This is a genomic window from Methylotenera sp. (assembly GCF_030684185.1).
In the GTDB taxonomy this organism is placed as follows: Bacteria; Pseudomonadota; Gammaproteobacteria; order Burkholderiales; family Methylophilaceae; genus Methylotenera.
This window is the reverse complement of record NZ_JAUXOY010000012.1, coordinates 1-57671: the sequence shown is the minus strand read 5'-3', so window position 1 is coordinate 57671 and position 57671 is coordinate 1. Positions and strand designations below refer to the sequence as shown.

The following is a 57671-nucleotide window of genomic DNA, read 5'->3' as shown; positions in this document are numbered from 1 at the left end:
TCTTTTACACGGTCAGGAAAGTGACGTGAAACCAGATACAGCGTTTGTGCGTTTCGCACGACATCATCGTAATAATGCCCATAGATGGCTTTTTGGTTGCTGGCACCAAGCAGATTGATTGGTTTTGCAATCAGTTCATTTGCCACTGCATGTTGCTGTAGCAACTGGTAGCTTGCTGCAAGATAGGCGGCAGTTAAATCTGAACGCCATTCTTTAAAACTAGCATCCGTTAAAGTTTTAGCGTCCAGCGTGCTGCGTAAATTAGCTAATAATGGTGTGGTAATTATGCCTTCGCGAGTAAGTAAGTAGGTGGCATAGGCACGCACGCGGGCATCATTTAAGCTGTTAGCAGGGCTGGCAGCTAATCTTTGCAGGTAATCCAAGCCTTTTTTGAGCATATCCGCAGGGATGGCTTCGCCAGCATTTGCGTGGTCGCGTGCCTCAAGCAACATGTGTACTGCGTACACGCTGGCAAACTCGTCGGCACTTACACTGGCGTCCCATAAACCAAAACCACCTTCAGCATTTTGGCGTGAACGTAATACGCTTAAGGCATTTTCAACGTTAGCATTTTTGCTTTTACTGATGCTGGTGAGTAATTCAGGACGTTTTTTTAGCACCACAAGCGGAAATACCTGGCTGACTAACTGTTCAGTGCAGCTATGCTCATAATTACTTAAGTAATCAAGCAAGCCACCAGCCGCTACTAAAGGCAATGGTGAAACGCTGGCTTGGGTAACGCGATATTCTGCAAATAGATTGCGTTTTACTGTCACTTGAGTGTCACCCTTAAAGCTGCCTGTTTGCATCAAGGTTAAATGCGGTGTGGCTGGGCGTACGCTAATTTCGGTACCTAATTTTGCGGATTTGGCACCGATACTGGCGACAAACTCTAGTCGAGCTGAGCCTAATTTGGCGGCTGCGCCATCTTTGACTTTAAGCTTGTAAAGCGCAGTACCTTCGCGCATTTCGCTAATTTTAAGGACTTGTTTAGCTGTGCCGACTAACTCGAACGTGGGTGAGGCTGCCAGATTAAGCGTGACTGCAGCATCCTTGCCCGAGCCTTGCACGTTATTGGCTACACCTACGCTTACATCAAATGTATCACCTGGTGTTACCGTCAGCGGTGCATTGGGTGATAATACAAAGTCACCGCGCACAATTGCATCACCAGTAGTCATGCCGATGCTGACATCATTCACCATCACTGCAATTAGGCGCATTTTGCCGTTAAATGTTTCTGGTACGGTGTATTCAAACGTTTTGCTTCCCGTGACATCCACAATGCCAGACCAATAGACCGCTGGTTTGTCGGTTTTGCGTTTGAACGGGTTTAAGTGTTTGCCTAATGCACCGTCAGCATCACCGCCCGGCGCGGTTGCGGCCATTATTTTTTTGAATTCAGGCAGGATTAAATCCAGAATCTGCGAGGTTGAAACTTCTAGCTGGCGTTTCTGAAAGAAGAAACCAAGCGCATCAGGGTTTTGATACCGCGCTACTTGCAATATGCCTTCATCCACTGCGAAGATTACAGCACGACCTGGTTTAGCGGCTTCTAGCTTCATTTTAAGCACTTGGCCAGGTTTAATTAAAGCGGGTGCCGTGAGTTTCAGTATATTTGTACGTTGCGCCAGACTGGTGGCAAACGGCACTACACCGTAAGATAACGGGCTGGTGAAAATTTCGTCGGAGCTTGGGTCTCTTACAAACTGTACGCTCACATAGCCATTACCTTCAAAATCTGCAGGCAATGTGATTTTCTGTACGGAAGCTTGTGTGTCTACCTTAAACCAATGCTGTGCATAGACTTTATCACGCTCGATGGTAATGAGCCCTGCACCCACGTATGGCGCACGTATGCTCACGCTAATTTCTTCACCTGGAACATAGTCTTTTTTATCCAGCACCAGTTGCAACTCTGCATTGCGCTCCAGTGAGCGGCTCACATTACCCAAGCCTGCCACGCTATATTCCACGCGATTAAGCTCTAAACCATCTTTATTTTTAAGCACATAAGCAAAATCACCCGGTATTTCAGTTGCAAGCGTCAAGATATTACCAGACGAATTGATGGTATAGGGCGATGCTTTAACCAGCACTTCTTTTTTGCGAGATTCATATTTAAACGTACCGCTACCTTGTTTAGTCAGTACTGATACATATTTGCGCTCGATTAAATTCAAGCTCAAGTCCTCAGTAGCAACTTTTCGCAGGATGGAGTTCACTGCAATCAAGTTGACGTTGCGTTTACTGGCTTTGCTTACATAATTCAAATCCCCATCAGCTTTAAAGCCGATTAAATAAGGCTGTTCAGAGATTAATGTCGCAGCTTCTGCAGAAACGCTGCGTCCGCCGCCAGCTTCATACGCCTGTGCAACAATGTTAAGTCTGTAGGTCGCTTTAGTGTATTTTTCCAAACCAAGTGCAAACTCGGCAACTCCCTGTACATTGCTTGTGGCATCGCTTAGCTTCTCGCTATAGCCTTCTTTAGCACGTAGCGGGTCATAGAATGCAAAGTCTTTATATTGACTAAACGCAGGGTAGGCAGGGCTAAGCGTCAGCGTTGCTGTCACACGCCTGTTTTCAGCAGGTGTGCCAAACAGGTTTTGCACATTGATATTAGCTTTTAAATCTTTGGGGTTGAGCCAGCCTTCAGTATTTTCCGGGTAAAGCGTAGCATCTTTCGCGAATAAGGCTTTAACTTTCATGCGGTCTGGTAAGAATTCCTGGACCTTTACCGTGACCGAGCCTAATTGCTGATATGCATTATTGTCTTTTACTGAATATAAGTTAATGGTGTAGCTGCCAGTCGGCGCGGTTTCCAAAGTTTTATATTCCAGTTCGTTAAAGCCGCCTGCGCCTAATCTGACCGTTTGTTTTTTTACCGTTAAGCCACGCGCATCTAATACTTCCGCCTCTAGTGGCAGGCCATCCAAAGCCTTTGCCCAAGTGGCTGTTTTAACAATCATACCGATATGCATGGTATCGCCAGGACGATAGATACCACGGTCTGAGAATAAGTAAGCATTTAAGCTGTCTGAAGTTGCAGCATTAGCCACACCGCCGACATCAAAACGTGAGTAATCCAGGTTTCTGTCATAACGGTTAATAGGTAAAAAGCTTAAGTCGCCAGCTTTTTTCACAATGTACATAATCGGCGCACGCTCGCGTTGCAAGCCATCTAACTTGGTAAAACTTACGCGTCCATTAGCATCGGTAGTGTGGCTGAAAATCGCCTGACCATTTTTGGCGATGACTTCAACCGTAGCACCAGCCACAGGTAAGCCGGTATGAATTGATTGCACATAGACCACTTGTGAGCCATCTAACTCTTTTTTAGCAATCAAGCCTAAATCCGTCACCAGTATAAGGCGTTTATCAACAAACTCCTCTGGGTATGGAGTTGAGGGGTTATTGTCATGGCTGGTTTGTTCATCTTCTGTGTTATCGCCAGATGCTTCTTTAGTCGGCTTGTAGCCGCGCACTGTGAGCAAGAATACACCGCGTTTTACTTCACCCTGACTTAAGTACTCAGTTAAATCAAGTGCCTCATAATGCGCTTTACCAGACTCAAGGTTTAGTGGAATATTTTTCTCAAAACGCTCAGTTAAGTTGTCTCCATCAATATAGTAATTGAATGAAGGGCTGTTAAAAGTACCATTGCTTTGTGTGACCAAGTGCTGCAACTGGCCTGGTAGAATACGGCCAATCTCCATTTTAATTCCAGGTAAATCACGCGCTAATACCGCCACTTTACGTTCGCCGCTTAATGCCAATAATGACCCTTGGCTTAGAATTTTTACTTCAGCAGGAAAAGGCGGCACTTGCAATATGTGCTGATTAACTGCGCCTAATTGATAGCCACCAAATGATTTTAAGCCTTTCTCAATTTGCACATAAATGTAACTGCCTACAGGGGCTTTGTATTTAAATGAATGTGATTCAACATTTTCACGCTCGGCAGGAGTCGCTACTAATGTGAGTGGTTTGCTGGCTGCCAATAACGCTGCAGTAATTTCTTTATTGTTACCCCATACATATGGATGCTTCAATTCTTCAGCGGTACTCACCAGTTTATTACGCGGCAGTACCCAAGCTTTAATATGGCTTGCCATTTCTTTTTCATTGACAGTAGCAGAAGCGTTGAGTAATAAAATCTGCTCAGGCTCATTTTGATCATTAGAAACCACAATCGGGCTGACTTCGTTAATCAGCAGGCTATAAAGGCCGGGCACGTTAACGCTTTGTGTTAAGGCGGTATCAAAAGGCTTGCCGCCATTAACTGCCTTCAAGCCTTTATTGATGGTCACTTTCAGCACGCTATCGTCTTTAGGAATAGAGAGTGGCGCGGAGTGGATATAAGCGTTAAGTTTTAACTTGTCGTAACTCACGACAAATGGAATAGTGTCTGACCCAAAGCTTAACAAGCTGGTTTTTCTGGTTCGCATTTTAAGGGTAATGCTTTTTTCTAACTTTACCGCATCAACAGGGTGGCTAAAGTTCAGGTTCACCACTACTTTTTTCATCGCAGCATTGATTGGGTCTTGATAAAACTCGCTATTCACTATGCCTGCGATAAATAAGGGCGAAGTAAATTCCACATCCCATTTATCCAATAAAGTTTTTGACGTAAACGCTTTTGCATTTAAGCTTACTTTATATTGCGTGCCTACAGGCCAATCGGCTTTTGGCTGAAACGATAACTCATTCTCAGTACGCCATTTCCATACACCTTCGATTTTTGGCATTACTGTAAGGCCTGCGGTCACGGTTTTACCAACATGCTCAATCGGTGCCACAGAACTATCAAAGCTTATTGTCAGCGGGTTTGGAGGTAGGTTGTATTCAATTTCCGTTCTTGTTGGCGCGGTGACGGTGACTTTTACGGTAACTGGCTGAGGCATTGCCTTATACCATGCCCAGCCTTGCCAGCTACCTGCAAGCAATGCCGCTAACAAAGCAATCACACCTAAGATTTTGACTGGATTTTGTGCAATGGCAGCACGTAAGTTGCAGAGCTTGCCACCGCACCATTTCACCCAAGATGGCGCTTTGTACTCAACGGAACCGAAGAAAAAGCTAAGTACAGTACTTAATATTTGCCATAAATGAACAAAAATCATTTTGGTGAACTGTAAGCCTGAATGCAGGAATGACATGAAAAATCCTTATTTTTTTGAAAAGCCATATCAGTCGTGAGGCTTTATTTTTTAGTGCATAAATCATACTACTGATTAACCATTTTGGCAGGGCTAAAAGCAAAGTTTGGTGATAAAATCACATTGAATTATTAAAGTTTTAACAAAGGGTTAGCATGAGCAATTTAGTAGAAGTATTAGTGCCGGATATCGGCAACTTTGACAGCGTGGATGTGATTGAAGTGTTAGTGAAAGTTGGCGATGTGATTGCCAAAGAGGATTCATTGATTACTGTGGAATCTGATAAAGCATCGATGGATATTCCTTCTTCAATCGCGGGTGTCGTTAAAGAATTAAAAGTAAAGGTGGGCGATAAAGTCGCTAAAGATAGTTTGATATTAATGGTTCTGGCTGAAGCAAATGCTGAAGCCTCGCATAAGAAAGAAGTGGTTGCAGAGAATACTACACCCGCGCCTGCTGAAGTAAAGCCAGTCGCCGCAGCTGTTGCTACTCCAGCAGTTACAGGCACTGCAGATTTACATGCAGAAGTCGTCGTTTTAGGTTCAGGTCCTGGTGGTTACACAGCCGCATTCCGCGCTGCGGATTTGGGTAAAAAAGTTGTGCTGATTGAGCGTTATTCAACACTTGGTGGCGTTTGTTTAAACGTAGGCTGCATCCCTTCTAAAGCTTTGCTACATACCGCAAAAGTGATTACCGAGGCAGAAGAAACTGCACATCATGGCGTGAGCTTTGGTGCGCCAACAGTTGATTTAGACCAACTGCGTAACTGGAAAGCCAATGATGTCGTTGGCAAACTCACTGGCGGTTTGGCTGCAATGGCAAAACAACGCCAAGTTACCACGGTGCAGGGTGTAGGTAAATTTACTGGCCCAAATCAAATAGCCATTACTGCGGCTGATGGTAAGGTGACGACGGTTTCTTTTGACAATGCGATTATTGCGGCAGGCTCACAAGCTACTAAATTTCCAGGTGCAGTTGAAGATGAGCGCATTATGGATTCTACTGGTGCGTTAGCATTAGCAGATGTACCAAAACGTATGTTGGTCATCGGCGGCGGTATTATCGGCTTAGAAATGGGTACGGTATATGATGCGCTGGGCACCAAAGTCAGTGTAGTTGAGTTTACAGATGGCTTAATCCAAGGCTGTGACCGTGATTTGGTGCGCCCACTACAAAAACGCATGGAAAAACGTTTTGAAAGCATCATGCTTAACACAAAAGTCGCAAAAATGGATGCCAAAAATGATGGTATTCATGTAACGTTTGAAGGTGTCAATGGTAATGCAGATGCCCCTAAAGGTGTAGAAGTTTACGACCGCGTATTGGTGTCTATCGGTCGCCGTCCTAACGGTAAAAATATCGGTGCTGAACATGCCGGTGTGGCAGTAGATGATTACGGTTTTATTGCAGTAGATAAACAAATGCGCACCCGTGATAACAATGGAAATACGATTTCGCATATTTTTGCGATTGGCGATATTGTTGGTCAGCCTATGTTGGCACACAAAGCTACGCATGAAGGTAAGGTTGCTGCAGAAGTGATTGCTGGCGAGAAGGTTGAATTCGTGGCTTCAGTCATTCCGTCAGTCGCTTATACCGACCCGGAAGTGGCGTGGGTAGGCGTGACTGAAATAGAAGCAAAAGCCAAAGGTATTGAGATTGAAAAAGCTTCATTCCCTTGGGCCGCTAGTGGCCGCGCGCTCTCTATCGCGCGTACTGAGGGTTCAACTAAACTGATATTCGATAAACACACTCACCGTATCATCGGCGCAGGTATCGTTGGTGTGAACGCTGGCGAGTTACTGGCAGAAGCTGTACTAGCCATAGAAATGGGCGCAGATGCGCATGATTTAGGCCTGACTATTCATGCCCATCCAACTTTGTCTGAAACCGTCTGCTTCGCGGCAGAGATGAAAGAGGGCACGATTACTGACCTCTACATCAAAAAAAGATAGCAGAACTTAATGTCCAGCCCTGATTTTCTTGCAAAACTGGCGCAGGTTTTACCTGCTGACAGGGTCTACACCGACCCTGTTGATTGCTATGCCTACGCTTACGATAATTCGCGCATTTTTCATGCGCCGATTGCCGTGGTTTTTCCGCTCAATGTTGAAGAAGTTCAGGCTGTCATCAAGCTTTGCAATGCACATAAAGTGCCTGTCGTGCCGCGTGGGCGCGGTACTGGCACAGCGGGTGGTAGTGTGCCGGAAGCTGGTGGAGTGGCACTTTCACTTGAGCGCATGAACAAAATTATCAGCGTAGACCCAGACAACCGCATGGCGATTATCGAACCTGGTGTGTTGAATCAAGAGTTGCAAGATGCCATAAAAGGGGTTGGTTTCTTTTGGCCGCCAGACCCGTCAAGCGCAGCGTATTGCAGTATAGGGGGCAACCTTGCCACTTGTGCGGCAGGGCCACATGCCGTGAAGTACGGCGTTGCGCGCGACCATGTACTGGGCTTAAAAGCAGTCACTGGCAATGGCGATATTATCAAAACAGGCTGTTACACCAGCAAGGGCGTGGTTGGCTATGATTTAACCAGATTGTTGGTTGGCTCTGAAGGCACGCTGGCAGTCATTGTGGAAGCTACACTTAAACTCACGCCTTTGCCTAAACACACAGGCGGCATAACAGCAGAATTTATAGATACTTTTAGTTGTGCAAAAGCAATCGCCGCGATTATGGCACAGCCTTATACGCCGAGCGCATTAGAGTTTTTGGATAACGGTGCGCTTAATCTTATTCGAGGCCGCCATAAAAACCTGTTGCCTGAGAATGCCCGTGCTTATTTGATGATAGAAGTGGATGGCGCACAGCAGGAAATCATTGAAGCGACCCAAGCTATTTTGCAAGCCTGCCAAGTGGAAGGCTTAATTGAGGCAAAACCAGCTGAAGATACCAAAGCGCTGTGGGCGGCACGTAAGGCATTGTCACCTTTGCTCAAAGATATTGCCCCGAAAAAAATCAATGAAGACATTGCTGTGCCTGTTTCACACTTGCCAGAATTGCTGACAGGGTTGGAAAAGCTGGCTGCGCAATATCAAATATCCAATGTGAATTTCGGCCATGCGGGCAATGGTAATATTCATGTGAATTTATTGGTGAATCCAGAAAATTCCGATGAGATGAAGCGTGCTTATGAGTGCCTGGACGAAGTGTTCAGTCTGGTGTTATCACTGCAAGGCACGCTGTCAGGCGAACACGGCGTTGGTATGGCAAAACGCCCATTTATTTCACGTGAGATTGATGAGACGACTATCAATCTGATGAAGGCTGTTAAATTGACGTTTGATCCGAATAATATTTTGAATCCGGGTAAATTGTTTCCGTAATTTCTTAGCCTAGTTATTCTTAGCATAGTTATTTTGCTCGGGTAAATTTTGCAAAATAAATAGCACAACCAAAAAACACGACACTAAGTACAACCTCTATAAGCGCTAATTTGGCTGAAAGGCCAACATCAGACCATGCACGCACCACGCCTTCAGTAAAATAAAGCAAAATAAACATGCTTGCCCATTGGTAGGTATAGCGCTTGCCGTGCAATATGCCAAACAAAGGTAATAGTAGCGGAACAGTTTTCAGCATAAGCAAGGACCCGCCGGGTTTTAGCGGCGCCAATATGGTCTCCCATGCCAAACACAATAGTATCAGCGCGATGAGACTGATACTTGCGCCCAGCCGAAGGTATTGAAGTTTAATGTTTTGAATCATGGATTTGCCGCTTTCGACATGCTGACTAATGCTGCTCTGGCTGACTGCGCGTCATGAATCGGTTGGTCAAAATTGAAGCGTAAAATTTGCGTTTGCCCATTGCTAATAGTCACTTTGGCATCAAAACCATCACTATCAATCCCCAGCATTTCGGCGTGCTCAGGATTAATGCCATGAAAGTGTTTGCTATACGCGATGAGGCTATGAAGATGGTCAGCATTCATATGTTCGATAATAGAAGTTTCCTGGGCTGCGAGTTGCGAGTTGTCAACAGGGTTGCCATCCGAAAGCTTATTACCTGAGAGACCATCACTAGAAAGCTTTTCCCTGGAAATCCAGCCCATTCTGCCAAAGCCGGCAATGTAGCGCACCTGCGCGATTTCAATACGATAAAAATTAAAGTCGTGCATATCAAAATAGCTGGCAGCTTGCGGTAGGTAGCGCAAATAACGTGTGCGTAAATCTATATCTTCTTTACCAATTTGTTTTACTTCACCAATAATAGTCAGGCGTGCGCTGGCTTGTAAATCGTCATTACCAGCAAAAACCAGCAATGACACTTTAGGGTTTGCTATGATGTTTTGCGTGTGTTCAGCGATGCTGCTTATTAAAATAACAGGCTGACCGCTATGATCCAAAACAAAAGGCGCAACAGAGCCAAAAGGATAACCAGGAAATTTTGCTGAATACGTTGAAAGAACACCACTTTGTGTCGTGCGTAAAAATTGTAATGCCTCTTTGGCTAAGCTCACTATTTGGTCTCTTTTTAAGTGCTTGTTTTATTGGTTAAGCTTTAGTGCGGTTTGTGCTAAACGCTTGCCTAAAGCAAGGCAGAGTTTACGTTCATCCGCGCTAATCGGTTTATCATCCATAGCGCCACCAATGTGACTCGCGCCATAAGGTGTGCCGCCGGTTTGCGTGCTGGATAACTCAGGTTCTGAATACGGCAAACCCACCATCAGCATGCCGTGGTGCATTAGTGGCAGCATCATCGTAAGCAGCGTAGTTTCATTGCCGCCGTGCATAGAGCCAGTACTAGTGAATACGGCGGCTGGCTTGCCAACAAGTGCGCCTTTTAGCCATAAGCCGACAGTGCCATCTAAAAAATATTTCATAGGTGCTGCCATATTGCCAAAACGTGTAGGGCTGCCAAGTGCCAATCCTATGCATTCCTCTAAGTCGCTCTGTTCAACATAGGGTGCGCCGCTATCAGGAATTTCTGGCTCAGTGGCTTCACAGTTAGCTGAAACTTTGGGCACGGTACGAATGCGCGCGTTGATGTTTGGCACACTCTCAACGCCGCGCGCAATTAGTTGTGCCATTTCGCGTACAGCGCCGCCTTGTGAGTAATATAGAACTAGAATTTCGCTCATTTTTTTCTTTTATCTTTAATATGTTGTTTCTTCGCATCCAACTCGAATAAACCGATTGTACTGATAAGGTCACTAAATTTGGCGTAACCATAATTTCGCGAATCAAATGCTGAATAATTTTTGAGAATATGTTTTTTTACTTCGCTTAAATTAGCAAAGCCGTCTTCATTGGATTCAGATATTGCTTCTATTGCTGAGCGAATCAATGACACCAGTTTGGTATCCATTGCTAATTGCTTGGATGTTTTTTTGATAACAGGTGTCAATAACGCAGTTTCGTCAAGCGGAGTGCTCGCAGGTTTTATTTCAAGACTGGATTTAGCATTATTACCTGGTTTTGTATCAGTCTCATCTAAATCAACAGATGAGACATCTGACAATTTGTTCTGAGACAATATTTCAATATAAATAAACTGGTTACAAGCTGCTCTTAAAGACTCTGGTGTTTTCTTTTCCCCAAAGCCATAAACAAACTTACCGGATTCACGAAACCGAATCGCTAATCTGGTGAAATCACTATCGCTGGAAACAATGCAAAACCCATCTAGCGGAGCAGTGTAAAGTAAGTCCATTGCGTCAATGATAAGCGCACTGTCAGTAGCATTTTTGCCTTTAGTGTTGGCATATTGCTGTATGGGCTGAATAGCATGTTTGGGCAATATTTCCTTCCACCGGCTTAACTGGCTTTGCGTCCAGTCTCCATAAATGCGTCTGACACTCGCATCCCCAAATTTTGATATTTCTTCGAATAATTCGTCAATAATCGGAATTACATTAAATGTATTGTCCGCATCAATCAGCACGGCAAGTCTAGGGTTTTCTTTATCTCTGTTCATCTGGTTTATTTGTGTTCAAATGGTTATTTGAAGCTAAAAGTATACAGCACATCTACCGCACTTTCTGTGCCTGCTTCAGCGCGCAATGACCAACGTGATGTCATGTTAAAAGTGAGTCTGGCGACATCCAGTAATCCGCTGATGCTTTTTTGGTAACTCAAATAAAGTCTGGAGGTAAGACGTTTGCCAAATACAACTGAAGCGTTTGTCGCGTCACCGCCAGCGAAACTAAATTCATCCAGCCCGGCCGCGCGGGCAAGTTGAGTTTGCAACGGCACCGATTGCCCTTGTGATAATAATACGCCGGCAGCTAACGACAGTAAGCCATAATCATTCTTGGTGGTTTGATCCATGCCATGGCCGAGCACCAGCCATGATAGCTTTTCGCTATCGGTCACATTTGGGTCAGAAACCAGCTTGGTGATGGGCAGGAAAGCCGTGCCGGTAATTTCAATACCCGCATTAACTGGTTTGCTGTTACGCATGGCGCGTATGTTTACGCCTGGGTTATCTACAGTACCGTTAAAGTTGATAACGCCTCGCTCTATAGTGAGCACTTGGCCATAGGCCATATAGGTGCCTTTTTTAACCTGAATGACACCTTCTGTGTGCGGCCGATACTGGGTTAAACCCGTTAAGGTAAGGGCGCCAGTCAGTTCGGCATCAAGTCCTCGGCCGCGTAGAATAAACTCTTTGCCCAGGTCAATGTGTAAGCCATTAAGTAGAATCCTGAGCGCCGACTCTGGAATATACTCGGTTTGGCCTAATATCACGACATCATCACCAAGTGCAGGCGTGTCTTCATCAGCAAGTTCAACCAAGCCTTTCACAACGGTAAAGCTACCTGAAATGGTCAGCATGTCATTTGCTAACGTGGTTTTGCCCGCGCCATTTAAGGTTAACAAGCGATCCGCACGGGAGATTGCGGTGAACTTTTCCGCAGTCCAGTCCAGATCAATTGCGGGTTTACCTTTATTCAGCAACAGCGAACCCGTGGCATTTAAATGACCTTCGCCACCTTGCCATGACGCTTTTTTGATGAGTAGCTGGTCATTTTCAAAGCTCGCCTCAAGAATGCCATGGCTAAAATTGACACCTTCTGTGGGCAGTGAAAATTGCAAATTCTTGCCATTAACATTGCCGCTTAAATTGGGCGCGCCAAGCGTGCCATTGGCAGCAACTGATATATTCAGCGCACCATCAAAGCTGGCATCCATCAGTGAAGATGGTAATGGTAACCATGCTAGTGTGTGGAGTAGAGCTGTGCCGTCCAAGGTTAGCGGTGCGCTGGCGAGTAAGGCATAGCCAGAATCGACCTTGGTAAAGGTGGTGGTTAAGTTGGCATCTAAATTGCCAACGTTCTGTCCGTTAAGCTTTGCCTTGACCGTGGCATGGTTGTTTAATAATTCCGCATCCAGTTTTACTTCCTGCAGCCCAAGTGGTTTTGTCGTGCCATCAGCCGCAGTCATTGTGAAATCGCCAGATTCTCGCCAAAAGCTAAGGTTACCGTTTAGGCTATCTGAGGCGCTAATATCCCATTTTCCTGAAAATATGGGGTTGCCTTGCAGGGTTGAAGGTAAGCTAAATAATCCAGCTGGTAAATCTTCCAGCGCAATTTGGTCTGCATGGCCTTTGCTTGCAAACCCATCTGAGCCTATCTTTAAAAGGTCGATAAACACGCGACCTTTAGTGAGCTGTAAGCTGGCTTTTTCTAGTGTCGCACCTTTAGTACTAAGTATAAGTGGTGCTGGTGCGGTAAGTTTGATGAGTGCATTTCCATTAAAAGTAAGATGCTGCAATACGCCTAGCCAATCATTTGTTCCTGTTAATCCGCCTTGCAACATGCTTTCAAATTTAAACTCCTGACCTTGGGCCGTCATTTTAAGCTGATGATTTGCGCGAGTGCCTTGTAAAGTCATGCTTCCATCTGCCAGAGTATGTTGGCCGTATTGCAAATTGCTGGCTTTGAATTCACCTTCTACCTTGCCATTTTCATCAGACATCACGACTGCCTGTCCTTCCAGTTTGTCAGCTTTAAAGCCGCCTGGCAGGCTCAAATTTTGTGCCAGTAATTTAAATTGCAGGGCCAGGTTCTCAAAAGAACCTGTTAATGTGCCGTTAGCCTTTGCGTTGCCAGAATATTCCGCCCCAAATTTGCTCAGGTCAGCTAAATCTGCCTGCCATTCAAGGCGGCTATCAGGCTGGCCAAGGCTTCCTTTGGCCTTGATGTTATTGTCGGCGATGCTGGCCTGAAAGTCGATATTACGGATAATTGTGCCCTGGACTTTAGTGCCCTGGACTTTAGTGTCTAGAACTTTAGTGCCTTGGATTTCAGCACCTTCAATAAGCATCTTGCCAGCACTTTGAATGGCTTGGCCTTGCCATTGGCTATCTAGCGCCACGAATTGCAGGCTTGTTTGTAACTTAGGCAGCAGCTTGCCTTGAGCATTAACGTCAAAGTTGAGTTTTGCGGCTGGGTAGTTACCAAGGCGCTCAGGCTGAAGTTCGTTGATTTTGATATTAGCAGACAGCGGGTAATCATCCACCAAGCCTAACTGGCCATTGGCAATAAAACTGGCAACGGGTGCCACACCCTCCTGATTACTTTGCAATATTGCTAATAGCCCGTTCTGCTTTGCCAGCGCGCCTGCACTGTCAAAATGCAAGGTTTTCAGGTCACCTGAAAGCTGCACTTTGACATCATAAGGTGTATTGCCATCAGCTTTTTTTAGTACAACCCTGCCAGTCAGGGGAAACGGTTTTGCGGTGCTCATTTGCAGCGTTGTTGCCGCTTCGCCCCAAGGTGTAGCGGCGCGCAGGGAGTTCAGCTTGATAGATTTTGCGTCGGCTTCAAGATTAAATTTCACATTGCTTAAAATATGGCTTTCACCGCCACTGATAATCACCACTTCGGCAACTTCTGCTTGTTGAATTTTAATGGGGAAGGGTGGTTTGATGCGTTCAGGAAGACCTTTATCCTTAGCATTTTTAGAGCTATCACCAATTGTAACAATGAGGCGATTTGCGCGCATTTTCTCGACAAGCAACCTACCTTCGCCAAATGGCGAAAACTGCCAGCGGGCATCCAGTTTTTCAAGTTTCAGGTGGATGTTATCAAGCTCGTAGTTAAACGTATCAAGGCTGGCATTGGCACTAATCGACATTTCTCCGCGCGCTGGTGTAAATGCCAGCAGCACAAAGCCAAACAGAAAATAAACAAAGTGGCGGCGCAGCATCAGAAAGCTACCCCGATATTGAAATGCAGCCGATATTTACTGGTAGCTTCACCATAGGCAATGTCGGCGCCAATTGGACCTATCGGGCTTTTCCAGCGCGCGCCTAAGCCATAGCCATACACCGGGTCTAAATCCTGTATGCGGTTTGCCGCATTGCCAAAATCGACAAAAGCGGCGGCGCCCCATTGGTTAGTCAGCCACTGTATAACTTCTACGCTACCCGTTGCCAAATAACGGCCGCCAACGATGGCATCGCCTTCGTTAATCCCTAGACTTTGAAAAGCATAACCGCGAACGGACTGATCACCACCAGCACGGAATAGAAAGGCTTCTGGCGCACCATTTTTACCATTCACCATACCGAATTCAGCACGGCCAATCAATTGCGTACTAAGTGTAATAGGGTAATAGGCTTGGGTTTTAAAATAGCTCTGCAAAAACTTACCATCAGAAAGTGCATCAAGTGGCGCGCCGGAGAACTGTGCATTAAACAAGTAGCCGCGGGTGGGTGAAAGTTCGTTATCAGTGTGGCGGAGTGTAATGCCATAAGATAGCACTCCCACTTTTTTAGTGGTGGACTCACCACCATCCACATCCTGTTGCTCTACTAAGTAGCTCGACCCGATATATTGCTCACGTTTTCGTGGACCCCAAGCGCGCTTCACCCCTACTTGACTGGTTGTCAGGGTTTGGCCTTCAATCGCGCTGCGGTTCAGGCTCGCGTTGAAGCTATCCCGATAACCTTTACTTGTGACTGGCAGTTTGATTTCCCCGCCAATTGATTGTGCTTTTTGCTCAAGTTTTAAGCTGCTGATGAGCCGCCAGCCGCGATCCAGTATATTCAGGTCATCATAAGTCAACTGAGTGCGGGCCCCAGTATTGGTGCTGTAGCCTGCGCCAATGCCCATTTTGACACTTCTATTTTCTACGACAGTGACTTTAATTGGCGCAATATTGCTATCGGCAAGTTGCGTGTCTGCTGACACGGCTACACTCTGAAAATAGCCGCTTTCCTGCAAACGCGCCTGAAACGTGAGTAAGTCAGATTGGTTGTAAATGCTAGACGGCTTGATTGGATTCAGATTTTCTACAACGCGGGCAGGGTAGCGCTCTAAACCTTCGATGGTGGTTTCCCCGAACGTAATCACTGAGCCGCTATCAATCTCAACGGTCAGCGCAACGGTTTGATTCTCAAGATTTACTTCTGCCCTGCTGTTGCTAATCGTCGCGTTCGGAAAGCGCTCGACCAACAAGGTGGTTAATAGTTTTCGTTTGGCTTGATCCCAATCATCTTGCCGAAACGGCTCGCCAGTTTTTAACAGCCATGCATCACGTAGTTTTGGAATGCTGGTTTTATCGTCTATTTGCTGCTGATTGATGTCACCCGTAAACTTGAGGTTTACGTTGCTGATTAAAACTGGCGAGCCTGAATCAACCGTGAATTTGGCAGTGAAAATGCCATTTTGATTTTCTAGTGAAGGGCTGATTTTTGGTGAAAAATACCCTTCAGTGGCTACTAGATTTTTGATATTTTGAGGGGCTAGTAAATATAGCCGTTGCCACTCGGCAGGGTTCATGCGCGGATTATCGCGCCATTTGACCATATCTAAATGTTTTTGCAGTAATTCCTTGAGCTCTGTCGGGGCTTCTATTTCAACCTGATATTGCGCTGAATCTGCCAGTACTGGCAGAGTCCAAAATAGCAGCAATAAACAGGTTAAAAGGAGTTTTTTCAACTGTAAGCTACCTTTATCTGCCTGCCTTTGTGAGCGCGGCCATTGAATTAAATAGTGCGTGCAAGCTCCGTGGCCTTGCCTATATAGCTCGCTGGCGTCATGGCTAGCAGTGTTTGTTTCGCATCGGCAGGAATATTTAAGCCGCTAATGAATATATGCAGCGAAGCTTTATTGATGCCGCCTTTACCACGTGTGAGTTCTTTAAGCTGTTCGTACGGGTTTTCAATACCATGGCGACGCATCACGGTTTGGATTGGCTCAGCCAACACTTCCCAACTGGCGTCTAAATCTTGTGCGAGTTTTTCCGGGTTGATTTCCAGTTTATTCAACCCGCGTAAACATGAATCGTAACCCAATAACGTATAGCCAAACGCCACACCCATATTACGTAATACGGTTGAGTCAGTTAAATCGCGCTGCCAGCGCGAAATAGGTAGCTTCTCTGCCATGTGGCGCAATACTGCATTAGCCAAACCCAAATTACCTTCTGAATTTTCAAAATCAATCGGGTTAACTTTATGCGGCATGGTGGATGAACCAATTTCGCCCGCTTTTACTTTTTGTTTGAAGTAGCCAACGGAGATATAACCCCAAATGTCGCGGTTAAGGTCAATCAAAATCGTGTTGATGCGCGCGAGGGTATCGTATAGCTCAGCCATGTAATCATGCGGTTCAATTTGAATGGTCATTGGGTTGTACGTTAAGCCTAAAGACTCTACAAAACGTTTAGCAAAGCTTTCCCAATCAAAATTAGGGTAAGCAGATAAATGGGCATTAAAGTTACCTACAGCACCGTTGATTTTACCCAGAATTTCGTTATTAATGAGTTGTTTTTGCTGGCGTTGCAAACGATACACTGCGTTAGCAAGTTCTTTACCCATTGTGGTTGGCGAAGCCGTTTGCCCGTGTGTACGTGACAGCATTGGCTGGTCGGCAAGTTGATGTGCTAACTCGCTTAGTCGAGCGATTAAATCAGCTAGAAATGGCAACATTACAGAGTCACGCGCACTCTTTAGCATTAGGCCGTGTGATAGGTTGTTGATATCTTCTGAGGTGCAGGCAAAGTGAATAAATTCGCTGGCTTTCTTGATTTCAGGGTTGCCATCAAACTTCTCTTTCAGCCAGTATTCAAGCGCTTTAACGTCATGATTAGTACGCGCTTCAATCGCTTTCACTTGCGATGCATCAGCTTCACTGAAGTTAGCAATTGCATCATTAAGTTCTTTGATGGTTTCAATGCTAAATGGCGTAATTTCAAGCAAATCTTTTGCTGACGATAAAGCCTTCAGCCACTCCACCTCAACCCAAGCGCGGTGTTTTATCAGTGCATATTCGCTAAAGTAGGGCCTAAGTGCATCAAGTTTGGTTTGATAACGACCGTCAAGAGGGGATAGTGCATTCAGGGTAGTAAGTGACATCGAGCAAGCTTTCAAGACAGCAGTTTAGTAAGTCATTATTTTACCCTAGACGTAGGGTGTGCAAAAAGCTTTTATTTGCACACCAATTACCTCGGTCGCCATAGGATGTTTAACCTATTGTAGCTGGAAATAGTCTATGAACTTTATAAAATAATTACAAATCAATGGCTTGCGTTAATTGTCGATATTGTTAATTCAGGCTAATGGGAGATATCGGTTCATTCATCTCTTATGAGTTTCAGCGCACAGACGCCTAAGATCATGCCGGATAGAATTAAAAATAAATTTTTTAGTAGGGCATACAAAGGAGAAATATCATGAACGAATATCGCCATCACGTATCAGGCATTTTTGCTAATCGCGAAGAGGCCCAAAGCGCATTTTCTAGTCTTATCGAAAAAGGTCTGCTGAAAGAACGATTGCAGATTTTTGATACAGGTTCGGAGCTACCTATAGCCACGCAAGAAACAAGAAGTAATGAAGTTCTGAAAGATATGGTTGTAGACGGTGCAATTGGTACTGCAGTCGGAACTGGAATCGGCGGGCTTGCGGGAGTGGCACTTATTGCGGCAAATGTCAGTCTTTTCGTTGCCAGCCCGCTACTTGCTCCCTTAGCGCTGCTGGGATGGGGCGCCAGCTTGGGTGGATTAGCTGGGGCAACGGTTGGCTCCAAAGTCAGTTCTGAAAATAAAGAAGGATGGTTTTCGGATTTAATCCGAGACGCCATCACGAACGGTCAAGCCGTGTTGGTGGCTGAAACGCGAACAAAACAGGAAACAGCAATCGCTCGGGAAGTTATCCAAATTTCGGTTGGTAACGTTAAAGATGTCAATGCGGCATGAGCTTGAATGTATTGCTGGTTATTAAAATGCTCTGAACGAAGAGGTTTTTGAGCAAGCGTAGGGTGGGCAAAATGATTTTATTTGCCCACCGATTCAATCACCATTTTTAAACGTGGTGTGCAAGAAAACATTTGCACACCCTACAAGCTAAGCTACCAACATATCTACAAAGGTATTCACAGAAGTCGCTTCTAATTTAGTTTGGTTTAGACACAAAGCTAAAATATCCGCTTGTTTTTTAGCATCAAAACGGCGTGCTAAATTTACTTGGAATTTTTTTACGAGTTCTGGTATGCCTTGACTGCGGCGGCGGCGGTGACCGATAGGGTATTCTACGGCGATGTTTTCTGATGTTGAGCCTTCTTTAAAGAACACTTGAATCGCATTGGCAATCGAGCGTTTTTCTGGATTCAGGTAATCAGCTGAATATTCAGCCTTTTCAATACACACCATTTTTTCGCGAAGCGCATCAATGCGTGGGTCAGCGGCTGCTGCATCTTCATAATCCTGTGCGGTTAAATTGCCTTTTAACAAGCCAATCGCTGCCATGTATTGAATGCAATGGTCGCGGTCAGCTGGGTTATCTAGCGGACCGGTTTTGTCGATAATACGGATTGCTGATTCATGTGTCGTGATGACGATTTTATCGATTTGTGAGATTTGTTCTAGTGTTTGTAGTTTATTGCCGATTTGTGCATTCAATTGAATCGCGCACTCTACAGCGGTTTGCGCATGAAACTCAGCTGGGAAAGAGATTTTAAATAATATTTGCTCCATTACGTAAGAACCGTATCCGCGCTGAAATTTAAACGCATTGCCTTTAAATAACACATCGTAGAAGCCCCATGTTTTTGCGGTGAGTGCGGATGGGTAACCCATTTCACCTTGCATGGTCATCCATGCTAAACGTACCGCACGACTTGTTGCGTCACCTGCTGCCCATGACTTACGCGAGCCGGTATTAGGTGAATGGCGATAAGTGCGCAAGCTTTGGCCGTCTACAAACGCGTTAGAAACGGCATTGATGATATCTTCTTTATTGCCGCCTAGTAATTTAGTCACCACCGCTGTTGATGCGATTTTAACTAAAATGACGTGGTCTAATCCTACGCGGTTGAAACTGTTTTCCAGCGCTAACACACCTTGAATCTCGTGTGCTTTAATCATGGCGGTGAGAACATCCTTCATGGTCAATGGCGCTTTTCCTTCAGCTACATTCTTGCGTGAAAGGTAGTCGGCAGTTGCCAAAATGCCACCCAAATTGTCAGAGGGATGACCCCATTCGGCCGCCAGCCAAGTATCGTTAAAGTCTAACCAGCGTATCATTGCACCGATATTAAAAGCTGCCAAAATCGGGTCTAATTGGTATGAAGTGCCAGGTACTTTTGCACCGTTCGGCACTACTGTACCAGCAATCACCGGGCCTAATAATTTGGTGCAGGCTGGGTAGTCCAGAGCTTCAAAACCGCAACCTAATGTATCCATTAAGCAGTTACGGGCAGTGTCAAATGCTTCTTCGGATTTTATTTCGTAATCAGCCACATAGTTTGCTATGTCGACAATGACTTGGTCTGGGGTGGGGCGTACGTTGGAAATGTGAGATGACATTCAGAGCTTTCTTTAATTGAATTATTTTGAAAATTAACGTTTCTCTAAAGATACGTAGGGACGATTATCTGGGCCGATATACTCCGCATTTGGGCGAATAATTTTGTTGTCAATACGCTGCTCGACGACATGTGCTACCCATCCAGTCGTGCGGGAAATCACGAATATTGGCGTGAACATGCCGGTAGGAATGCCCATCATGTGATAACTGGAGGCGCTGTACCAATCCAGGTTAGGGAACATTTTTTTCTCGCGCCACATCACTTCTTCAATGCGAGATGAAACATTAAATAGCGTCATATTGCCGCTATTTTCACATAACTTGCGGCTAACTTCTTTTATTGACTCATTTCTAGGGTCGGCAATGGTGTAGACTGGATGTCCAAAACCAATGATGATTTCTTTACGTGCCATACGCTCTAAAATGTCTGCCTCGGCTTCATCGGCATTTTTGTAGCGTTCTATGATTTCCATCGCGGCTTCATTTGCACCGCCATGTTTAGCGCCACGTAATGCGCCAATTGCACCTGTGATGCATGAATACATGTCTGATAGCGTGCCAGCAATAACTCGAGCGGTAAATGTAGAAGCATTGAATTCATGCTCTGCGTACAACACCAGTGAAGTGTTCATTGCATCAATATGCAATTGGCTGGGTGCTTTGCTGTGTAATACGTGTAAAAAATGTGCGGCGATACTATCATCGTCTGTTTCTAAATTGACGCGCTTACCATTGTGACTAAAGTGATACCAGTACAGTAAAATTGAGCCAAAGCAAGAAATCAATCGGTCACCTAAATCTTGCGCGGCTTGCGTGTTACGATCTGCCGTTTCAGGCTCTAAAGTGCCCAACATGGCACAGCCAGTTCGCATCACATCCATCGGGTGCGTATTTTTTGGAATTTGTTCCAGTACATTTTTTAGCGCGATGGGTAAGTCGCGTAATTTTTTCAGCTTCGCGTGGTAAGCGGTCAGTTGTGTTTTGTTCGGCAATTCTCCATGAATCAGCAAATAGGCAACTTCTTCGAATGTGGCATGTTTAGCGAGTTCTATAATATCGTAACCGCGATAATGCAAATCGTTGCCGGTATGACCTACCGTACAAATTGAGGTTGTGCCTGCTGAAACGCCAGCAAGCGCAACGCCTTTTTTCTTTTTAGGCGTTTCTGTGCCAATTGCTTGAGTAGGTGCTTGAGTAGTTGCGGACATTGCTACTTTTCTCCTTTAAATAATTCATCGAGCTTTTGTTCGAAGGCATGGTAGCCCAAGTGTTCATACAAATCGGCGCGCGTTTGCATCAGGCCAATTACATTTTGCTGAGTGCCGTCATGTTTAACAGCTTGATAGACTTTAAGTGCAGCTTGGTTCATGGCCCGAAATGCAGAGAGTGGGTATAGCACCATGCTGACATCTGCCGCGCGTAGCTCATCAACGGTAAATAATGGCGTGCTGCCAAATTCGGTAATGTTGGCAAGCACAGGTACTTTTACGGCGGCGGCAAATTGTTTATACATACTCAATTCAGTTATCGCCTCGGGAAAAATCATGTCGGCCCCTGCTTCTACACAGGCACAAGCGCGATCAATGGCAGATTGCAAGCCTTCAACCGCTAAGGCATCAGTACGCGCCATCACCACAAAATCATCATATGGTTTTGCATCTACAGCAGCTTTTACGCGGTCTACCATTTCGTCTAAACTGACAATCGCTTTGTTTGGGCGATGGCCGCAACGTTTAGCCGAAACTTGGTCCTCAATATGCACCGCGGCTGCACCGGCTTTTGCAATGCTTTTTACACTGCGTGCGATATTAAAAGCGCCGCCCCAGCCTGTATCAATGTCTACAAGTAAAGGGGTGTCGACCGCATCAGTAATTCTGCGAACATCAATCAATACATCTTCAAGTGTTGAAATGCCTAAATCCGGCAAGCCAAGCGAGCCGGCAGCCACGCCGCCACCAGATAAATAAAGCGCTTTGAAGCCGCTTTGGGTGGCGAGCATTGCATGATATGCATTGATTGCACCGATAATTTGTAGCGGTTTCTCAGCGCTTAGGGCAGCGCGAAAACGTGTGCCTGCAGTGTTTTCTTGTGTCATATTAACGACCTGAATGGTTAGATTTAAATTTAAAAATTAACTGAAAAAAGCTTGAGCAGCTTCAGCGGGAATTGCCACTTTAGTGAGTTTAGCTTTTTGTAGGATTTCCCAGAAATACCGATAAGTTGCTCTATCATGCAATTCACCATCGTATTGAATTGGCCCCCAATCGGCTTTTTGAGCTGCTAATAGAATATTGGCGCCATCTTGCACTTCATCAAAATTTGGTTTCATTGCATCGACGATTGCCTCGATTTGAGTCGGGTAAATACTCCACATGCGTAAAAAACCGAATTCATTACGCGCGCGTGACGCATCTGAATGTGTTGTGTCTACATTTTTAAGGTCTAGCGTTACATTGTGCGCGGGCACAACGCCGTTTGCCAGGGCTGCTGCGACTAATTCAGCTTTGGCGCGGGCTAATAAGCGGTGTTCAAACTGTCCCGGGCTACGCATTGCCGAAGCTGGAATCGCACCATGATGACCGCTGACAAAGTCCATCAAACCAAAATCCAATACTTGCACCCAAGGTAAAGTAGCGATTTCATGCACAGCTTTTAATGCACCATGTGTTTCAATAAGAATATGCACTGGAATTTCGCGCTCAATACCATTGAAGGTGGCCGTTTTTTGAATGTAGGCAATCATTTCGCTAGCTTGGGCGTAGCTTGTACATTTTGGAATGGTGATATAGCTCAAAACCTGGCCTGCACCGCCAACCAAAATATCCACATCTTGTTTCCATGCCGGGTGGGTGTAATCGTGAATACGCGCACCAGCCATTTGGTGTTTATTCGCTTCACTTGTAAGCACACGCACTATCATTTCAGCATGGCCACGCTCTTGGCCAGCTTGTGCGCCATCTTCACAGTCACAGGTAATATCAAATACCGGCCCGATAGTGTCTTGCATAGACAATGCTTTAAGTATCAGTTTTTCACTTCCTGCAAAATGCTCGCAAGAAGGAATGATAGGAAATGATTTTTCTCCGCTAAATAATGCGTCTTTCGGGTGAACCAATTGCTGTGTAGTTACCATAATTATTATCCTAAAGCTCGTTTAAACTGGTTTCCGTGGCATAAGCACGGTGTAATCTAGGTCTAACACCACATTAGGGTGATAGGTTTGTTTGCCTTCGTTACTGATGTACATGCTTGCAAGCGAATCTGCAGGTATGTTTTTAACGCCTACCATGCGCAATCTAAGTGCGCCGACGTCTGTTCTGTTGGGTACTACCCATTTATCAAGCACTTCAGACCATGTGTAAATAGTGTCATCGCCAAATGATGGATTGCAATGTGACCCTGCGTTGATTGCAGCTATTGAAAGTGCATTTTCCAATCCATCATGTGAAAGTGCGCGACATAATGAAATGACGTGGCCGCCATACATTAAGCGACGCCCAAACGCAGTTTTTTTCATCATGACATCGTCAAAATGTAAGCGGGCGTTATTCTGATAAAGCTTGGTCGCAAGTGTATGGTCACTATCGCTGATAGTTATACCTGCGGGATGATTGATACGCTCACCAGCCGCATAGTCATCCCATAGGTGCTGACCACCTGTGACTGCGGTGTTGAATTTCCTTGCATCCAGAAAGCCGGGCACACTTAATTCTTCAACAGGAACATGGCTTGGTAAGCTTGGTACAACTGCGTCTGGCGCTGGGGTATTAAAATTGTTTTTATGAATCATGACCCAGCGCACCCATGAAAATACGGGTTGCTGTAGTTGATTGATAGCAATTGAACGCACATAAACCACACCAGATTTTCCGTTGGAGTTTTGTTTCAATCCTATAACGGTCGAACTGGTGCTAAGCGTATCGCCAATATAAACAGGGTGTAAAAAGCGTACGTCTGCATAACCCAGATTGGCCACTGCATTCACAGAAATGTCAGGTACAGTTTTGCCAAAGGCAATATGAAAAGCCAGTAAATCATCAACAGGTCTGGTGTTGTAGCCAAGTGACTGGGCGACGGTGTCGGCAGAGTGCAATACTTGTCGAGTGCCTGTTAAAGCAATATACAAAGCTACTTCACCTTCACCAATGGTGCGGGGTGTTGCGTGATGAATGACCTGATTGAGCTGGAAATCCTCAAAGAAGTTTCCATTACTAATTTTATTTAGGGTGCTAGACATGGCTCTCTTCCAAGGTTTTGATCATATCGCTTAATTTTAATAATCGCTCTGCTGCCCTGACGTGATGGCGTTCAACAAGTTTATCGTTAACCACAACCGTGCCTTTGCCAGCTTCGTTAGCCGTTTTAAGCGCAGCAATGATTTCGCGAGCATGGTTAACCTCAGTTGCTTGTGGCGTATAAGCATCGTTGCTATAAGCCAATTGGGCAGGGTGCACAAGCGACTTTCCATCAAAGCCCATGTCGCGGCCCAAGCGGCATGCATACTCAAATGAATGCATGTTTTTGAAATCGCTGGTGATGCCGTCAACCACTGCGTGGCCATAGGCGCGTGCCGCTAAAATAACCAGAGAAAGTGAAGTTAAAATTGCAGAGCGCTCATGGGTTACACGAGCATGTAACTGAGAAATCAAGTCTGAAGTTGCCATTACAATACATACGATACGGTCTGATGCACTGGCAATTTCTTTGGCATTAAGCACTGCAATCGGGCTTTCTATCATCACCATAATGGGCAAATGACTGCCGCCGGCAGCATCAAGCAGTGAAAGCGCTGTCAGCACATCTTCACGCGATTCAATGTTAGGGAACAACACCGCATCCACTTTAGTTTTTGCGACGGCCGCAATGTCATCTGGACCCCATTGCGAAATTAAATCATTCACTCGCACTACAACTTCACGCGAGCCATAGCCGCCCTCATTTACAAAGCGAACTACATTGTCGCGCGATTCTTCCTTGCATTCCACCAGGATGGGGTCACCTAAATCAAGGATAACCGAATCGGCATGCAGTGTACGTGCGCGCTCAAGGTAGTGCGTGTTGCAGCCTGGCACGTAAAGCATGGATCGGCGCGGGCGAAAGTATTGGGTCATTCTTGAGCCTTTATTCTATTAATATTTAGCTGGGTCGATTATATAGAGAGAATTTAAAAAATGTCAATATATATCTTATGTCTTATATAAGATATAAAATGCTAGACTATTAAAAACAGGCATGCTATAAATAAGCCTAATGACATTTAACTTTAATTTATCTGCAGATTAACTTTTTGTTCAGCTTAAACAGTTGTTCAACTTAAATGAGATAACTCAATACTATGATAGACAAACATTACAACTCGCCAAGTTATAAGCCGCTTTATGATCAAATTAAAGTGCTGCTGACGCAAAGCTTGATTGGTGGGGAATGGCGCCCAGGCGATATGATTCCGAGTGAGGTTGAGTTGGCCGGCCGCTATAAAGTCAGTCAGGGCACGGTTAGAAAAGCAATCGATGCGCTTGCTACAGAAAACATTCTTATACGTCGTCAAGGAAAAGGTACTTTTGTGGCAACGCATAGTGCTGAGGGTATGAAGCTGCGCTTTTTAAGGCTGACTTCGGTAGATGGTCAAAAAGAATTATTGCAGAACGAGTTTATTTCATGCACCAAAGGCAAGGCTGATGTGCGCATGGGGCAGGTTTTAGATTTAAAGGCGGGTGCTTCGACCATTGAAATAAAGCGCTTGCTCACGTTTTCAGGCAGGCCGCTGATTTTTGATCACATCATTGTCCCTGCGGCTCCATTCAAAGGCTTAAATGGTAGCCGTGTAGAAGAAAATAATGGTTCTATGTATAGCATGTATGAGTCGGAATTTGGTGTGCGTATGATACGTGCAGAAGAGAGGCTAAAGGCCGTGGCGGCTAAAGGTGAAGTGGCAAAAGCGCTGGGCTTAAAAGAAGGTGAGCCGCTATTGAGTATAGAGCGCGTATCGTTCACTTATGGCGACAAACCCATGGAATGGCGGCTGGGTTTGTGTGTGACAGATAATCACCATTACATGAATGAGCTTGAATAGTGCTTTTGAAAATTGATTTTGGCGGTGTTGGATTTCGCTCGCCGTACTATGCGTACTGTCTTCACTCGTCCGCCTTGCCAAATTCAATTTTGAAAAGCACATAGTTAAAAGTATCAAGTATTAAAAAAACTAAACCCTTAAAGGTATTAAGCATAATGGATGATCTAAAAAAACGCGCACTTGATTACCATGAGTTTCCTAAACCAGGAAAACTCTCAGTTGAATCATCTAAACCGTGTGCTACTCAGGACGATTTGTCTTTAGCCTATACACCAGGCGTTGCGGTACCGGTGCGTGAAATTAATCGTGATCCGGCCAATGCGTACAAATACACTAATAAAGGCAATCTCGTGGCAGTCATTACTGATGGCACGGCTGTGCTTGGGCTTGGCAATATGGGGCCGCTTGCCAGTAAGCCTGTCATGGAAGGCAAAGCGGTTTTATTTAAGCATTTTGCCGGCATTGATGTGTTTGATATTGAAGTGAATGCACCAACTATTGAAGCATTTATCGAAACAGTGGTGAATATCGCGCCAACTTTTGGCGGTATCAATCTGGAAGATATTGCCGCGCCGCATTGTTTTAGAATTGAAAAAGAATTGCGTGCACGTTTGGATATTCCAGTATTTCATGATGATCAGCACGGAACGGCAGTGATTGTCGCCGCTGCACTGTCGAATGCTTTAGAACTGCAAGGTAAAACCTTACCAACTGCAAAAATCGTATTTTTAGGCGCAGGTGCAGCAGGTTGTTCTTGTGCAAGATTGCTTAAATTGATGGGCGCTACCAATATCACTATGGTGGATAAGTCTGGTGTGTTGGATACCTCACGCGCTGACTTGCATGACAATAACCGCCATTTAGCTGTAGTGCCGAGTGCTGCTAAAACCTTGGCAGATGTGATGCCGCAAGCCGATGTGTTTATTGGTGTTTCAGCGGCTAATACCTTGTCACCAGAATTGCTTAAACTGATGGCAGCCAACCCGGTGGTATTTGCGCTGGCGAATCCGGACCCTGAAATACTGCCAAGCCTTGCGCATGCAGTACGGGACGATATTTTAATGGCGACTGGCCGTTCGGATTTCCCAAACCAAGTGAATAACGCTTTGTGCTTCCCATATTTGTTCCGTGGCGCGTTGGATGCTAAGGCTAAGCAAATTACTGATGAAATGCAAATAGCTGCAGCATGCGCTTTGGCAGCACTGGCGCGTGAGCCTGTGCCAGCCGATGTACTGCAAGCCTATAACTTAACGAGCCTGAGTTTCGGTAAGGATTATATTATTCCAAAACCATTCGATAAGCGCCTGCTAGCGCGCGTGTCAGGTGCGGTTGCGGATGCGGCCAGATTGCAACAGGCTAAATAAGGTTTTAGATGATGCAAAACAATCAGCCACAAAATAGCCAAAAAGTGAAGCTAAGACCTGGTCAAAAAAACAGGCCAAAGAACCTGAATCTATTCACCATCAGGTTGCCGATTAATGCCTTGGTTTCTATTTTGCATAGAGCAACAGGCTGTATTTTGTTTTTAATTCTGCCTGTGATTTTGCTGTTATTGCAATTTTCATTAAGTTCAGCGCAGAGCTTTGAATCCGTAGTGTCAATTCTGCATTCTCCTTTTATAAAGCTCATGCTTCTTGGGTTGGCATGGGCTTTTTTTCATCACTTTTTTGCGGGTATTCGTCACCTCGCAATGGATGTGCATTGGATGACCACTCTAATGAAAGCGCGCTATACAAGCAAAGTGGTGCTGGTGCTGGGTGCCATTGCGACCTTGGTATTGGCGATTAAATTATGGTTGTAACAAGATGCTGATCGAACTTTTAACAGAACGCTACCCAGGCATGCGTGCTTGGTTAACACAAAGACTTACCGGTCTTGTGATGGCAATTTATAGCATTGTTGCATTGTTAAGATTTTTCATCATCCAGCCAGAAAATTACGAGGCGTGGGTGAGTTTTTTCCAACCCATCTGGTGGCGTATCGCTAGTTTGATATTTTGGCTGGCGTTGTCCATGCATGCCTGGTTAGGCATACGGGATGTATTTAAAGACTATGTGCCTAACTATGTTGTACAGCGCGTATTGCAAAATATTTTGGTTGTGTTGCTGTGGATTTATTTGGCTTGGGTCTTGTGGCTCTTATTGGTTTAATTTGAATAGTCAAAATCTATTTAAAAATCTGAATTTTATTTAAAGGTTTAATCGTGATGGCGTTAGAAACTCAAATATTTGATGCTTTGGTGGTGGGCGGAGGCGGTGCAGGTTTACGCGCTTCATTGCAGTTAGCTCAGTCGGGCTTGAAAGTAGCTGTTTTGTCTAAAGTATTCCCAACACGCTCTCATACAGTCGCTGCGCAGGGCGGAATTGCCGCGGCACTAGGAAATGTGGCAGATGACAAATGGATATGGCACATGTATGACACCATCAAGGGCTCAGACTATTTGGGCGACCAGGATGCGATTGAGTTTATGTGTAAAAATGCCGCTGCGGCAATTGTCGAACTTGAGCATTTTGGTATGCCATTTGACCGTTTGGAGAATGGAAAGATATTTCAGCGCCCATTTGGCGGTATGACGCAAAATTTTGGCGAAAGCGCGATTTCGCGCACCTGCGCGGTGGCTGATAGAACTGGCCATGCCATGCTGCACACTTTATATCAACGCAATATCCAGTCGAATACCCAGTTTTTTGTAGAGTGGTTAGCGCTTGATTTGTTAAAAGATGCCGATGGGGATGTGTTAGGTGTACTGGCGTTAGAGATTGAAACAGGTGAAGTGCATTGCATCCGCGCCAAAGCAACCATGCTGGCTACGGGCGGGGCAGGTCGCATATTCAAAGCCAGTACCAATGCTTTCATCAATACGGGCGATGGCTTGGGTATGGCCACACGCGCCAATATTCCCTTGCAAGATATGGAGTTTTGGCAATTTCATCCGACAGGTGTGCTGAATGCTGGCGTGCTGATTACTGAAGGTGTGCGCGGTGAAGGCGGATATCTGGTGAATAGCGAAGGCGAGCGATACATGGAACGCTACGCACCACATGCTAAAGACTTAGCCAGTCGTGATGTGGTGTCACGTGCCACTGCAACTGAAATAAAAGAAGGTCGCGGTGTGGGTAAAAATAAAGACGCGGTGTATCTGAAATTAGACCATTTAGGCGAGGCGCTGATTAACGATAAATTGCCCGGCATACGCGAAATTGCAAAAACATTTGCCAATGTAGACCCTGTTTATGACCCGATTCCAATCGTACCAACTGCCCATTACATGATGGGCGGTATTCCGACCAACTTGTTTGGTCAGGTGGTTGTGCCTGATGCTAATGGCGGCCAATCAGTAGTCAATGGCTTATATGCGGTGGGCGAGTGTGCTTGTGTTTCAGTGCATGGAGCAAATCGTTTAGGTTCAAATTCTTTATTGGATCTAGTGGTATTCGGTCGCGCTGCGGGTGACAAAATGGTCGAAGAAGTCCGAAAGGAAAGCTTACTGCATTCTGGTCACAAGCCGCTGCCAGCAGATGCCTTTGATATGACTTTGGCTAGATTAAATCGCTTAGACACACAAACGCAGGGCGAATCCGTAAAAGATGTAGGCACGGCGCTGCGTGAAACCATGCAAATGCATTGTGGCGTGTTCCGTTTCCCAGACTTACTGAAAGAAGGCGTGAGTAAAATCAACCAAGTCGCTGAGCGCGCAAAAAATACTGTGATTAAAGACAAAAGCCAGGTGTTTAACACCGCAAGAGTAGAGGCGCTGGAACTTGATAATTTGGTAGAAGTGGCTTTAGCGACTATGCATGCTGCGGAGGCCAGACATGAAAGCCGCGGTGCTCATGCGCGAGAAGACTACAGTGAGCGGGATGATAAAAACTGGCTCACACATTCGCTCTATTACCGTGAAGGCAATCGCCTGGCTTATAAGCCAGTGCGCTTGAAGCCGCAGACTGTAGAGAGTTTTGAGCCTAAAGCACGTGTGTATTAACCTAAACACTTGTGTATTAACCTGAACACGTGCGTATTAACAAAGTGCATTGAATAGAGACATCACCATGAAATTCTCAATATATAGATTTAACCCAGACGTCGATAAAAAACCCTATATGCAGGATTACGATGTGGTTCTGGAAGATAGTGACCAAATGTTATTGGACGCACTATTACGCATTAAGGATTTGGACGACAGTCTAAGTTTGCGTAAGTCTTGTCGCGAAGGTGTCTGCGGCTCTGACAGCATGAATATCAACGGTAAAAATGGCTTGGCTTGCATTACCAAGTTGTCGGATTTAGAAGAGCCAGTCATCTTGCGTCCAATGCCGGGTTTGCCTGTAATTCGCGATTTAGTAGTCGATATGACCCAGTTTTTTGAGAACTATAATTCAGTTAAACCCTATTTAGTGAATAACGATCCGCCACCAGAAACCGAGCGTTTGCAGTCACCAGAAGACCGCGCCAAATTAGATGGTTTATATGAATGTATTTTGTGTGGCGCTTGCACGACCTCTTGCCCGTCATTTTGGTGGAACCCTGACAAATTTGTCGGACCAGCAGGCCTGATGCAAGCCTATCGCTTTATGGTAGATAGCCGTGACCAGGCAATTGATGAACGTTTAGAGAATCTGGAAGAGCCGGACCGTTTGTATCGTTGCCACAATATTATGAACTGCGTGGAAGTTTGCCCGAAAAAGCTTAACCCTAATGCCGCCATCGCAAAAATTAAAGACCTTAAATTTGAGCAAGCACGCGAGCATAAAAATAAGGCAAAAAAACAGATAGAAATTAAGTTGGTATAACTGGTGCAATTAAAAGTAAATGTGGTTCTTAGAGACGCAAATGGGTGATAAGAAAAGCATGACAGAAGAAGAGGTGCGCCGCTTGAGCTGGCGCTGTCGACGTGGCTTACTTGAGCTGGATATTGTGTTGCAACGTTTTTCCGAAAACCACTTGGCAACTTTAAGTGCTCAAGAGTTGCTGGCTTTTGATAGTTTGCTGGATTTGCCTGATAACGAATTTTTAGATGTGGTGACATCAAGAATAAAGTTTACGAGTATTGACGTTTTAACTGCTAAGCAATTAGATGCTTTAGCAATGCAAAGCGTGTTGACTAAATTAAGTGTTAATGAAGAAATTAATGGCTAGATTAAGTAACAATTAAAACAAGTGAAAGACATAACATGAATGACACACATCATAATGTAGCTGATTTAGGCATTAATAACCACGGCAAAATCAAGTGCTATACCAATAGCGCTATGCTCGGTGAGAATTGGCCCGGTATACAGTTATATTACCCGCCAGTTAAATACTCACCTGCGCTGGGTATTTATGAGGATGTGGCGCAGGCCGCTGCACGTATGAGAAAACATGCACATAATACCAATGCGCATACCTTAATTTTTGACCTTGAAGATGGCTGTCGTCAAAAAGAAATGAGCCGAGATTTGTTGCGCCAGGAATTGCCAGAGCTTCGTAAAGTCAACAAAGATGTCACGATTGCCATTAGATCTAATTCATTTCGTACAGATGAATACGAATTAGACATGCAGTTGGTCAGTGACATGTCTGATTGTATTGATGTGGTGATGCTTGCTAAAGCGGGCGAGGCTTATGGTGCAGCTGAAGTACGGGATTTATCCAGCTTTTTAATTGATATTAACCCCAATATTACGATACAGCCGATTATCGAGCATCCGAAGTCGCTCAAAATTGCGCCTGAGTTGATGCAATACAGCACAGTGAAGCACGTAGTGTTCGGTATTCATGACTTTTCAAAAGCGATGGGAATACACATCACGCCTGAACACTGGATTGAGGAGTTGCAGTTCTATATGAATCAACTGATGTTTGAGGCACGTATTGCGGGTAAAGGCGTAATTGGCGGTGTTGAAACCTTGATAGGCGCCAATATCATGCCTGAAAAATTTGTTGAGCCGCATGATGTGCGTCGATGGCTGGATCTACATGGTGATAATGAGTCACGTATCGTCTATAAACACGCTTGCCAAGAAGCTGCGATGGGTTTGACCGGCAAGCAGGTGATACACCCAGGCCACATTCATTTGTGTAAAACGGCTTATACGCCTTCGCCCACTGATGTAAACCAAAAGGTTCGCATCCTTAAAGCGGCGATTGAAGCCGACGCATTACACGGCGGCGCAATTAAGTTTGAGGGTGAAATGCTAGACCCGCCAATGTTTGGTAAAGCATTGCAGACCTTGTTACGCGCGCATGCATTACGCGCAATCACCCCTGATGACAAGGATTTTGCGTTGCATGTGCTTGAGCTATTGCCAGCACAGGTAATACGTCAAAACTGGCCGTATGGAGCGATACTGTAAAGCCGTATTTTGCGCATCATCGCTAAACACTGATTTTTATGAAGGTTGAATAATGCAAAAACTTGAACAATTTCCCAAATTTGAACCATTTAATGAGTGGAAATGGAGCGTTCCAAAACACTTTAATATTGGTGTTGCGTGTACTGATAAGCATCTGAATACAACAGCAGCAGCCACAATTGCGATGATAGTGGAAGATGACGTGCAAGGCACTTCGCAAATTACTTTTGAGCAATTGGCGAAACGCACCAATCAATTTGCACAATTGCTTAGAAACCTGAATGTGGAAGCGGGCGAACGTGTGCTAATCCGTTTACCCAATAATCTGGATTATCCAACGGCTTTTTTGGGAGCGATGAAACGCGGCGCAATTTCAGTGCCAACTTCAACATTACTCACTGCCGAAGAAGTAGCCTATTTGGCGCGAGATTCTGGCGCTGCTGTATTAGTGACAGATAAAGCAGCATGGCCTTCATTGCAGGATCATCTATCCGGTTTGCCGAATTTGAAGCATGTTTTTTTATCGGGCGTAGGCGAAATTGCATCGCACGCTACTTTAATTGTGTACGATTTAGAATCACAGCTATCGACAATTCAAACCTGTTCACCGGCATATTTAACCGCTGCGGATGATCCTGCCTATCTGGTCTACACCTCGGGTACGACTGGTTACCCTAAAGGTGTGCTGCATGCGCACCGTGCTTTGATAGGCCGTGAGCCAGCTTCACAATACTGGTTTAATTTTGATGCGAGTTCGCAAGACCGCATCATGCATTCAGGTAAGTTCAACTGGACCTATGTGTTAGGTTCAGGATTGATGGACCCTTTGTATTTGGGAAAAACTGTGATTGTGCATGAAGGCAAAAACGATGCTGATTTATGGACGCGCTTAATAGCCAAGCACTCAGCCACTATTTTTGTAGGCGTACCTACCATTTATCGTCAAATCATACAAAAATCAAAAGCTGTGCAGGCTGATGTGCCAAGCTTACGCCACTGCATGAGTGCAGGTGAGCACTTGTCCGATGAGGTATTGCAGCAATGGCGAGAGCGCTTCGGCCGGGATATTTATGAGGCGGTGGGTATGAGTGAGTTTTCTTACTATTTAAGCCAAAGTATATTCCGTCCGATTCGTGCAGGCTCGGCTGGTTTTCCTCAACCCGGACACGCGATTAAATTGCTCAATCCTGAGACCTTAGAAGAAGTTGCACAAGGTGAAGAAGGCATGATTAGCGTGCCGGAGTCTGATCCGGGCTTGTTTTTACGCTATTGGAATTTAGATGAAGAAACTGCAAAATATAAACATGACGGCTGGTTCTTTTCAGGGGATTATGCACGTTATGATGAAGATGGATATATCTGGTTTTTAGGCCGTAAAGACGACATTATCAAAAGCTTTGGTTACCGTGTTTCTCCCTATGAAATTGAGCGTGTGTATAAATCACACCCTGCGGTGGCAGATTGCGCGACAGTCGGGGAGGAGCTTGAAAAAGACAAGCTGCTTGTGGTGACTTACGTGATTCTGCAACCGAATTCTAAAGTGACTGCAGATGAGCTGTTAGCTTTTGGTAAACAGCATTTGGCAGCATACAAAACCCCGAAAACCGTGTATCTCACTAAAGATTTTCCAAGAACTAAAAATGGTAAAATTTTGCGCAAAGACATTAACAATACAATTGCTTACGCCAAATCATCTAGATAAAAATTTGTAAGGTAAAAATGACGACCATCAAGCAATCTGACTTCATTCAAAGCATCGCTGATGCCTTGCAATATATTTCCTATTACCATCCGGTTGATTATATTCAGGCTTTAGGTCGTGCTTACGAGGCGGAACAATCCCCTGCTGCTAAGGATGCCATTGCACAGATTTTAACCAATTCTCGCATGTGTGCAGAAGGCAAGCGCCCACTTTGTCAGGATACTGGCATTGTTGTTGCTTTCGTTAAAGTAGGCATGAATGTTCAATGGGATGCAGTACTTGATATTGAGCAAATGGTGAATGAAGGTGTGCATCGTGCTTACATGCTACCAGAAAATAAATTACGCGCTTCTATTGTAAGTGATCCCGCTGGAATGCGCACCAATACTAAGGACAACACGCCTGCAGTGGTACATGTTTCACTGGTGGCAGGTGACAAAGTTGAGGTGAGTATCGCAGCAAAAGGCGGCGGTTCGGAGAATAAAGCCAAGCTGGTAATGTTGAATCCGAATGACAGTATTGTAGATTGGGTTTTGGAAGTTGTGCCCCAAATGGGTGCAGGGTGGTGCCCACCTGGCATGTTGGGTATCGGTATAGGCGGTACTGCGGAAAAAGCAGTACTGTTGGCTAAAGAGTCGCTCATGGCGCCGATTGATATGCACGAACTGAAAGCAAAAGGCCGGAATAATGAAGCGCTCAGTAGAATAGAAGAATTGCGTTTGGAGATTTTTGAAAAAGTGAATAATTTAGGTATAGGCGCCCAAGGCTTGGGCGGTTTAGCGACGGTGTTGGATGTGAAGATTCTGGATTATCCAACGCATGCGGCCAGCTTGCCCGTAGCAATTATTCCTAACTGCGCTGCCACGCGTCATGTGCATTTTGAGTTGGATGGAAGTGGTGCAGCGGAACTGGAAGCGCCAGATTTGAATGATTGGAACCTGATCAATTCTTCCGGTGTGCATTGGGCACCAAGTGAAGCTTCATTGCGGGTGAATTTAGATACAATTACTCAGACCGATATTCAGACTTGGCGGCCCGGCCAAACTTTGCTGCTCAGTGGGAAATTGCTCACAGGCCGCGATGCTGCGCATAAACGCATTGCTACCATGTTGGCAAAAGGGGAAAAATTGCCTGTAGATTTTCAAAACCGTTTTATTTATTACGTAGGGCCGGTAGATGCAGTTCGAGATGAGGCGGTAGGGCCAGCAGGTCCAACCACTGCAACGCGTATGGATGGTTTCACAGAGATGATGTTAGGCCAAACCGGGTTGTTGGGCATGGTGGGCAAAGCTGAACGCGGCGATGAAACAATAACCACGATTGCAAAATACAAATCGGTCTATTTAACCGCCGTTGGCGGCGCAGCTTATTTGGTCAGCAAAGCCATTAAAAAAGCAGAAGTGCTTGCCTTTGCTGACTTGGGGATGGAAGCGATTTATGAGTTTACCGTGCAAGATATGCCTGTAACGGTGGCGGTAGATAGCAAAGGTGTATCAGTTCACACCACAGGCCCAGAAGAATGGAAAGCCAAGATTGCGCAACATAAAGTTGTTGAAATAAGACCTGTAAATTAGACGCATGAAAATTTAGTCCATAATAATTTAAACTATGTGTCATTAGTCACAGTAACCATTGCACTATTTGTTTTAATATCAGTCTCACTGGAAAGTCTTGAGGATGTTAATCATGAGTGCAAATAAAATGTTTAGACGTATATCGCAGCTGGTTGTTTTGGTGGGTTCATTTTTAATCGTAACGGCTGTAAGTGCTGATGATGTGTTGGGTTATCTTACTGATAAAGATGGCCGATACACAGGGCCTACCGTTGAAGACAACGTGGCGGCGATGGACACAGATAAAAACGGCTTTGCAGATGTATATGAAGTGCGGGCATTTTTAGAACTAAAGCACGGCAAAGGCTATGAAAAAGACGTGCTAGATAGAATGGAAGCCTCGGCTAAAGGCAAAAGTTGCAGTACGCCATTTGCCAAAGATTTGTATATAGATAACGGCATATAGATAACACAACTAATTTAAAATTTACATGGGTGCAAGCGCCATGTGTTTTGAGCTGGTTGTATAATTACAACGAATCATTTAACCAAACTTAAAGACGCAAACCACCATGTTAAAAGCCTATGCAGCGCACGTGCAAGAACGTGCCGCCCTCCAATTACCCCCATTACCTTTAACTGCTGAGCAAGTTGCCCAAGTAGTCGAGTTACTTAAAAATCCGCCAGCAGGTCAGGCGGAAACGCTCGTTGATTTAATTGCCAATCGCACGCCAGCAGGCGTCGATCAGGCAGCCTATGTTAAAGCCGCATTTCTGTCAGACATTGCTAAAGGCACAGCTAAGTCCCCCTTAATCTCACCTGAAAAAGCGGTAGAACTGTTAGGTACGATGCTTGGTGGGTACAACGTGCAAGCTTTAGTTTCTTTACTTGACTTGTCTAATTCAAATCCCCCTATGGCAGCCCATGCTGTAGAAGCATTAAGCAGCACAATCCTTATGTTCGATGCATTTCACGATGTGGATGTGCTGATGAAATCGGGTAATTTGCATGCTAAAAAGCTCATTGAATCTTGGGCAAATGCCGAATGGTTTACCAATGCGCCAGTGTTGGCTAAAGAAATTAAAATGGTGGTATTTAAGGTGGATGGCGAGACGAATACCGACGACTTAAGTCCGGCGCAGGACGCGTGGAGCCGCCCTGATATTCCGTTACATGCTAAAGCCATGCTCGTAAATAAAATGCCAGATGGCTTAAAACTAATCGATACACTAAAGCAAAAAGGCTTACCGCTTGCGTATGTAGGCGATGTGGTGGGTACAGGCTCATCACGTAAATCTGCCATCAACTCAGTGCAGTGGTTTATGGGTAATGACATTCCTAATATTCCGAATAAGCGCACCGGCGGTGTAATCTTGGGCGCTAAAATTGCGCCTATTTTCTTTAACACAGCGGAAGATTCAGGTGCTCTGCCGATTCAATGCGACGTGTCAAAAATGAGTACGGGTGATGTGATTGTGATTCAACCGTATGAAGGAAAAGTGCTGAACGAGACTGGCGAAGTTATCTCAAGCTTTGAGCTTAACCCAGTTACCATGCCAGATGAAGTACGTGCTGGCGGGCGCATTCCGTTGATTATTGGTCGCGGTTTAACTGCAAATGCACGTAAAGCGTTAGGACTAAATGAAACGGATGTTTTTATTAAAGCTACGCCATCCATTGTTTCTAGCAAAGGCTATACGTTGGCGCAAAAAATGGTCGGTCGTGCGTGCGGTTTGCCTGAAGGCGAAGGAGTGCGTCCAGGCACATATTGCGAACCAAAAGCGACGACGGTAGGTTCGCAAGATACGACTGGCGGTATGACACGTGATGAGTTGAAAGAGTTGGCCTGTTTGGGTTTTAGCAGCGACTTGGTCATGCAGAGTTTCTGTCACACCGCCGCTTATCCAAAACCTGTTGATATTAAATTACAGCATGAGCTACCAGAATTTATGTCAAGCCGAGGCGGCGTTTCACTACGTCCAGGCGACGGCGTGATTCACTCATGGCTTAACAGATTGATCTTGCCGGATACCGTAGGTACCGGCGGCGACTCTCATACACGCTTTCCGATTGGTATTTCTTTTCCAGCGGGTTCTGGTTTGGTGGCATTTGCCGCTGCAACAGGCGCGATGCCTCTGGATATGCCAGAATCAGTATTGGTTCGCTTTAAAGGCACCATGCAGCCGGGCATTACTTTACGTGATTTGGTCAACGCAATCCCTTACGCGGCCATTCAGGAAGGTAATCTAACCGTAGGCAAACAAGGCAAAAAAAACGTATTTAATGGTCGTATTTTAGAAATTGAAGGCTTGCCGGATTTAAAAGTAGAGCAGGCGTTTGAGTTTGCGGATGCCTCCGCAGAGCGCTCTGCGAATGGCTGTACCGTGCTGTTAAACAAAGAGCCAGTGATTGAGTTCCTCAATTCAAATATCGTACTGATGCAGAATATGATTGAAAATGGTTACGAGGATGCCCGTACCTTGCAACGTCGTATTGAGAACATGCAGGCATGGCTCGCTAAGCCGGAATTATTAAAACCGGATGCCGATGCAGAGTATGCGCATATCATTGAAATTGATTTGAGCGAAATCAAAGAACCATTAGTGGCTTGCCCGAACGACCCTGACGACATCAAACCATTATCAGCAGTAGTAGGTGACAAGATTGATGAAGTGTTTATTGGCAGCTGCATGACCAATATCGGCCATTATCGTGCTGCGGCTAAAGTGCTTGAAGGCTCTGGCAGCATTCCAACACGCTTATGGATTGCGCCGCCGACACGCATGGATGAAGCACAATTACGTGATGAAGGGGTGTATTCAGTTTTTGGTGTGGCGGGTGCAAGAACAGAAATACCTGGTTGTTCTTTATGCATGGGTAATCAAGCACGCGTGGCAGATAAAGCGACTGTGTTCTCTACCAGTACCCGTAACTTTGACAACCGCATGGGCAAAGACGCTCGTGTTTATTTAGGTTCAGCTGAATTGGCGGCAGTTTGCGCGAAGCTTGGCCGCATGCCAACCCATGCAGAATATTTGGAAACAGTCGGTAATAAACTGGCTAATACTGCTGAAATTTATAAGTATCTAAACTTTGACCAAATGACCGAGTATAAGGCGGCGCTTGATACTTTAAGCACAGGCAAAAAGGTGATACCAATCGCTGAAATAGCAAATCACTAATATCTTCTGTATTAAGAGTACTTAGATTGCTAAGGTTGCTGGTGGAGGTTTCTGTTGCATGACGTTGGATAAGTTCGCAAGAATACTATTCTTGCGAATAAGGAGTTTTCAGGCGTCATGTAGTGCATCCATTGGCATGCCAAATGGTTATTCCAATTTCCTGCTATTATCTCTTCTATGACCTTAGAGCATAAACCGGAAAATACCCATATCTTCGCCCCAGAGGAGATTACCCAGCCAGCAAAGCGAGGCGCATGGAAATGGATGCTGCCCTTATCCACGTTGCTTATAGCAGTAGTATTTGCTGCCTGGCATTTCGGCTGGCATGCTAAAGCCGTCACTACGGGTGTGCTGTTGTTTGCTACGGCTTCTCATGTGCTAGCCTGGGTATTAGGCATCATTACATTAGTGCCGATTGTGGGGCCTTTGATTGTGAAGGTGCTTAGTTTGTCTATTATCTGGCTGCTCAATGCAGTTGGTTATTTGGTGTCTTATGTGGCAATTAAACGTGGATATTCCAAAGATGTACTTACTTACCGAGCAGTCACTATCGCACTTATCACAGGTATTGTGATTGGCTTTGTGCTTGGCAGTATCGTATAGGTTTTAGTATAAAAACCGTATATGGTCATCGCCAAGTTAAAGCAAACTCGCCTATACCATCATGTATTAAAGCTGGGTGATTTCTTTCCAGCCATTTTCTTCTTCGGCGGATTTTTATGGGATGCACTAACCATAGGCCGCAATGTTGCATCCTCTGATTTAATCACTTTTTTCATCTATCTACTGATTGCAGCAGCGATTCTTTTCACTATAGGCAGCCCAAGGTTTATCTTGGGTGACGTTGCAAAGTTACCCCCATGGTTAGCAAAAATTCACCAGCGTTTGTATTGGAAGAACCTTCCCTACTTTATGTTGCAATTCATGTTCGGCAACTTATTAAGCGCATTGTTTATTCTGTATTTTAAAAGTGCAAATCATTGGTTAGCCTGGTTTATGTCTGTCATTCTTGGCTTAATGTTAGTGGCTAATGAGTATTTAGAAGATGAATACAAGCGCTTCACTTTAAGCTGGGCATTGTTTGGATTTTGCGCCATGCTGCTATTTAATTTTGCTATCCCATATTTAATGGGCAGCATACATGCCGTTTGGTTTTATTCGAGCACAATATTGGGCGCTGCTGCTGCGTATTGGCTGTATAAAAAAACACCTAATCATGATGGCAGCATTAAACCAGTTGGGTTGATTGCTGCAGTATTGATGCTGGCGTATGCTTTTGATGTGATACCACCAGTGCCACTAGTAAAGCGTGATATTGCAGTGGGCTATGCGCTGAATAAAATAGACGGTAATTATCAATTGAGTCAGCAACCATCAAATTGGTGGGTATTCTGGCAAAAAACCAGCAATGATTTAAAAGTGGTTCCTGGGCAGCGCGTATATTGCTTTTCATCGGTTTTTGCACCAAGCGGATTAAAAACGCGCTTGTATCACCGCTGGCAATATTATGACAAAAAAGCAGGCTGGCAAACCAAATCACGTATTGGATTTACTTTATCTGGCGGGCGTTACGATGGCTTTCGAGGATATACCTATAAGACGGATTTACAAGCTGGCGACTGGAAGGTCAGCGTTGAGACGGAAAATGATAAAACAGTGGCAGTTCAGGAATTTAGTGTTGAAACTGTAACGTCCGAGCTGCCAGCTATTGTGCGGGTTTACTAATGCTTATTTTCCGGGTGAGTCATTAACTTATCAATATAAGCAATGGCAATTGCTGAAAACACAAAGGTCATGTGTATAGCAGTTTGCGCTATCATTACTTTATCACTTAAATTTTCTGCGTTAATAAAAGTTTTAAGTAAATGAATCGATGAAATACCAATAATCGCTGTTGCCAGTTTCACTTTAAGTAAGTTGGCATTCACGTGAGATAACCAATCGGGTTCATCAGGATGACCTTCTAAATTTAGGCGTGATACAAAGGTTTCGTAGCCACCCACAATCACCATAATCAGCAGGTTTGAAATCATCACTACGTCAATTAAACCCAATACAATTAGCATGATGTCTGCTTCAACCAAGGTGCTGGCTTTGCTCACTAAATGCACTAATTCGACGCCAAAAAAGAATACATAAACTGCTTGCGCGACAATGAGGCCCAAGTAAAGCGGTACTTGTAACCAGCGGCTACCAAACAGAATGTTGCTCATGATGTTGTTTTGCTTGTACTCAGTAGCGGTTTTTTTGAGTTTTTCTTGCATGTTTTTAAAGCCTTTAATTGGGGTATTAGGTAATTAGGGTTTCAGGTTAGCTCAATATTGTAACAGCTTAAAGAGTTAGTTTTAACCCAGATTTTCCATTAGGACTTGGAATGGTAACGCCGCACAGTTTGATGGATTTTTTGTGAAAATTTTATGGTCAATAGTCATTCTATTGACAGAAAATTTGCACAAAAAAGACGCAAAATGGGCAAGTTAACATTCAAGTAGATGAAAAATCGCCTAATGGAAAATCTGGGTTTAACTAAGCTAGTTGACTCTCTAATTCATAATGGGCAGTTTCATCCAACGCTAATAGCTGCGTTAAAACTGGCATAGTTTCAGCCAGTATATTTGGTAATGTCCAAGGTGGATTTATAACAAACAAGCCGCTGCCAAACATGCCAAAACCTTCAGTCGAGGGTTCGTGTATGTTCATTTCTACATGCAACCAGTTTGGCGCATTTAAATGCATTAAGTCATTTATCATATCGCGCGGCTCCGGTCGTTGTAGTAGCGGATACCACACCATATAGGTGCCAGTGGCAAAGCGTGTCAGGCTATCTTTAATCATGCTGACAACACGCTGATAATCTTGTTTGTCTTCATAAGGCGGGTCTATCAGCACTGCGGCGCGGCGCGGTGGCGGTGGCAGGCAAGCCTTGATGCCTGTAAAGCCGTCCTGCATCTCGATTTTTACTTGTTTGCTTTGACCTTTAAAATTCTCTATCAGTAATTTGCAGTCGCTGGGGTGCAGTTCAAATAAGTGCATTTTGTCATCAGCACGCAAAAAGTCTTGTGCAACCATAGGCGAACCGGGATAAAAGTCGAGTGTATTGGTGTTAAATCTTTGAATCTGCGCAACAAAATCAGCAAGCGGTTTTGGCAGATTCTTAGCGGACATCAGTTTAGCGATGCCTTGTTCAAATTCTGCATTCTGCGTAGCATAGCCTTCGGTTAGGCTGTACATGCCTGCGCCAGCATGAGTGTCAATGTACCAATAAGGTTTATCTTTTTGGTTCATGTAATCCAGCACAAGGCCAAGCACGTAATGTTTAAGTACGTCAGCGTGGTTGCCTGCGTGAAAAGCGTGGCGGTAACTAAGCATAAGAGGTTCCCATAAGATGGAGGCATTATAACTTCATCAATTCAACCATTAAATTTTTAACCATCAAAATGCTAAATAAAATGACTTTTCGGTTAGCATTTCACCTATGACAAATTCACACCAACCCCCGCATCATAATCACGACGATCATGATGACCATAATCATTACCTTATCCCATTTTTACTCATTTTTATATTTGCGGTAGTTGAGGCGGTAGGTAGTTGGTATACCGGCTCTTTGGCATTGCTGAGTGATGCAGGACACATGTTTTCAGATGTTGCAGCGCTAGGTTTGGCTTGGATGGCCAGTGTCATGGCTAAAAAACCCAATGTCAAAAGGCATAAATCTGGTGTTAGTTACGCGGAGTTGGTCGTTTCAATCATCAATGCGCTCACCATGCTGGCGGTGATTGTGTTTGTGGTGGTTGAAGCAATATCAAGGTTCAAAGAACCGCACCATGTGCAGGGTTTAGGGCTAATGATCATCGCTACGCTAGGATTAATCGTTAATTTAATTGTTGCCAAGCAGTTGCACCACCAGGCGCTTCATCACGCAGAAAGCTTGAATAATCGCGCTGCCTTTTTGCATGTAATAGGGGATTTATTAGGTTCGATAGCTGCTGTCGCTGCAGGGGTGGTGATTTACTTCACAGGCTGGATGCCAATTGACCCTATTTTATCTTTGCTCATCTCACTATTGTTGTTAGTGTTTACTTTAAACCTGATACGCGACATTTGGAAAACACTGCGTAGTCAATCAGGGCAAGGCAAGCCTGGCTTAGGCAGACATGAGCATGGCCACTAAGTCCGCATTTGATATTACATGCAGGCAATGCGAGCGATTAGCCACTTTTTTAGATGAGGTGAAAGCAAAAAATCCCACCTATTTTTGCAAACCTGTACCACCATTTGGCGATGAAAATGCCAAATTGATTGTTGTGGGTCTGGCACCTGGTATGCACGGGGCAAACCAAACGGGGCGGCCATTCACTGGAGATTATGCCGGTGTGCTTTTGTATGAAACGCTACATAAATACGGCTTTGCCACCAAGTCCCAGTCTGTTTCAGCCCATGATGATTTGCAACTTGTGAATTGCCGTATCACCAATGCTGTTAAGTGTCTGCCGCCAGACAACAAGCCACTGCCAGCGGAAATAGCTACTTGCAATCAGTTCTTAGCGGCGGAATTAAATCAGATAAACACTAATAGCATCATCCTTGCCTTGGGTAATGTGGCGCATCTGGCAGTGCTTAAAGCGTTTGGTTTAAAAGTTAAAGATTACAAATTTGGCCATTCAGCGCGTTATATGCTTCCCAATGGACTGATTTTGGTAGATAGTTACCATTGCAGTCGTTACAACACGCAAACCAAACGCCTGACAGAAGCCATGTTTCATTCAGTGTTTGCAATGATTCAGCAAGATTTAACTTAATTCAGTCATGCTAGATCGCGAGTTGTCACCCTGAACTTTGGCGTATGAGTAATGCAATTTGGTTCCTGTGGTTCGACAAGCTCACCAACCAAGCTTGTCGAAGGATATCGCATATATTCTACGGACAAGCCAAATGCTGGCTGTTTCATCATCTTGTAAGCAGATTGAGGATCAAGCCCGCAATGACAATTGAACTTTGTGAAAAGGAAAAATAAACATGCCTTACGTCAACATCAAACTTGCTGGTGAAGTAACCCGCGAACAAAAAGCGCAAATCGCCAAAGAAATTACTGAAACCCTAGAGCGCGTTGCGCACAAGCCAAAATCTTATACGTACATTACCTTTGAAGAAGTGGCTTATGAAGATTGGGCGATAGGCGGTGAGTTGTTAGATGAATAACCAGCGTTATACTTGTATGTATGTATGTATGTATGTACAGCAAATGCGGCTACTCAAAACAACTGTAAACTGCAACACATAAAAATAGTGGCAATTGGCGATAGTGTTACGCAGGGCGGTTATATCGCTGATGAATATTCTTATCGGCTAGCCTTATCAAAACTACTCAAACAAGAAAATTATCATGTAGATTTTATTGGTATGCAGAAAGCAGGGTTTAATCCATCTTTTAAGTGGCCAGCCGACTTTGATAACGAACACCAAGGTTTTTATGGCGCAACAACATTGCAAGTGCAGCAGTCGTTAATTATAGATTTACTGAAACTCACGGCACCAGACTTTGCATTAATTCATCTAGGCAATAACGATTTAGGTTCATTAAATGCTATTAAATCTGTTGTATTACCCATGCATGCCATCATTTTGCAATTGCGGGAACACAATCCTAATGTACGCATTTTAATCAGCCAGTTGCACCTAAATGGGTACACAGCAAAATATATTAGATTACATTTAGACATATTAGCTTTTTTTAAAAGTAACTTAAAGTCACCTATTTTAATGGTGCCACATTACAAAAATTGGCAAGATATAGATACGTTTGATGGCATGCACCCATCAATTTCTGGGCAGCATAAAATGGCAAAAGCATGGTTTGATAGTTTTGAACTTTTATGCATTGCTAATTAAAATTGCCGTCAAGACCTTGGATACATAAGCTCCTTCACACGTGATTTATATATTTTATTGAGGAAGAAGTTGCATAGCTGATTGGGCGATAGGTGGTGGGTTGTTGGATGAATGGTGATTTTTTTACATACAAATAATTTTAATTTTCATGTATATTTCTACGCACCCATATTGATTGGATATTTTTAATTATTTACATTTTTTTGAGGAATATATGAATAGATTTTTTACAACAATGCTGGTTTCATTGTTTGCTATGACACATAGCGCGACAGCTGCAATAGACGAAACCATTCGATTGAAAGAAACCATTGAAATCAATGCGCCAGCAGATAAGGTTTGGGCTAAAGTGGGTAGTTTTGCAGATATGAGCTGGCATCCAGCGATTGCTAAAACTGAATTAAACAGCGGTAAGGCTGATGAAGTTGGGGCTACACGTGTCTTAACCACGCAAGATGGTGGCAAAATCAATGAAGTGCTAACGAGCTTTGATGCTACAAACATGACAATGAAATATGAGATTACAGAAAGCGTATTGCCAGTGCGTGAATACGGCGCAACGCTTAAAGTTGAAGCAGCGGGTGACGGTAAAAGTATCGTGACATGGCGTGCCATGTTTAAACGCAAAGATCCAGCTAATCCGGGTGCTAAAGGTCAGGATGACGAAGCCGCAAAAGCCGCAATTGATGGCATATTTAAATCAGGATTACAAAATCTTAAAAAGATTTCAGAGTAATTCTCAGAATAAACCTTTCACGCTTAGTCATTCTCTGTTGTGGCGAAAACACTAAATTGCTTCTTAGCAAGTTAAACGTTACAACAGAGAATGATAATTCTAGGATTTCTTACAACTAGTACTAAAATGCCCACATGAAAACTCCCCAAAGACTTGAACCCCTTCTCGAAGATGGCTTGATTGACGATGTTGTTCGCCAGCTCATGAGCGGCAAAGAAGCGACTGTGTATGTAGTACGTTGTGGCGACGATGTGCGCTGCGCGAAGGTATATAAAGAGGCAAATAAACGCAGTTTTCGTCAGAGTGTAGATTACACCGAAGGCCGTAAAGTTAAAAATAGTCGCCAAAGCCGTGCGATGGCTAAAGGCTCAAAATTCGGTCGAGAATCACAAGAAGCAGCTTGGCAAAGTGCAGAAGTCGATGCGTTGTATCGCCTTGCCAATGCCGGTGTGCGCGTGCCTGAGCCGTACAACTTTTACGAAGGCGTGTTACTGATGGAGTTAGTGACGGATGCCAATGGCAACGCCGCACCGCGCTTGAACGATGTAACTTTTAGTGCAGAAGAGGCGCGTATTCATCATCGTACTTTAATTAAAGAAGTGGTGCGTATGTTGTGTGCGGGCATTGTGCATGGCGATTTATCTGAGTTTAATATTCTAATGAGTGCCGATGGCCCGGTGATTATAGATTTACCGCAAGCGGTAGATGCCGCAAGTAACAATAACGCAAGTGAGATGCTAGAGCGCGATGTTAGAAATTTAAGTGATTATTTTGGACGTTTTGCGCCAGAGTTATTAACAACGCAATATGGCAAAGAAATTTGGGCGCTGTATGCGCATGGCGATTTAACGCTGGAAACCGAGCTGACAGGGCGCTTCAGGCAAAGCACTAAAGCGGTAGATTTGAAAAGCGTGATGCGTGAGATTGATGATATAAAAAAGGCAGAAGAAGCACGGTTATTGCGTATGGCAGAAGCTAAAAAAGAGGAATAATCTTCATTTTCTCCGCATCAGACAGTAAAGGTCTTCACCGTTGAATATGCGAGCTAAAGTGCATTATTTACACGTGAAAGTATGGAATGCGAGCTAGTGCTAAAATAACGTTATGTTCGACCCCAAACCCATTTTAAAAAACCTACCCAATCTGCCAGGCGTTTATCGCATGATAAATGTTACAGATGAGGTGATTTATGTAGGTAAAGCCAAAGACCTCAAAAAGCGTGTTTCATCCTATTTTAATAAAAACTTGCCTAGTCCGCGTACGCGGATGATGGTGAGTAATATCGTTAAAATTGAAACCACCGTTACCCACAATGAAGCGGAAGCTTTGCTACTGGAAAATAATCTGATTAAAGGTTTGATGCCGCGATATAACGTGCTGTTTCGTGATGACAAATCCTATCCTTACATCACACTTACTGGCGATCAATACTCGCGCTTGGCATTTCATCGGGGTACGCAGCGCCAAGGAAATAAAACTAAAGGTTGTAGTCAATACTTTGGGCCTTTTCCCAATTCAGTTGCGGTGCGGGAAAGTATTCAGCTTTTGCAAAAAGTATTCAAATTGCGTACTTGCGAAAATACCGTGTTCGCAAATCGTAGCCGTCCATGCTTGCAGCATCAAATTGAGCGTTGCACAGCGCCTTGTGTAGGGCTGATTTCTGACACGGATTATCGTAATGATGTGCATCAAGCAGCGATGTTTTTGCAGGGTAAAACCAATGAGGTGATTGATGCATTGGGCGAGCAAATGAATGCGGCAGCGGCTAATCAGGAATATGAGTTGGCAGTTGTATTTAGAAACCGTATGCAGGCATTACGTCAAGTGCAGGCCAAGCAGTTTGTGAGCGACTTTAATGTCTCTGACGCTGATGTGATTGCTTGCGCCGAGCTGCAAGGTCAGCATTGTATTAACTTGGTGATGATACGCGGTGGTCGGCATTTGGGAGATAGAAGTTACATGCCAAAAAACACCGATGGTGAAACACTGGAAACCAGCATGACAGCCTTTTTAGCGCAGCATTATGTGGCGCAAAATACGCCGCCGTTGATTGTGGTGGGCATTAAAATTGAAACAGAAATTATTGAACAAGTGCTAAGCGAGCAAGCAGGGCGTAAGGTGAAAATCAACACCAATGCGATTGGCGATAAACGTGTATGGCTGAAAATGGCGCAAACCAATGCTGAACTGGCTTTAGGTCAGCGTGCAGCAACTTCAGCGAATCAAACTGCCAAATTAGTGGCTTTGCGCGAGGCATTAAATTTGCCTGACAGTACCGAGCGAATCGAATGCTTTGATATTAGCCACACCATGGGCGAAGCTACTGTGGGTAGTTGTGTGGTGTTTGACCGTGGCGATATGCAAAACAGCGAATATCGTCGTTACAACATCACAGGCATTACCCCAGGCGATGATTATGCCGCGATGCGTGACGTGTTAACGCGCAGATATAAAAAAGTAGCGGCAGGTGAGGGTGTGCGGCCTGATTTAATATTTATTGATGGCGGCAAAGGCCAGCTCGGTATTGCAGTGGAAGTGATGGCAGAAGTTGGCTTAGAGGATATTCTGCTAGTCGGCATTGCTAAAGGTGAAGCGCGCAAACCTGGTTTGGAAACCATGATTTTTTCTGACACAGGTGAAATGCTCAACTTGGAAAAAGACAATAAAGGTTTGCACTTGCTGCAACAAATACGAGATGAAGCGCATAGATTCGCCATTACAGGCCACAGAGCCAAGCGTGCTAAAGCGCGTATGCATTCCAGTTTGGAAGATATTGAAGGTATAGGAGCAAAACGCCGCAAAGCCCTGTTAACGCGCTTTGGTGGCTTAGAGGGCGTAAAAAGTGCTAGTATTGACGAAATTGCCCAAGTTGAAGGCATCAGCCAAAATCTGGCAGAAAAAATATACGGAGAGTTTCATTGATGGTTAGCAGCGTTAATACAGCGTTAATATTGGGGGAGCAATAAATGAAGGTCAACATTCCTACCATGCTCACATGGTTACGTATTTTGCTGATTCCCATATTTGTTGGCGCTTTTTATTGGCCAGAAAATCTACACAAATTAAGCGCGATGCCTTCGCATGAAGTCAATATCTTTATTACTGTGGTATTCGCGATTGCTGCATTTACCGATTGGCTAGATGGTTATTTGGCGAGGCGTTGGCATCAAACTTCAGCATTTGGCGCGTTTTTAGACCCTGTGGCAGACAAGCTGATGGTGGCTGCCGCGCTTATAGTGTTGGTGGAATTTGGACGTGTAGGTGCAATTGTCGCTTTAATTATTATCGGTCGTGAAATAGCGGTAAGCGCACTACGAGAATGGATGGCCGGCGAAGGGCAGAGCAGCAGTGTAGGTGTCGCGATGATAGGTAAAGTTAAAACTGCCGTGCAGATGGTTGCTATTTTATTTTTGTTGTTTTGGGATGATGTTGATTTGGGTGAATGGGGTGTTTTCCCAACTCAATTATTTGGACACATTTTAATTGTGATTGCTGCATTTTTAACATTGCTATCAATGGCTTATTATCTAAAGGCGGCGTTGCCAAAATTAAAAGGACAATAAAAGACAAATAAATAAGCATTAAGATTAACGTTTAGTCTTGACGGTATTCTGAAAATCGCTATAATGGCGCCTGTCTTAACGACGCGGGAATAGCTCAGCTGGTAGAGCGATACCTTGCCAAGGTATAGGTCGCGAGTTCGAGTCTCGTTTCCCGCTCCAAAAATTCAGTAAGTATGTTTAATTTAGTAAACATAGTTTATTTTAAGTGGCATAAAACGGCGAATGCAAACATGCTTTCGCCGTTTTAGTTTCAGCTTGTAATGTAGAATTGTTTGTTCAAAATAATTCTCACATATAAGGCGCGATAGCAAAGCGGTTATGCCGCGGCCTGCAAAGCCGTTTAGACCAGTTCGACTCTGGTTCGCGCCTCCAAAAAATCAATGCCCCAGTGAATGTAAGCAGTTCATTTATATCAAATCCCATCAGCTTGATTTCACCAGTCCTCAAAGTCTCAATTTAATCTATAAACATCCCTTACTCTTGCGTATTGAATTGTTACGCGATGTTATACATTTCAAATAAGATTTGCTATTTATCACCTAAGCTTATAATGCTACTACTTGTGCGTTGAAATGGCGTATGTGCGACTTGGCGTATGTAAAGCCTTGTAAATTTGAAGTAAATAATTTTGTTAATATTTTTAACAATGAGATTATGCTTAGCGCTAAGACTTTCGATAGTAATGTTGGGTAATTCAGGTCAATATTGTTCAATTGCGTATTAGCTGGCAATATTTGGCATTAAAATTGCACCATATAAAAGTTTGCTGGATTAAGTTTGCCGGATTAAGTTCGTTGGATTTATTTTCGGTAGCATAATCAGTATTGAGCCGTAATCATTAAACAGGGGAAAACATGAGTGCTGAAGGTTTGACTCAACTTGGAAATGCTGGTGACGGAAATGTAGGTGTGGTCGATTCTTTACTTGATAGCCTGCTGCTAATTTGTCGTATTCAGGGTGTAGCGACTTCCAGAGATGCGCTAATCTCTGGTTTGCCGCTTCGTGACGGCAGAATGACACCTGCTCTTTTAAAACGCTCTGCTGAGCGCGTGAACCTGGCAGTGACTGTATTAAAGAAACCGCTTGAAAAAATTCGCTCAGAATTTTTACCGGCTATTTTATTGTTAAAAGATGAAGAGGCTTGCGTTGTTACCAAGCTGGATTTTAGTGCAAACCAAGCCCATGTGATTTTTCCCGAGCTGGGGGAAGCTGAAATATCAATCGCTATCAATGAGTTAGAGTTGCGGTACTCGGGTTATTATATAGTCGCAAAAGCAAAATTTTCGTTTGATCAACGTGCGCCAATTGTTGGTAAAGTCAGATTGCGGCACTGGTTTTGGGGCACGCTTGCAGAAAATAGCCGTATTTACCGTGACATTATGGTTGCTGCATTTGTGGTGAACATGTTTGCTTTAGCCATGCCGCTTTTCACTATGAATGTTTATGATCGCGTTGTACCAAATCGCGCCGTTGAAACGTTATGGGTGATGGCAATCGGTATTTCTTTAATAATCATTGGCGACTTAATTCTGCGTACCTTGCGTAGTTATTTTCTTGATTGGGCGAGTACACGCGTTGATGTAAAATTGACCGCACGCATTATGGAGCAGGTGTTAGGCATACGGCTCGAACAGCGGCCTAATTCGGTGGGTTCTTTTGCTTCTAATTTACGCTCTTTTGAAACTGTGCGTGATTTCATCACATCCGCCACGATTACAACACTGATTGATATTCCATTTGGTTTGATATTTGTTGTTGTGATGGCTTGGATTGCATGGCCTATGGCAATTCCTGTCATTATTGGGGCGATTTTAATTTTGGTTTATTCGTTCAGCGTGCAGACAAAAATGCACGAACTATCTGAAACGATGTATCGCGCGAGTGCCATTAGAAACGCCACGCTGATTGAAAGCCTGGTCGGACTTGAAACGGTTAAGGCATTAGGTATAGAAGGTCAAATGCAGCGCAAATGGGAACACAGCGCTCACTTTTTAACTGAAGTGTCGAGCAAGTTAAGGCTCCTATCTTCCTCTATCAATAATGGCGCCAGTAGTATCCAACAGCTCATTAATATTACGCTGGTTGTTCTAGGGGTTTATTTAGTGGTGAATGGTGATTTGACCATGGGTGGTTTAATTGCCTGCACGATGCTTGCTTCTAGAGCACTAGTGCCTATCGCACAAACTGCGGGTTTATTAACGCAATACCATAATGCCGCGACAGCGTTGACTTCACTTGATGAGATTATGCACAGAGAGGTAGAGCGTCCATTAGATGCCAAGTTTTTGTCTCGCCCGGCATTCAGCGGCAATATCGAATTCAGGGAAGTGAGCTTCAGTTACCCAGGTACTGAGCAAGATGCGCTGACCAAAGTTTCATTCAAAATTAAAGCGGGTGAACATGTGGCCTTGTTAGGCCGCATGGGTTCAGGTAAGTCAACGATTCATAAATTGATACTTGGTTTGTACCAGCCAACTTCTGGCGCGATTCTGATAGATGGCATAGATGCGCGACAAATAGACCCGGCTGAACTTAGACGCTGCGTAGGTTATGTGCAGCAGGATACACATTTGTTTTACGGAACCATGCGTGAGAATTTAACCATATCTGCCCAGCATGTAGATGATGACGCAGTGCTTGCTGCTGCGCATGTTGGCGGCATAGATGAATTTGTAAATGCGCACCCTAAAGGTTTTGATATGTTAATTGGTGAGCGCGGCGAAACTTTATCTGGCGGCCAAAGGCAGGGGGTAGGTATTGCAAGGGCGTTGATTGGCAATCCCTCAATATTGTTATTAGACGAACCAACAAGTGCGATGGATCACTCAGGTGAAGATGCGATAAAGCGTCGTTTGCTGGCATCAACCAAACATAAAACGCTGGTATTGATTTCGCACCGTTCTTCTTTATACGATTTAGTTGATCGGATCATTGTGATTGATTCTGGCCGAATTGTGGCCGATGGTCCTAAAGATCAGGTGACGGAAGCTTTGAGAAGCGGCAAAGTAGGAAAAGCGCTATGAGTGAGAATTTATTCAAAAAAATCGGCAAAGTGAATGAGTCTTTCAAAAGGCAAGCCTGGCTAACGAAGCCTATTTATTATTTATTAGATCGCTGGGCGCCCACAGAAACCAGAGAAGATTTACATTGGGATGACGAAGCTGATTTGGCGATTTTAGAGCAGACGCCGCTAAAAGCTAAAGTTTTGCTCTATGGTGTTGCTTCAGCGCTTGCCGTTTTGGTAGTTTGGGCATATTTTGCCAAAGTGGATGAAGTCACTAGAGGTGAAGGGCGAGTAATTCCATCTAAGCAGGTGCAAATTATTCAATCATTAGATGGAGGTATCGTGTCTGAGATTTTAGTCACTGAAGGTCAAACAGTGGTGGTTGGAACGCCACTTATCCGCATTGATGAAACAAGGGCGGCGTCTTCATTGAGAGAAAATCAAACGCAATATTTAGCGCTTTTAGCTAAACAATCCAGGCTCATGGCGCTGGCAGAAGGCTCTGCATTTAACCCGCCAAAAGAGGTGCAACTAGAGGCTCCGCAAACTTATGATCAGGAATATGCCTTGTATATTTCCAGCAAAGAAGAGTTACAGTCGACCATCAGTATCGCGCGAGACCAAATGGTGCAAAGGGAAAAAGAATTGATTGAGGTTCAGTTCCGTAAAGAAGTTGCAGAAAAAAACTATGAATCTGCTACAAAAGAGTTGCAAGCCAATAAACCTCTATTAGCGAGTGGTGCTGTTTCTGAAATCGATATTCTCAAATTAGAAAGAGAGTCTACAAAGGCCAGAGGTGATATTGATCAGGCACGTGCTCAGATTAGCCGAATTCAGTCATCTATTGGCGAAGCCAGACGTAAAGTGACTGAAATTGAACAGACTTTTAAAAGCAAAGTGCGTACAGAGTTAAACGATATTACTGCGCGTTTAAATAGTATTTCTGAAACCAGTGTCGGGCTTACGGATAAGGTTAAACAGGCTACATTAAAATCGCCAGTCAACGGTAAGGTGAGCCGGTTATTTTATAATACTGTAGGTGGAGTGATTCAGCCTGGCAAAGAAGTGCTGGAGGTAGTGCCTACCGATGAAGCCCTGATTCTGGAAACTAAAATACAAATCAAAGACATTGCATTTGTTCGGCTGGAGCAGCCTGCAATCGTCAAGCTTACTGCTTATGATTACAGCATTTATGGCGCACTGGATGCGGTAGTAGAAGGAGTGTCGGCTAACTCGATTGTGGATGAAAAAGGCAATGCTTACTATGTGGTTAGAGTACGAACCTTAAAGTCTAGTCTGGGAACAGGTTTGCCAATTATTCCTGGCATGGTGGCCCAAGTAGATATCATGACAGGTAAAAAAACAGTGCTTTCATACTTGCTCAAGCCAGTGTTGAAAGCAAAATCATACGCGTTCAGTGAGAGATAAATGCAGGATATTTTCATTAGTACATTACCCGCGCTTTTAGATAACTGGACTGAAGCATTCCCCAAATCAACAATAGCTGCGGCAGTGCCTGAAGTGGTTAATGTTGCAAAGTCTAAGGGCAAAAACGGCGAAGCTATAATCTTTTGGCTGCACATGAACGAGGATAGGCAGCAGTGGATGGCGAATACAATCGCTTCCATCGCAAATAATTATGAGAATGCAAAAATTGTCATATTAGCCAATATGCCTAATCAGGCTGAATCTATCCATGCCTTAAGGCTGGGCGCTATGGGCTATTGTCATGCTTATATCGCGCCAGCTGTACTTAAAGAAATTAAGGCGGTGATTACTCACGGCGGATTGTGGTTGGGGCAAGATATTCTTCAAAGTCTTATAGAGGTGTCTACCAAATTAATTGGTAATCAGCCTGAATATGTTGATGGTTTATTAGCTAAGTTAACCAGTCGAGAGAAAGAAGTGGCCATTGAGGCGGCAAAAGGGCTAAGCAATAAAGAGATTGCCAGAATTCTCAGCATTACAGAGCGCACTGTGAAAGCGCATTTAGCTAAAACTTTCGAGCGTTTGGGTGCAAAAGATAGATTGCAACTAGCGTTGATGCTCAATAGTAATTATAAGCACTAACTAAGTCATCTCATTAGCGCTTGTCAGTAAATCTGTATTAGACGAGCTTAATACCTGGCCCCGTCATACCGTCAACACCAATTTCTTTCAATGTGGCGATTTCATTATCGGATTGCACGCCTTCGGCGATAGCTCGTACGCCAATAGAGTGGGCAATCATACATAAGCCTCTTAACAGCGTTTTGTTGGCTTCATTGTTGTTAATGTCTCGAATCACTGAAACGTCAATTTTGATATAGTCTAAGCCAATATCGTGCAGCTCACCTAAGCGTGAGATTCGTGAACCAACGTGTTCAATCCCAATTTTGCATCCCAGCGGTTTTATTTGGCTACAGAAGTTGCGGAACTCTGCCAAGTGATCGAATGTGCTTTTTTCTGGAATTTCAAAACATATACGGTTGGCAATGCTAGCATTCTGCTTGATAAGCTGAGTTGTTTTTTCAATAAATGTTGGGTTGCAAATAGCACTTGCTGAGACATTAAGGCCTATAGGGTCGGCGCCATTCGATAGTAATTCTATAGCTGTTTCTAGTACAAGCTCATCTACTCGACTCATTAATTTGAGCTGAGTCGCCCACGTGATAAATTCACCTGCACAGAACCATTTACCATCGGGCACTAACTGCAGTCTTACTGGGCTTTCAAAATGAATTAATTGGCCTTTTTGATCAATGACTGGATATGGCTCAAGCTGAATGCGTTTGTTGTCTAGCGCAGAAGTGAGTAACTGCTGCCATTTATCTTTATCATCATTTTTAAATTTAGTGAGTTCGCTGTGGTTAATCACATGCAGCGTATTTCTGTTCTTGTTGTTCATTTTATCAAGAACGCTATCGATAAATGTGATGAACTTTTCAGCAGCTTCTAGTATGGAGATTAAATTTTCAGCAGCATCAGCCTTGGTGACATTGATTGCCACCGTTAAGAAGTTGGCGTTCAGCGATTCTTGCTGCGTGTAGCTAAAGTTTACCAGTACATTTTTAATCTGCGTGCCAAGTGAATCGGAATCAACGGGCTGATTTGAGAATACGGCAAAATCCGTTCCATTAAGTCGTGCCGCGTAGAGTGACGGGAAATTTTTGCACTCATTATTTAACGCATCGCCGATTCTTCGTAATAGGGCATTGGTTTCTTGATGACCAAGCGCCTGGTCAATAGTGGCAAGGTTTGAAAGTCGGGAGACGATTAAAACACCAGCGCTAAATGTTTCTTCATGACTAATGCTGGAGTCAATTTTTCTTATAAAGTAATCATAATTCATTAAACCGGTGACGTGGTCAAAGTTAGCCTGAAAACGCAATTGTTCTAATCGTGATGATTCCTCTACTACGGTGTTTTTAATGCGATTAGAAAGACTGTTCATGGCATTTACAACCGCTCTGAATTCATTTGTTTTCGGCTCATTAATCGTGATAAATCGATTTTCACCAATAGCCTTAGCTTGGCTAACAACTTCATCTAAAGGGCTTAGAATTTTTTGTAGAATTTTCCCACCGGCATAGCAGGCAACTAAGCCGATTAACGATGCCCATAGCCCAATTTGAATGGTGGCATCCCACAGTTTATCGTAGGCGAAATTAGAATCACTTTCTAAGGTTAATGAACCATATTGCGACCAGCCATCTTGAATATCCGCAACACCAGGTTGAACTTTAATCGGGATGAGCTTGATAAACCAGGAGGGTGCTTTAGTTTGGCTTTTGGCGTTCACTCGCTCACTTAACACTTTCCCATTGGGGTCAAACAGACCGATGTATCGATAATGGCCAGAGTCAAATTGTGCTGACATAAGCAAATCAAGCGTTGTGGCGTCTTTTTGCATTTGCGACATGGATAGGGCAAGCGAAGTGACATTGTCAATATTCTTCATTTGCAGCTGTTCTTCCAGGTAGTTTTTACTCGAAAGCGTGCTTAAAATAAAGCTGCCGCCTGTGGCTAAAACGATTATGAAGATAATAGCTAACCAAAGTTGTTTAATAAGTGACATTTCAGTATCCTTGCTTTTAATTATTCAATTCCATCGGCTTGCATGCGTGTCAGGGCATCGCGCCATTTTGAAAGGTGAGTGGTGGCTTCGCCTTTTGGTTTGGTGCTTGATCCAACCCATAAGCCTTTGTCATTAAAACTAAAAATTGGTGTTAAGTCTTTTCTGGCAGATGATGGCATAATTTCCGGCACTAAACTATCTAAAATCAATGGTTCAGATTGAGGAGTCAAATAATAGCTAAGTACCATATGGGCTCTGACGGAACGAACTTCTTGATGGTTGATTTCAGCTCTGACATAAGTGAGCCGTAATTTATCATTGGGGACGTTTAGGATTTTTAGAAAGATATATTTGGCAATGCTGTAGTCTTCGCAATCACCGGCTTCACGGCCTATAGATTCCAGTGGTGTTGCCCAGTAATCTGATTGACCCCATAAATCTATATCTTCAGCATAATTAATTTTTTGGTTAAAAAAATCGTTTATCTTCTTGAGTTTTTCAGCTTCAGAAGCGGATTTTAATTGAGTGAGTAATTGCTGGAGTTCTAATATGTTCTTATAAGCTTCATCACCATATCTCAGTTTGGCAAGACCGCTGAGTTTATTGAAGTCATATCCAGCTGCATAAATACCGGTAAAACAGAAAAATACCAATACAATCAATGCAATAAAGTTGCCAGACTGCTTCTGGATGACATGATTTTTGGTGAAACTTGAAATAACTCGCACTCCATGACTTTGTAAACGAGGAGGTGAAAAATATAAAATAATAATTATTGATTCGTATTGCTTCGTAATTATCAATATTTATACAAGGTTAGCATATAACAATAAAGATGGTTTTTGTATGGCTCTTCATTTGCATTGTGTTTTTAGAGTGTTGAGTAATGGTTAATATTGGCCATCAGTACAATATATTTTTGGTGTAATAGGGTATTTAATGCGATTGTGAAAAAGGCGTATAAACGCGTAATTCGATATTTATGTGGATTTAATTTAGGACACAATCATGGCAATAATCGGCAGAGTAGTAGCAATGACAGGCACAGCATTTGTACTTTCAGATAATGGGGCAAAGCGCGAACTGCATTTGGGAGACCAGGTGCAGACTGGTGATACTATTCAAACCGCGAGTGGTGTTGAAGTCGATTTAGAGCTTACGAATGGGCGTGTCATTCATATTGGCGAAAATCAGCTGGTAGCCTTTACGCCAGAACTGGCTGAGGCGATTGTGCCAAGTGCTTTAGACAGCGCGATTAATCTTGCAACCATTGAAACTGTCATTAAGGCGATTGAAGGGGGCAAAGACATCAATGAAGCCCTTGAAGAGACCGCCGCTGGTGCAAATGGCTTGTTTAATGTTTACGGATTTGGTTTTGTTGATTTGGTGAGAATTAACGATGTTCTGAATAATTTTAAATTTGCCTATGAGTATGATATTGCTGGAAGACCTCCCACTGAATCATTGCTAATTGATGACATTAGGGTTATTCCGCAGGAAAATTCTTTGTCTGTTGATGCGACGGCCCCGGCTGCGCCAACTGCCAGCCTAACGCATGATGCAGTCAATGACACCGGCAGTTTAACGACAGACTCAATTACCAAGAACGCCAGTCCTGCGATCAGTGGCACTGGCACGCCTGGTGACACCA

At 44.2% G+C, this 57671-nt stretch carries 47 protein-coding genes and 2 tRNA genes (1 of these 49 running past the window's edge); 31 read left to right on the top strand and 18 right to left on the bottom strand.

Annotated elements, in window-relative coordinates; genetic code table 11:
- Positions 1–5159: the 5' portion of an alpha-2-macroglobulin gene (locus Q8J82_RS02330; protein WP_305327697.1), read on the bottom strand. It extends 811 nt beyond the left edge of the window; only the first 5159 of its 5970 coding nucleotides appear in the window; its start codon is at positions 5157–5159; the stop codon falls past the left edge of the window.
- Between the two features lie 155 nt (positions 5160–5314).
- Here Q8J82_RS02330 and lpdA point away from each other — a divergent pair, with 155 nt between their 5' ends.
- Both lpdA and Q8J82_RS02320 read left to right on the top strand, forming a co-directional pair.
- On the top strand, positions 5315–7114 hold the full coding sequence (lpdA, locus tag Q8J82_RS02325; RefSeq protein WP_305327696.1) for a dihydrolipoyl dehydrogenase: 1800 nt from the start codon (positions 5315–5317) through the stop codon (positions 7112–7114).
- A gap of 9 nt (positions 7115–7123) precedes the next feature.
- Positions 7124–8491 (top strand): FAD-binding oxidoreductase, encoded by a 1368-nt coding sequence (locus Q8J82_RS02320; RefSeq protein ID WP_304890860.1) that lies wholly within the window; start codon positions 7124–7126, stop codon positions 8489–8491.
- A 28-nt stretch (positions 8492–8519) separates the two neighbouring features.
- Here Q8J82_RS02320 and Q8J82_RS02315 read toward each other — a convergent pair whose 3' ends face one another.
- Genes Q8J82_RS02315 through purB form a run of 7 tightly spaced genes read right to left on the bottom strand, consistent with a single transcriptional unit; the run spans position 8520 to position 17472 of the window.
- A complete protein-coding gene (locus Q8J82_RS02315) occupies positions 8520–8873 on the bottom strand; it encodes a DUF2069 domain-containing protein (RefSeq protein WP_304890859.1) in 354 nt (117 codons plus the stop codon).
- A complete protein-coding gene (locus tag Q8J82_RS02310; RefSeq protein WP_305252873.1) occupies positions 8870–9625 on the bottom strand; it encodes a HugZ family protein in 756 nt (251 codons plus the stop codon). Before Q8J82_RS02310 ends, Q8J82_RS02315 begins: the two co-directional genes overlap by 4 nt.
- A 27-nt stretch (positions 9626–9652) precedes the next feature.
- Positions 9653–10246 (bottom strand): NAD(P)H:quinone oxidoreductase, encoded by a 594-nt coding sequence (gene wrbA, locus Q8J82_RS02305; protein WP_305252875.1) that lies wholly within the window; start codon positions 10244–10246, stop codon positions 9653–9655.
- A complete protein-coding gene (locus Q8J82_RS02300; RefSeq protein WP_304890856.1) occupies positions 10243–11082 on the bottom strand; it encodes an NYN domain-containing protein in 840 nt (279 codons plus the stop codon). The genes wrbA and Q8J82_RS02300 overlap by 4 nt, the downstream gene beginning before the upstream one ends.
- 23 nt (positions 11083–11105) lie before the next feature.
- The gene (locus Q8J82_RS02295; protein ID WP_305252877.1) at positions 11106–14318 is read right to left on the bottom strand and encodes a translocation/assembly module TamB domain-containing protein; all 3213 of its coding nucleotides are present in this window, start codon (positions 14316–14318) and stop codon (positions 11106–11108) included.
- A complete protein-coding gene (locus Q8J82_RS02290) occupies positions 14318–16054 on the bottom strand; it encodes an autotransporter assembly complex family protein (RefSeq protein WP_305327695.1) in 1737 nt (578 codons plus the stop codon). The genes Q8J82_RS02295 and Q8J82_RS02290 overlap by 1 nt, the downstream gene beginning before the upstream one ends.
- 47 nt (positions 16055–16101) lie before the next feature.
- Positions 16102–17472 (bottom strand): adenylosuccinate lyase, encoded by a 1371-nt coding sequence (purB, locus tag Q8J82_RS02285; RefSeq protein ID WP_305327694.1) that lies wholly within the window; start codon positions 17470–17472, stop codon positions 16102–16104.
- A gap of 317 nt (positions 17473–17789) precedes the next feature.
- Between purB and Q8J82_RS02280 the strand changes: the two genes are divergently transcribed.
- Positions 17790–18314: a hypothetical protein gene (locus Q8J82_RS02280; RefSeq protein ID WP_304890770.1), complete on the top strand. Its 525-nt coding sequence runs from the start codon at positions 17790–17792 to the stop codon at positions 18312–18314.
- A gap of 147 nt (positions 18315–18461) precedes the next feature.
- On the opposite strand, the gene Q8J82_RS02275 is transcribed toward Q8J82_RS02280, so the two are convergent.
- The 6 genes from Q8J82_RS02275 to Q8J82_RS02250 are packed head-to-tail and all read right to left on the bottom strand — an operon-like array spanning position 18462 to position 25034.
- Entirely contained in the window at positions 18462–19922 is a 1461-nt protein-coding gene (locus Q8J82_RS02275) for a bifunctional 2-methylcitrate dehydratase/aconitate hydratase (protein WP_304909069.1), read from the bottom strand.
- A 33-nt stretch (positions 19923–19955) separates the two neighbouring features.
- On the bottom strand, positions 19956–21131 hold the full coding sequence (prpC, locus tag Q8J82_RS02270; RefSeq protein WP_304890772.1) for a 2-methylcitrate synthase: 1176 nt from the start codon (positions 21129–21131) through the stop codon (positions 19956–19958).
- A 2-nt stretch (positions 21132–21133) separates the two neighbouring features.
- Entirely contained in the window at positions 21134–22018 is an 885-nt protein-coding gene (prpB, locus tag Q8J82_RS02265; RefSeq protein WP_304890773.1) for a methylisocitrate lyase, read from the bottom strand.
- Between the two features lie 36 nt (positions 22019–22054).
- Complete coding sequence (locus Q8J82_RS02260) at positions 22055–23056, bottom strand: CoA ester lyase (RefSeq protein ID WP_305326720.1); 1002 nt, start codon at positions 23054–23056, stop codon at positions 22055–22057.
- A gap of 21 nt (positions 23057–23077) precedes the next feature.
- Complete coding sequence (locus tag Q8J82_RS02255; protein WP_305327693.1) at positions 23078–24160, bottom strand: MaoC family dehydratase; 1083 nt, start codon at positions 24158–24160, stop codon at positions 23078–23080.
- Positions 24153–25034 carry a CoA ester lyase gene (locus Q8J82_RS02250; protein WP_305326718.1) on the bottom strand — a complete coding sequence of 294 codons (882 nt, stop codon included), beginning with the start codon at positions 25032–25034 and terminating at the stop codon, positions 24153–24155. Before Q8J82_RS02250 ends, Q8J82_RS02255 begins: the two co-directional genes overlap by 8 nt.
- A gap of 227 nt (positions 25035–25261) precedes the next feature.
- On the opposite strand from Q8J82_RS02250, the gene Q8J82_RS02245 reads away from it, so the two are divergent.
- The 14 genes from Q8J82_RS02245 to Q8J82_RS02180 all read left to right on the top strand — a co-directional run bounded on the left by Q8J82_RS02245 (position 25262) and on the right by Q8J82_RS02180 (position 40493).
- Entirely contained in the window at positions 25262–25996 is a 735-nt protein-coding gene (locus tag Q8J82_RS02245) for a GntR family transcriptional regulator (protein ID WP_305327701.1), read from the top strand.
- Positions 25997–26151: 155 nt separating this feature from the next.
- Positions 26152–27360 (top strand): malic enzyme-like NAD(P)-binding protein, encoded by a 1209-nt coding sequence (locus Q8J82_RS02240; RefSeq protein WP_305327692.1) that lies wholly within the window; start codon positions 26152–26154, stop codon positions 27358–27360.
- Positions 27361–27368: 8 nt separating this feature from the next.
- The gene (gene sdhC, locus Q8J82_RS02235; protein ID WP_370653562.1) at positions 27369–27797 is read left to right on the top strand and encodes a succinate dehydrogenase, cytochrome b556 subunit; all 429 of its coding nucleotides are present in this window, start codon (positions 27369–27371) and stop codon (positions 27795–27797) included.
- 4 nt (positions 27798–27801) lie between these two features.
- Entirely contained in the window at positions 27802–28146 is a 345-nt protein-coding gene (gene sdhD, locus Q8J82_RS02230; RefSeq protein WP_305327691.1) for a succinate dehydrogenase, hydrophobic membrane anchor protein, read from the top strand.
- A 56-nt stretch (positions 28147–28202) separates the two neighbouring features.
- Complete coding sequence (sdhA, locus tag Q8J82_RS02225; RefSeq protein WP_305326717.1) at positions 28203–29978, top strand: succinate dehydrogenase flavoprotein subunit; 1776 nt, start codon at positions 28203–28205, stop codon at positions 29976–29978.
- A gap of 67 nt (positions 29979–30045) precedes the next feature.
- Positions 30046–30786, top strand: coding sequence for a succinate dehydrogenase iron-sulfur subunit (locus Q8J82_RS02220; RefSeq protein ID WP_304891044.1), 741 nt, complete (start codon positions 30046–30048; stop codon positions 30784–30786).
- A 19-nt stretch (positions 30787–30805) separates the two neighbouring features.
- A complete protein-coding gene (locus Q8J82_RS02215; protein WP_304891045.1) occupies positions 30806–31132 on the top strand; it encodes a succinate dehydrogenase assembly factor 2 in 327 nt (108 codons plus the stop codon).
- Positions 31133–31245: 113 nt separating this feature from the next.
- The gene (locus Q8J82_RS02210) at positions 31246–32331 is read left to right on the top strand and encodes a CoA ester lyase (protein WP_305252894.1); all 1086 of its coding nucleotides are present in this window, start codon (positions 31246–31248) and stop codon (positions 32329–32331) included.
- Between the two features lie 52 nt (positions 32332–32383).
- Positions 32384–34033 carry an acyl-CoA synthetase gene (locus tag Q8J82_RS02205; RefSeq protein WP_304891046.1) on the top strand — a complete coding sequence of 550 codons (1650 nt, stop codon included), beginning with the start codon at positions 32384–32386 and terminating at the stop codon, positions 34031–34033.
- Between the two features lie 17 nt (positions 34034–34050).
- On the top strand, positions 34051–35607 hold the full coding sequence (locus Q8J82_RS02200) for a fumarate hydratase (RefSeq protein WP_304891047.1): 1557 nt from the start codon (positions 34051–34053) through the stop codon (positions 35605–35607).
- A 112-nt stretch (positions 35608–35719) separates the two neighbouring features.
- Entirely contained in the window at positions 35720–36052 is a 333-nt protein-coding gene (locus tag Q8J82_RS02195; protein ID WP_304892120.1) for a hypothetical protein, read from the top strand.
- A 106-nt stretch (positions 36053–36158) separates the two neighbouring features.
- Positions 36159–38768: a bifunctional aconitate hydratase 2/2-methylisocitrate dehydratase gene (gene acnB / locus Q8J82_RS02190; RefSeq protein WP_304909061.1), complete on the top strand. Its 2610-nt coding sequence runs from the start codon at positions 36159–36161 to the stop codon at positions 38766–38768.
- Between the two features lie 177 nt (positions 38769–38945).
- Positions 38946–39371, top strand: coding sequence for a hypothetical protein (locus Q8J82_RS02185; RefSeq protein ID WP_304892118.1), 426 nt, complete (start codon positions 38946–38948; stop codon positions 39369–39371).
- Positions 39372–39392: 21 nt separating this feature from the next.
- Positions 39393–40493, top strand: coding sequence for a DUF2914 domain-containing protein (locus Q8J82_RS02180; protein WP_304892117.1), 1101 nt, complete (start codon positions 39393–39395; stop codon positions 40491–40493).
- Here the strand turns inward: Q8J82_RS02180 and Q8J82_RS02175 are convergent.
- Both Q8J82_RS02175 and Q8J82_RS02170 read right to left on the bottom strand, forming a co-directional pair.
- Positions 40490–41032, bottom strand: a complete 543-nt coding sequence (locus tag Q8J82_RS02175; RefSeq protein ID WP_304892116.1) for a TIGR00645 family protein — start codon at positions 41030–41032, stop codon at positions 40490–40492. The genes Q8J82_RS02180 and Q8J82_RS02175 overlap by 4 nt on opposite strands.
- A gap of 262 nt (positions 41033–41294) precedes the next feature.
- Positions 41295–42137 carry a 23S rRNA (adenine(2030)-N(6))-methyltransferase RlmJ gene (locus Q8J82_RS02170; protein WP_305327690.1) on the bottom strand — a complete coding sequence of 281 codons (843 nt, stop codon included), beginning with the start codon at positions 42135–42137 and terminating at the stop codon, positions 41295–41297.
- A gap of 106 nt (positions 42138–42243) precedes the next feature.
- Between Q8J82_RS02170 and Q8J82_RS02165 the strand changes: the two genes are divergently transcribed.
- The 13 genes from Q8J82_RS02165 to Q8J82_RS02105 all read left to right on the top strand — a co-directional run bounded on the left by Q8J82_RS02165 (position 42244) and on the right by Q8J82_RS02105 (position 54033).
- The gene (locus Q8J82_RS02165; protein WP_305327689.1) at positions 42244–42942 is read left to right on the top strand and encodes a cation diffusion facilitator family transporter; all 699 of its coding nucleotides are present in this window, start codon (positions 42244–42246) and stop codon (positions 42940–42942) included.
- Positions 42932–43570, top strand: coding sequence for a uracil-DNA glycosylase (locus tag Q8J82_RS02160; protein WP_305326622.1), 639 nt, complete (start codon positions 42932–42934; stop codon positions 43568–43570). Before Q8J82_RS02165 ends, Q8J82_RS02160 begins: the two co-directional genes overlap by 11 nt.
- Positions 43571–43787: 217 nt before the next feature.
- Complete coding sequence (locus tag Q8J82_RS02155) at positions 43788–43970, top strand: 4-oxalocrotonate tautomerase family protein (protein WP_304890490.1); 183 nt, start codon at positions 43788–43790, stop codon at positions 43968–43970.
- 24 nt (positions 43971–43994) lie between these two features.
- Positions 43995–44660, top strand: a complete 666-nt coding sequence (locus Q8J82_RS02150; protein WP_304909038.1) for a GDSL-type esterase/lipase family protein — start codon at positions 43995–43997, stop codon at positions 44658–44660.
- A gap of 214 nt (positions 44661–44874) precedes the next feature.
- Positions 44875–45396, top strand: coding sequence for an SRPBCC family protein (locus tag Q8J82_RS02145; RefSeq protein ID WP_304909037.1), 522 nt, complete (start codon positions 44875–44877; stop codon positions 45394–45396).
- A 134-nt stretch (positions 45397–45530) separates the two neighbouring features.
- Positions 45531–46388, top strand: coding sequence for a PA4780 family RIO1-like protein kinase (locus tag Q8J82_RS02140; protein ID WP_304890493.1), 858 nt, complete (start codon positions 45531–45533; stop codon positions 46386–46388).
- A gap of 112 nt (positions 46389–46500) precedes the next feature.
- Positions 46501–48318: an excinuclease ABC subunit UvrC gene (gene uvrC / locus Q8J82_RS02135; RefSeq protein WP_305252401.1), complete on the top strand. Its 1818-nt coding sequence runs from the start codon at positions 46501–46503 to the stop codon at positions 48316–48318.
- Positions 48319–48362: 44 nt separating this feature from the next.
- Entirely contained in the window at positions 48363–48959 is a 597-nt protein-coding gene (pgsA, locus tag Q8J82_RS02130) for a CDP-diacylglycerol--glycerol-3-phosphate 3-phosphatidyltransferase (protein WP_305252400.1), read from the top strand.
- An 83-nt stretch (positions 48960–49042) separates the two neighbouring features.
- Positions 49043–49118, top strand: a tRNA-Gly gene (locus tag Q8J82_RS02125).
- A 139-nt stretch (positions 49119–49257) separates the two neighbouring features.
- Positions 49258–49331 (top strand) — tRNA-Cys (locus tag Q8J82_RS02120).
- 482 nt (positions 49332–49813) lie between these two features.
- The gene (locus tag Q8J82_RS02115) at positions 49814–51982 is read left to right on the top strand and encodes a type I secretion system permease/ATPase (protein WP_305327687.1); all 2169 of its coding nucleotides are present in this window, start codon (positions 49814–49816) and stop codon (positions 51980–51982) included.
- Positions 51979–53391: an HlyD family type I secretion periplasmic adaptor subunit gene (locus Q8J82_RS02110; RefSeq protein ID WP_305327686.1), complete on the top strand. Its 1413-nt coding sequence runs from the start codon at positions 51979–51981 to the stop codon at positions 53389–53391. Before Q8J82_RS02115 ends, Q8J82_RS02110 begins: the two co-directional genes overlap by 4 nt.
- A complete protein-coding gene (locus Q8J82_RS02105; protein WP_305327685.1) occupies positions 53392–54033 on the top strand; it encodes a response regulator transcription factor in 642 nt (213 codons plus the stop codon).
- 37 nt (positions 54034–54070) lie between these two features.
- Here Q8J82_RS02105 and Q8J82_RS02100 read toward each other — a convergent pair whose 3' ends face one another.
- Both Q8J82_RS02100 and Q8J82_RS02095 read right to left on the bottom strand, forming a co-directional pair.
- Positions 54071–56020 (bottom strand): EAL domain-containing protein, encoded by a 1950-nt coding sequence (locus Q8J82_RS02100; RefSeq protein ID WP_304891596.1) that lies wholly within the window; start codon positions 56018–56020, stop codon positions 54071–54073.
- 20 nt (positions 56021–56040) lie between these two features.
- Positions 56041–56682 carry a transglutaminase-like cysteine peptidase gene (locus Q8J82_RS02095; protein ID WP_304891597.1) on the bottom strand — a complete coding sequence of 214 codons (642 nt, stop codon included), beginning with the start codon at positions 56680–56682 and terminating at the stop codon, positions 56041–56043.
- A 346-nt stretch (positions 56683–57028) separates the two neighbouring features.
- Between Q8J82_RS02095 and Q8J82_RS02090 the strand changes: the two genes are divergently transcribed.
- The coding region (locus Q8J82_RS02090; protein WP_305327684.1) for a retention module-containing protein at positions 57029–57671 on the top strand (643 nt) is incomplete at its 3' end.

Coding starts and splice junctions, on each gene's coding strand:
- lpdA (WP_305327696.1), top strand. CDS start 5,315: ATGAGCAATTTAGTAGAAGTATTAGTGCCGGATATCGGCAACTTTGAC.
- Q8J82_RS02320 (WP_304890860.1), top strand. CDS start 7,124: ATGTCCAGCCCTGATTTTCTTGCAAAACTGGCGCAGGTTTTACCTGCT.
- Q8J82_RS02315 (WP_304890859.1), bottom strand. CDS start 8,873: ATGATTCAAAACATTAAACTTCAATACCTTCGGCTGGGCGCAAGTATC.
- wrbA (WP_305252875.1), bottom strand. CDS start 10,246: ATGAGCGAAATTCTAGTTCTATATTACTCACAAGGCGGCGCTGTACGC.
- Q8J82_RS02300 (WP_304890856.1), bottom strand. CDS start 11,082: ATGAACAGAGATAAAGAAAACCCTAGACTTGCCGTGCTGATTGATGCG.
- Q8J82_RS02295 (WP_305252877.1), bottom strand. CDS start 14,318: ATGCTGCGCCGCCACTTTGTTTATTTTCTGTTTGGCTTTGTGCTGCTG.
- purB (WP_305327694.1), bottom strand. CDS start 17,472: ATGTCACTTACTACCCTGAATGCACTATCCCCTCTTGACGGTCGTTAT.
- Q8J82_RS02280 (WP_304890770.1), top strand. CDS start 17,790: ATGAACGAATATCGCCATCACGTATCAGGCATTTTTGCTAATCGCGAA.
- Q8J82_RS02275 (WP_304909069.1), bottom strand. CDS start 19,922: ATGTCATCTCACATTTCCAACGTACGCCCCACCCCAGACCAAGTCATT.
- prpC (WP_304890772.1), bottom strand. CDS start 21,131: ATGTCCGCAACTACTCAAGCACCTACTCAAGCAATTGGCACAGAAACG.
- prpB (WP_304890773.1), bottom strand. CDS start 22,018: ATGACACAAGAAAACACTGCAGGCACACGTTTTCGCGCTGCCCTAAGC.
- Q8J82_RS02260 (WP_305326720.1), bottom strand. CDS start 23,056: ATGGTAACTACACAGCAATTGGTTCACCCGAAAGACGCATTATTTAGC.
- Q8J82_RS02255 (WP_305327693.1), bottom strand. CDS start 24,160: ATGTCTAGCACCCTAAATAAAATTAGTAATGGAAACTTCTTTGAGGAT.
- Q8J82_RS02250 (WP_305326718.1), bottom strand. CDS start 25,034: ATGACCCAATACTTTCGCCCGCGCCGATCCATGCTTTACGTGCCAGGC.
- Q8J82_RS02240 (WP_305327692.1), top strand. CDS start 26,152: ATGGATGATCTAAAAAAACGCGCACTTGATTACCATGAGTTTCCTAAA.
- sdhC (WP_370653562.1), top strand. CDS start 27,369: ATGATGCAAAACAATCAGCCACAAAATAGCCAAAAAGTGAAGCTAAGA.
- sdhD (WP_305327691.1), top strand. CDS start 27,802: ATGCTGATCGAACTTTTAACAGAACGCTACCCAGGCATGCGTGCTTGG.
- sdhA (WP_305326717.1), top strand. CDS start 28,203: ATGGCGTTAGAAACTCAAATATTTGATGCTTTGGTGGTGGGCGGAGGC.
- Q8J82_RS02220 (WP_304891044.1), top strand. CDS start 30,046: ATGAAATTCTCAATATATAGATTTAACCCAGACGTCGATAAAAAACCC.
- Q8J82_RS02215 (WP_304891045.1), top strand. CDS start 30,806: ATGTGGTTCTTAGAGACGCAAATGGGTGATAAGAAAAGCATGACAGAA.
- Q8J82_RS02210 (WP_305252894.1), top strand. CDS start 31,246: ATGCTCGGTGAGAATTGGCCCGGTATACAGTTATATTACCCGCCAGTT.
- Q8J82_RS02205 (WP_304891046.1), top strand. CDS start 32,384: ATGCAAAAACTTGAACAATTTCCCAAATTTGAACCATTTAATGAGTGG.
- Q8J82_RS02200 (WP_304891047.1), top strand. CDS start 34,051: ATGACGACCATCAAGCAATCTGACTTCATTCAAAGCATCGCTGATGCC.
- Q8J82_RS02195 (WP_304892120.1), top strand. CDS start 35,720: ATGAGTGCAAATAAAATGTTTAGACGTATATCGCAGCTGGTTGTTTTG.
- acnB (WP_304909061.1), top strand. CDS start 36,159: ATGTTAAAAGCCTATGCAGCGCACGTGCAAGAACGTGCCGCCCTCCAA.
- Q8J82_RS02185 (WP_304892118.1), top strand. CDS start 38,946: ATGACCTTAGAGCATAAACCGGAAAATACCCATATCTTCGCCCCAGAG.
- Q8J82_RS02180 (WP_304892117.1), top strand. CDS start 39,393: ATGGTCATCGCCAAGTTAAAGCAAACTCGCCTATACCATCATGTATTA.
- Q8J82_RS02175 (WP_304892116.1), bottom strand. CDS start 41,032: ATGCAAGAAAAACTCAAAAAAACCGCTACTGAGTACAAGCAAAACAAC.
- Q8J82_RS02170 (WP_305327690.1), bottom strand. CDS start 42,137: ATGCTTAGTTACCGCCACGCTTTTCACGCAGGCAACCACGCTGACGTA.
- Q8J82_RS02165 (WP_305327689.1), top strand. CDS start 42,244: ATGACAAATTCACACCAACCCCCGCATCATAATCACGACGATCATGAT.
- Q8J82_RS02160 (WP_305326622.1), top strand. CDS start 42,932: ATGGCCACTAAGTCCGCATTTGATATTACATGCAGGCAATGCGAGCGA.
- Q8J82_RS02155 (WP_304890490.1), top strand. CDS start 43,788: ATGCCTTACGTCAACATCAAACTTGCTGGTGAAGTAACCCGCGAACAA.
- Q8J82_RS02150 (WP_304909038.1), top strand. CDS start 43,995: ATGTATGTATGTACAGCAAATGCGGCTACTCAAAACAACTGTAAACTG.
- Q8J82_RS02145 (WP_304909037.1), top strand. CDS start 44,875: ATGAATAGATTTTTTACAACAATGCTGGTTTCATTGTTTGCTATGACA.
- Q8J82_RS02140 (WP_304890493.1), top strand. CDS start 45,531: ATGAAAACTCCCCAAAGACTTGAACCCCTTCTCGAAGATGGCTTGATT.
- uvrC (WP_305252401.1), top strand. CDS start 46,501: ATGTTCGACCCCAAACCCATTTTAAAAAACCTACCCAATCTGCCAGGC.
- pgsA (WP_305252400.1), top strand. CDS start 48,363: ATGAAGGTCAACATTCCTACCATGCTCACATGGTTACGTATTTTGCTG.
- Q8J82_RS02115 (WP_305327687.1), top strand. CDS start 49,814: ATGAGTGCTGAAGGTTTGACTCAACTTGGAAATGCTGGTGACGGAAAT.
- Q8J82_RS02110 (WP_305327686.1), top strand. CDS start 51,979: ATGAGTGAGAATTTATTCAAAAAAATCGGCAAAGTGAATGAGTCTTTC.
- Q8J82_RS02105 (WP_305327685.1), top strand. CDS start 53,392: ATGCAGGATATTTTCATTAGTACATTACCCGCGCTTTTAGATAACTGG.
- Q8J82_RS02100 (WP_304891596.1), bottom strand. CDS start 56,020: ATGTCACTTATTAAACAACTTTGGTTAGCTATTATCTTCATAATCGTT.